Origin of the sequence: Candidatus Avelusimicrobium sp. (genome assembly GCF_051874775.1) — a bacterium.
Lineage (GTDB): Bacteria > Elusimicrobiota > Elusimicrobia > Elusimicrobiales > Elusimicrobiaceae > Avelusimicrobium.
This window is the reverse complement of sequence record NZ_JBJEGE010000021.1, coordinates 1-51,024: the sequence shown is the minus strand read 5'-3', so window position 1 is coordinate 51,024 and position 51,024 is coordinate 1. Positions and strand designations below refer to the sequence as shown.

Genomic DNA, 51,024 nt, shown 5'->3' with positions numbered 1-51,024 from the left:
AATATAAGAAAAATTTTGAAAAAGTAACAATTCTAATTCAGATTTGTTTATGTAGTGCTAAAATAAAAAGAGAAAAAGGAGAGCACATTATGAGATCAATAACAACATTTGATTTACAGTATGCACACCGCTTTTACGGGTTTAAAGGGGAAGCTCAATATTTGCACGGACACACAGGCACGTTAACAATTGAAGTTGAAGATTCTGTGAATATGGGTGTAAATATGGTATTCCCTTGTAATGAAATACAAAAAACCGCTTGGAATATTTTAAAGAATTTTGACCACGCTCTAATTTTAAGAGAAGATGACCCATTATTACCTGCTATCTTAGGAGTATATGAACAACAAGGAATTAGAAATGGAGCCCCTCAAAACACAATGAAGGGCGAAGCTTTTAAAACCGAATTGGCAACAGCTTATCCTGAGTGTAGAGTCGTTGTTACGAAAGAAACTATGACAGTTGAAGGGATGATAAAAATTGTTTATGAACTTTTAAAAGACAAATTAAATATTGCAAAGATTACTTTTACTAGTGGTGTAAATGCTGCAACTTGTGATTTTACAGTAAATAGAACACAAGATCGTTGTCCGTTGTGTGGAATTGCATTGACAACAGAGGGTGTTTGCCCTAAATGTGGTTATAGAAAAAAATAATATATAGGCCTAATTGCCAAAAAAGTTGATAATACCGTCTTAAAAATGATTTTATAGGGAATATGATAAAAAAACGTGTCCCACATGTGATGGTATAGAACTTCGAAAATACGGCAGTAACAACCTACGAAAACAGCGCTATCAGTGTAAATACTGTAGTGCTGTTTTTGTCTTGAAACAAGATGTAACCTCTTATATATATCAAGATTACAGTTTACATCACTATACCATACCGGAACTAGCAAAAAAATATCATTACAGTGAACATACCATCTGGAGACGATTAGATACCTATAAATTTAACAAACCATATCGTACGAATTATACTTTATCAGTAAATTTGGTATTTGATGCCTTCTACTTAAAACGTGGGTATGGCTGGTTAGTGTTTAGGGCTGATGGTAAGACCATACACTACAACAAGATAACCTACGAAAGTATAGACACCATAGCAGCTAATTTAAGTCATTTGGACCGTTTAGGGTACGTACGAGTACAAGAGCATAACCATAGACGGCCGTAAAGGCGTATTAGCGTATTTAAAGATCCATTACCAGAATTACCCATCCAGTACTGTATGTTCCACCAAAAACAGACTATTAGGCAATGTTTAACTAATAACCCTAAAACGCCTTGCGGACAAGAACTAAAAGACATAGCCAACCACTTAAAGGACTATGATACAGATAGTTTATTAGTAAGGTTGAATGAACTAAAACAACAATACAGAGATTTTTTAAAAGAACGAAATGAAGAGGGAAGATATATGCACCGTAGAGTAAGAAGGGCAATACGGAGTTTATATACCAATGCCCCTTACTTATATACTTACAAGAGGTACCCAGAGCTAGAAATACCCGCCACAACTAACAGTTGCGATGGGTATTTTAGCCATATTAAAACCAAGTTAAGGGTACATAATGGGCTAACCGCAAAACATAGGGATAAACTTATTGAGTTTATGCTAAATATCAACTTTTTTGGCAATTAGGCCGGGAATTTTAGATTTTATTATGCATATAAAAAACACCCCCTGCCGGACGGCGGGGGGTGTTTTGCCGGATGCAAATTTTACAGCTTGGTAATGTCGGCCACCGTTTGCGTTAAGTAGCGGCGTACGCGCGCCAAGAGCGCCAGACGGTTGTTTTTTACGGCTTCGTCGTCGGCGTTGACCATCACGTCTTTAAAGAAATTTTCCAGCACTTCTTTAAACGCACCGTACGTTTTGAGTATGTTCAAATATGCTTCTTTGTCGGCAGCCGTATGCACGCGGCAGCCCAGCGAAGCGTCTACTTCCTGAATTTTGTCATACAACGCTTTTTCGGCAGGGAGTTCAAACAGTTTTTCATCCACGTTTTCGTTTACGTCTCCGGCTTTCTTTAAGAGGTTGCACACGCGTTTGGCCGATTCCAGCACAGCGGCAAACTCTTCGCCCGTTTTAACGGTTTCCAATGCGCTGACCAACGCTTCAATCTGCGGCAGCGGCATTTCGTACCAGTTGGACACCGCATCCAACACGCGCGCATTGTGGCCGCGCTGTTCAAGCACCAGGGCCAAACGCTGGAATAAGAAGCCCTGCAGTTGGGCGAGGCCTTTATCCTGCGTTCCTGCGGGGTAAAGGGACGACGCCGTATCCAGCAGTTCTTTTAAGGAAACCTTCATCCCTTTTTCCAGCATAATGCGCACCGCGCCAAACGCTTGGCGGCGCAGGGCGAAGGGATCCTCGCTTCCGGTAGGAATTTGGCCGATTAAAAAGTTTCCCACCAGCGTATCGATTTTTCCCGCCAAGGAAACAATCGCGCCCGCTTCGTCCGACGGCAGTTCAGAGGAGGAGGTCAGTGGATAGTAAAACTCTTTCAAGGCGGTTGCGGCGTCTTTACGGCCTTCTATTTCGGCGTAACAGCCGCCCATATAACCTTGCAGCTCCGGAAATTCGTACACCACGTGGCTGGCAAGGTCGTCATACGCGTGTTGGGCGGCAAAGTCTACCGTTTCTTTTAGCTGTGTTTTGCCCAGTTTTTCACACAAACACGCAGCCAGTTTTTGGGTGCGCTGTGCTTTTTCGTACATTGATCCAAGGCCTTCCAAAAACTGAATGTTTTTCAACTTTTCGTGGAATTTGGCGAGTCCGTCTTTTTTATCGTTTTCAAAAAAGAACACCGCATCGGAAAGGCGGGCGGACATTACTTTTTTAAATCCGTCGGATACTTCGCTCTGGTTGACGGAAATCCCATCGCGCACAGCGATAAAATAGGGCTGCAAATCGCCTGCCTTGTTCACAACGGGGAAGATTTTAATTTGCTTTTTAAGCACCGTAGTAACAAGTTCTTTGGGCAGTGTTAGAAATTTAAGTTCGAAGTCTCCGCCCACGGCCACCGGATGTTCGGTAAACCATACGGTTTCTTGAATTAAATTTTCGTCTAAATCCGCCAAATATCCGCGTACGGCGGCCTCATTGGAAACGGTTTTGATTAACGCTTCTTTGCGTTCTTCGGGCAGCACCAAAACAGGCTGCGGCTGGTTGCGCAGCAGTTCGGCATAATAGGTTTTGTCTGCGTGGGCTACTTTAATCGGTTTGCGCCCAAAGGAAGAAAGCGGATAGGTGTTGCGGTCTGATTTTACGCCGGCGACGGAAAATTTAATCACTTTGTCGCCGTATAAGCCGATAAGAGAACGAATCGGGCGGCCGTAGCGCAGGCCGGATTCTTCCCAAACCATATTTTTGGCAAACTCAAGTCCTGTTACGAGTCGTGTAAAAATTTCCGGCAGAAGTTTAGCTGTTTTTTCGCCCTTAATTTTGATGTTGGCGTAAATAAACGGTCCTTTTTCGGTTTCAACGATGGTTAGTTGTTCGGGTTTTAAACCATTTTTTTGTGCAAATCCCGCGCTTTGGGGGGTAAAGTTTCCGTTGGCATCTTTTAACAGTTTGGCGGGCGGCCCTTTGATTTCTTTTTGTACGTCGGCTGATTTTTCCGCCAAACCTTCAATTACCGTTACCAAACGGCGGTAGGTACCAAAGGTTTCCACGGAGGTGTAATCAATGCGCTTTTCGGCCAATAATTCGGCAGCCAACGTTTCCAGTTGTTTGAGGGCGGGTGCCATAAAGCGGGCGGGTAAATGTTCTACGCCGATTTCCAGTAAAGCGTTCATTTTGCGGCCTCCTGTTCTTCTTTCTTTTCCACGCTTTCTATATAAGCTTTGGCGCAGGCTTTGGCCAAGTTACGGATTTTCGTAATGTTGTTTGTGCGGTCAGACACGGAAATCGCGCCGCGCGCTTCAAGCATATTGAAATATTGGGAAAGTTTCATCGCGTCGTCGTATGCCGGAAGGTATAATCCTTTTTTGCACAGTTTAAAACATTCTTCTTCACATTCCTGAATGTAGCGGCGTAAACGTTCGGGGTCGGTTTCTTCAAAATAATAGTGGGAAAACTGGCGTTCTTCTTCGTGGCGCACGTCGCGGTAAGTTATTTCTTCGTTCCAACGCAGGTCGAACACATTATCCACTTTTTGACAGTACATCGCAATACGCTCTAGTCCGTATGTAATTTCCACCGTAATCGGGTTTAACGCGTATCCGGCCATATTCTGAAAATAGGTAAACTGCGTAATTTCCATACCATCTAGCCAGATTTCCCAGCCGACGCCGGAGGCGCCCAAGGTGGGGGATTGCCAGTCGTCCTCAATCCAGCGCACATCGTGCTGTTTGGGGTCAAGGCCGATGGCTTTTAGGGAATTTAAATAAATCTCCTGAATGTTGGCCGGAGCAGGCTTCATAATAACTTGATATTGGTAGTATTTGCCCAGACGGTTGGGGTTTTCACCGTAACGGCCGTCAGCGGGACGGCGGCAGGGTTCCACGTATGCGCGGTTGACGGGTTTTTTTGTCAGCGATCCAAAAAAGGTTTCGGGGTTGTACGTCCCCGCGCCTTTTTCCAAGTCGTAGGGCTGAACGAGGATGCAGCCTTGTTTAGTCCAGTAATGGTTGAGTGCGGATATCATATCCTGAAAATTCATACCGTATTTCATAAGCAACTATATTATATAAAATAAAAAAGACCTCGGACATTTGTGTATACCCACGGGAAATTTATACAATAATATAATATGATTTCAACCGTAATTTTTGATATGGACGGTTTACTTTTCAGTACTGAGCCGATCTATTTCGAATGTTATCAGAAAGCCGCCGCCGAAGATGGTTTAAGCTTTAGTTTTGAATTGTTTGAAACCTGTGTCGGAATGAGCAGTAAAGATGCGGGGGCGCTTATCAAACACCATTTTGGTCCGCATTTTGATGTAGAAAAGCTCTACCGGCGCACCTATGCCCATTTTGAAGATTATGTGGCGTCTGGCAAAGAAATAGAGTTCCGTCCAGGGGCTAAGGAAGCCGTAGAATTTTTTTATAAACGCGGTTGCAAAGTAGCGTTAGCTTCCAGCAATATCCGCCGCTGGGTAGACTATTTGTTGGAACAGAAGGAAATTGCACGGTATTTTTCTTCCATTACGACGTCTGATGATGTTTCTAATCCCAAGCCAGATCCAGAAGTGTATTTGAAAACAGCCCAAAAGCTGGGGGTGGATGTGTCGGAGTGTTTGGCGTTTGAAGACTCTATTGCCGGTGCGACGGCCGCCATTTCTGCCGGAATGCGCACTTGCGTGGTTCCTCAAATTAAAAAGCCCAATTCTTTCGTGCGGCAACGCGCGTTTAAGCTCTATCATTCTCTAAAAGATATCTATTCGGATATGGACGAGTTGTTATCGTAACCGACAGAATTTGAAGGTAAAAAACACACTAAAAAGCCGCCCGGTAACGGGGCGGCTTTTTGCTGTAGATTTGTTTACCGTACGTTTAATTCATACCATTTGCCGGTTAAAAATTCTTCTAAATCGGCAGGGTCGTTGTATACAAACGAAATTATTTTCTTTTGGACGTCTACCCACAGCAGAACTTCTGCGGCGGAGGAATTTGCCTGTAAGGTAAGGAATAAACCCTGTTTATATTTCCGTGCACTAACGGGATTTGCGGTACCGTCGCAAAAAGCCAAGAATTGTTTGAAATCTGCCGCTTGTATTTGGTAAAGATCGCGTGCAACGGGGACTGCCAGCTCATAACCTTGAAATAACGGGTTTGTAGCAAGCAGGGCTTTGAGACGGTTGTAATTGTTTTTTGCTTGGGAAACTTTGTCCTTAGGGAGTTGGGTAAACTCTTTTTGCATCGTTTTTTTTACTTCACTCTGAGCTTTAATACGGTTAATTTGAAGACCTATGCCGCCCAGACCTAAAACCGAAATTAGGCTGTCAATGCGGTGGTTTTCTTGTTTCAGCACTTGCTGCCACGAAACGTTTATATGCGTTTGGGCTTCCGTGCGGGCCGGTATCAGCAGCGCCGCCAATAAAACGGCACAGTATATGAATGTCCATTTATAGGGGGTAAGAATATCTTTTATCATAATTAGTATTATCCGAAAATAAAACCGAATTGACAAGGGTTTTTTGCCCCAAAAAGTTTTAGGGCTTTTGGTGCGCAGGGGCGTTATCTGCTGGGGTTACTCGTCCGTTTGCTACATTAAAAAACGCCATTCTTGTCGACGGTATTGTTTTTTTCAACTGTTGTTCTGGCTTGGGTTCGGAGACGTCCACCCATTAACCGACGCACCTGTATCGTTTTTTCAATTGTTGTTCTAGCTTGGGGGATTCTGTTTCAATCAAATACTCCAATTGTTCTTTTGTAACGGATACGCTGTCCAAACAATCAATATTGGGCGGAATTTGATTCACATATACGCGGCCTAATTGTTCCGAATAGCACCATTGGGTTAGCGTGCTTTTTTGGAGAGCATCCGCCAAAATCCGTGAGCTTTGTATACAGTTTTCTTTTAACTCTGACAGTTCATAATCGTTTCCTTCTACGGTTTCTTCCTGACTGTTTAACAGATATTCTATTTGCCGGCGCAGGATTTTATGTAACGAACGCCAAGTTCCCCAACGGGGGTCAAATGCTTCCATCATTCCTTGTTTTACTTGCTCGGAGTCTGCAAGCATTAGATTAGCATAGTCGTTAAACCAATTTTCCACAGGGGAAAAAAGCACGGGAAGGTGTAAAGCAATAACGTTGTTTGTGGTGTACGACGAGTTGAAACGATGAACGCTTCTGGCGGAATGAACGGCGTTTATAGCAGCTTGGCGCGGCTCAACATTTAAATGCGGTAACAGGGTATAATACATCTGTTCAGTGCTTCCTGTCATTATGTCCGAAGAAGCCACCAAATAGGTAATATTTTTGTATTTTGACAGTTGGTACAAATTGTAAAGAGAGGCCATATGACAGGAGGCCAAGTCTAAGATGTCCAACGATAACCCTGTCTCTTGCAGAGAGGATAAAATGTGTTCCATATCCATCCAGCCGTTCTCTCCATAGAACATATCAAAACCGCTGCCGTGTCCATCAATAATTACGGCGGAATAAACGTCTTGGGTATTTTGGAAATGTTCAAAAAGCGGGGAGAGTAACTCCGCTGTATTTACGGTAGAATCGGCGGTTATTTTTTCTGTTACCGGTTTAGTTTTTCCCATATACAAAAAATAGAAAACGGCAGGATAATCTTGTGCAGGGGAAGGGGTTTCTTTTTGGGGGGATTGGTTTGCTGTGTGCGGGGTAATGTCCAAAACAGCAGCGTGGCGCAAATCTCCGTTGGCAATTTTTTGACGCAGAATATTCAACGTTTCGGACAACGGACGGTTTCTGTCCGCTAAAAACAGGGCGACTTGCCATTGTTTTTTAGGATCTCGGACGGCTTTTCGTTGTGAGATGTACGCCTTTTGTATTTTTGGGGTCAAATCACTTGGCGGCAAAGAAGCCGTTATATCCGCAGGTATAGCAGCGGAAGAAAATGTTTTATCAGCTATGATAGCGTGTTCTGTGGTAATCTTTCTCGCTTGTTGTGCGCGGGAGAAAACCATAGATATTTCCTGTCGGAAATTGTGCTGATTTACCATGCGGAGAGTTTGCTGCTCTTCAGCGGTATTTATTTGGGTGAAAGCGGATAAAAAGGAAAATAGTAAAACAGTAGATAAAAGAGCCTTTTTCATAGTTTCTCCTTATCTTAATTTTATATGGAACTTTGTATGGGCACAAGGGTATTTAGACCTAGATGCATTTAGGTCTTTTGGTAAGTGGACGGGTGGCTGTCGCGGGCGGCTTCCGCTTTGTTTACTCCTGCCGGCTCCGTTTCAAACACATTCTGCGAGTCCTGTTCCAACGTAAAATTGCGCAGGGTGTTTAACGGATAGGTCAGATAACGGTTCAAAAATCGCCGGCAGACGCTGTTGCATTTAGACAGAGACAGCAATTCTTCCGGTTCGGTGAATTGTAAGGCGGAGAAATCGTCCTCGTGTATTTTGCGCCAAAATTCGGATGAAATGTTCAGTACAGGGTGATCAAGTCCGAATCCGGCCAAGGCCATTAGTCTGAGTGTAAACGCAGCTTGAAAGGCGGAAGTAACTTCTCCGTATTCCAGTTCGGTAAGTGCTTTGCACAATAGTTCGAATTTTGCTTCGTTCGGTTGGTGCAGGGGAGTCAATCTTAACACGAGCTCACACAGGTGCATAGCCAATACAGATCTCTTGAGATGTGTGCGGATATTAGGGAAAATGTTGGATATTTTACCGCCCGTTACCGTGCCGATTACTCCGCCCCGCCGCACATAAATGCGGTAATCTCCAAAAGCAAAAGGTTCGCTTAAGGCTTTCAGTTTTCCGGCCGGACGCATCACCCCGGGCAGGCGCGCATTAATGCGCCCGTGTTCGCGAGTGTAGAGGGAAACGATACGGTCTGTTTCGCGAAATTCTTGACGGAACAAAACAATGCCGGAGTCGGTAAATATCATACTGTTATAAGCATAGCATATTATGTTGCCTTGCGCGAGTAGACCCATAGACCTAGGATGGAATGGGTCTTTTGGCTCTGGTTTAGTGGGTGTAAAACAGGTATCATATATATAATAAATTTACTTTTCAGCGAGTGTGATTCATATGAAAACAATGACAGCTGTAATCGGATTGTGTGTATTTTGTACGGTATCTTCTTTTGCACAAGGAAACCTGTTGAAAGTCGTGCAAAGAGGCGTGGTTCGTGCAGGGTTTGTGCAAAAGAAATCACTTGTTTCGGTAGTAAACGGTTATTTACGCACGCCGAATGTTACCCATTTTTCGCTTCCCACGGGGGAAACTATGCGTGCGGTGCGTTTTTCCCGCAATATTACCCTAACAAAAGAAAATTTATTTGTTCCCAAAGGTTCTTTGGCTGTGGTAAATCCGGCGGGAAAAATTACCCTTTACGCGCCGGAGGAGGTTTTGCCGGCTGATATTCAAGCGGGGCTGGAGGCTGCCGCCCCTAAATTACTGGATTGTGTGCTGGAACCTGTAGCGGAACCGAGTGCCAAACCTTGGACCGGAAAATTGTTCTACGATAATCAAATCGATTTAGCCAAAGATATTGATGCTTATTATGAAGGAAAAGCGGAAGAAACGATTTTTAACCGTGTAACGCAGCAAGAAGGCAAAGTCTACCGTATTCCGTCCGGCGAGATTCATTATCAGCCCGCAGGCAATACCGGCAGCTACTTAGATCCCAATAAAGATTTGATTCTTTTTTATCCCGCCAAAAACGAGGGGCAAGTCCTTTTGAATGGGCTAACGAGCGATACTTGGCGGATGTGTTGTATACCCTATCCGTAGGAGTTTTTGCAAAGAACGGCAAGAAAAGCTATAATATCAATATGTTTCATACAGAAACCATTTTAAATTAATTAGAGGAGATACGTTTTTTCCAGTTCGCACGGCGGGCCAGAATTAACGTATATTAAAGAGATATGTTACCGACTTACAGACCTAACAAAAGAAGACGTGCCAAACACATCGGATTCCGTGCCAGAATGGCTACTGCCGGCGGCAGAAAAGTGCTCAGCGCCAGAAGAGCCAAAGGCCGCCACGAACTCATCAGAGCCTAAGTTTTATGCAGCCCAACGGTCTGCCGCGTTTGTGCCGCCTGCACCTTAAAAGAGATTTTGAGGAGATTATTCGGGGCGGCATTAAACTGCAGTACAACGGAGTTGTGCTGTGGGCACGGGCTGGTGCGCGGGAGGATTCGCGTCCGGTCCGGTTTGCGGTGGTGGTATCCAGAAAAATGGGTCCGGCGGTTGTGCGCAACCGCGCCAAAAGGCTGCTGCGGGAAGCTTTCAGACTGAACAGGAAAAATATTTTATCGGGAACGGACATTATCGTAAGTCCCCGCGACGGCGAAAAGCTGAGCAACGTGCACGCGGCGCAGGATGCGCTTATGACACTATGTGGAAGAGCCGCATTGCTCGGTCCCTCTTCAGAAAACGCGTAATTTGATTATTGAAGAGTTATGAATAAAATTTCGCTTTTATTTAAAAATTTATCGCTTTGGCTGCTTCGGGCGTTTATGCTTTTTGTGCGTCCGTTATTAGGCCCGAAAGGGGTTTGCCGGTTTACGCCGACCTGCAGCCAATATGCGTATCAAGCGGTTTGCAAATACGGCGCCTTTAAAGGGGCGTGGCTGGCCGCAAAGCGGGTGTTGAAATGTCACCCGTTTCATTCGGGCGGATACGATCCGCTCCCTTAATCTTTTCCCAACGTCTGTTCTTTCCGCCTCCGGCAAGGAGGTCGCTTTTTGCCGGGAATCCAACAGGAGTTTTATGAACCGACAGTTTTTAATTACCGCAATGCTATTTTTGCTGGTAATTACCGGTTACAACCAGTTTGTAGCCTTGCCTCGGGCGCGCGCTGCGCAGGAAGCGGCCGAAGCCCAGCTGAAAAAAACAACCGAAGAAACCTCCAAAGATTCCGCCTCTGCGGCTTTGCTTGTTTCTTCTTCCGCTTCCGTAATTGCCAAAGAAGCCCCCAAACCCAAGCCCGAAGAACTTTTTACGCTCTCTCTGCCACAGGCGGAAGTTACGTTCTCTTCTAAAGGCGCGGGTATTAAAACATATTTGTTCAAAGACGTAATTTCCGATGTAGACCTAACCCCTTATGAAGGAGTGGGATATTTTGCCACAATGCCGCAAATAGATTTTACCGAATTTGCGCGGACAAAAAATTCCATTACCTTTACGGGGGATATCGTCTCCGGTCTTGTGGTTTCCAAAACATACCGCTTTAACGAAAACGGTATTAATAACCTGAGCATTACTTTTGAAAACCGCACCAATCAAACCTTCACGCTGGGCCAGTGGGATTACAACTTTGGCCCCGGCCTTGCGACGGTAAAAAGCGAAATGAAGGACAATGAGCGCGAGTCAAAAGCTGTGTATCTTGTGCAGGAAGAAGGGAAAAAGAAGCCTACCTTGGAGACCTTTACCCAAAAGTCCAAACAGCCGGAATTGCCGTGGATTTGGGCCGGTGTGGAAAACCGCTATTTTCTAGCGGTGCTGATTCCGCAAGGCTGGAAAGCGGGCGATTTCGCCGCGGATAAACCCGTTATCGGCAAACAGGACGGTATGTTGTGGGGATTATTCGGACAAGATGATTTGACGGGTCCGCAATTTACGGTCTCCGTTCCTCCGGCCGTATTGGAAGCCAAATCTAAATTGGAATATAATTCCGATTTTTATTTCGGTCCGAAAGATTATCAGCAGTTTTTGGAGTTGCCGTATCATCTGGATCGCAGCATCGCATTCGGCTTTTTCGGCGCGCTCGGAAAAATTGCCCGCAACGTCTTGGAGACGTTCTACGGCTGGACGGGTAACTACGGTGTGGCGATTATTATGATGACGGTCCTGCTGCAGGCGATTTTATTCAAGTTTACCTTGATGCAGTTTAAATCGGCCGCGCAGATGAAAAAAATCCAGCCCGAAATAAAGCGTTTGCAGGAAAAATACAAAGGCGACGGACAAGCCTTGAACAAAGCCACTTTGGAGTTATACCAAAAGCATAAGGTTAATCCTTTGGCCGGTTGCTTGCCGCTGCTTATTCAGCTGCCTATCTTTTTGGCTCTGTTCAACGCGCTGCGTACGTCGTGGGCACTTCACGGAGCAAAATTCGTATTTTGGCTGACGGATTTGTCGTCTAAAGATCCGTATTATATTTTGCCCGTATTGATGGGAGCGGTAATGTTTTTTCAGCAAAAGGGGAATATCCCTGCGGGAACGGATCCTTCCCAAGCTGCGATGTTTAAATATATGCCGCTTATTTTCACGCTGCTGTTTATGAATTTCCCGTCGGGGCTGGTGCTGTACTGGCTGACCAACAGCCTGCTGTCGTACGGCATTCAGACGTTTGTCAATCGTAAACTGGCGAAAGCCAATTAAATTTAAGGAGCATTTTACTATGCCGATGAAAATTAAAGTACAAGCTAAAGAAGTGGCCGATGCTATTGCAAAAGGCCTAAAAGAAATGGGTTTAAGAAGAGATCAAGTGGAAGTTACGGTTTTGGAAACGCCTAGAAAAGGTTTTTTGGGAATCGGTTCCCGTCCTGCTGTGGTGGAACTTCGCCAGAAACGCTGGACGTCCGCTAACCTTGACGCGCAAATTTATATGGACGTGCCGAAACGCAAAAATAAACCTGCCCGCGGCGGACACAACAACCGAAAAGAACGCAGCGATTTCCGTTGCGGCAAACATAGTGGCCGCCGTGCGGAACGTGTTGTGGCGCGCGAACCGCGCGAAAAAACACCCAAAGCCAACGAAGTACAGTTGCTTCCGTGTGATGCTATCCGTAACGCAGTCATTCCGGAACACTTGAAAGCTCCTATGCAAGAGGCTAAAGAATATTTGGATAAAGTGCTCACCCAGATGGGCGTAAAGACCGAAAATTTGAATGTTTGGTGGGATGAAAAACAACAGCGTATTCTGTTGACGTTTGACTGCGATCATCCGGCTATTGTTATCGGTAAAGAAGGAAAAACCTTGGAAGCTATCCAATACCTGTGCACCTTGGCGCTGAGCCGTCATTTTGACAAACCGATCTCCGTCATTACCGATACGCAAAATTATTGGAGAAAAGCGGAAGATAAGATAGACGCCGAAATTGAAAAAGGGATTGATATGATTAAACACGGTCACAGTGTATTCCGCTTCCGCCCGATGAGCGCGCAGCTGCGCCGTTATATCCACCGCGCCGTGGAAGGAAATGAATTTGTATCCACTGCTTCCGAAGGAGAGGGGAAATGGCGCAAGGTAACTTTCCGTCCAACAGCCAAAGCCACCGAAGCGTTTAACGCAAACAAAGCTCCGGCGGATTTTGTGCCCGGCGTAATCGGCGAAGATGTGCCGGAAGTTCCGTCCGAAACACCGGCGCAGGAAGCTGTAGTGCAGGCAGAAGCCGAAAAAGAAATGCAAGCATATCACGAATCGTGCTCCTGCTGCGGCGGAGAAGAACACGCGTGCGAAGCGTGCGGCGAAACCGTGCAGCCCTCGTCGGACGAAACCGCGGTTTCTCCCGTTGAGGCGGTCCCTGCCGCGGAATCCGCTGTTGTTCAAACGGAAGAAACAGTTGCCGAAATTCCTGTGGAAACAGTCGCACAAACGCCCGTAGAAACGGTAGCCGATGATGCGCAGGGCGCTACCTGTCAGGCGGAAATTGCCCGCAACTGCGTAGAAGGCGAAGAACAGACTGGCTGTGCGTGCGGGCCGCTCTTTGAAACGGTGCAGACGGAAGAAAAGACGGAAGAACAAAAATAAATTTTGTTAGGCTGTATTAATCCCCGATTTCTGAGTGGAATCGGGGATTTTTTTGCAGGTTTTCAAGTTTCTAAAGAGGGTTGACCCGTTTTTTTTTTTTGATAACATAAGGTTATCCCGAAAGGTTTTTGTTTGGGAATTCCTGATTGCGTGTTGTTGGCTTAAAATCGGTAGATGCTGAGCAGAAACGACTCAGGATGACTTTTTTGATAGGAGAAATAAAATGAAAGGTTTTACGTTTTGTCGTCACCCTGAACTTGTTTCAGGGTCCAGTAAAAAAGGGTTCACATTAATTGAATTGTTGGTTGTTGTTTTAATTATCGGTATTTTGTCGTCAGTTGCCTTGCCTCAATACCAAAAAGCCGTATTTAAAAGCCGCACCGCGGAAGCTTGGGTGAACTTGAAGAATCTGAATATGGCAGGAACTGCGTATTGCTTGGAAAACCCTAATTCTGTTGGGAGCATACAGGATTTGTCTATTGACCTCGCTGAATCCAAGAATTTTTTTTATAACGGGAGCATTCGCTGTCCTTCGCCAGTTTTTTCGGCCTATTATGTGAATAATCCGCAGGTAACTTTATGGTTAAATCCCCAAACTGGCCGCCGTTCTTGTACTGCTAGTAACGATGGTTGCCAACAATTAGGTTTTACCAAAACGGCTTCGGCTTCAACTATTTGTACTTGTGGGGTAGATTTTGGTGCTTCCAGTTGCTATTATGCCGATTAACTACTTATGTGCTTAATGAGTGAAACATATTTAAGACGCCCGAGGCAATTTCCCTCGGGCGTTTAGCTTTTTTCCCACTATATTGTTTTACCCAGTTCCAACGCTTCTTTTAATTTTCCCGTATTAATAATTTCTCCCGCCTCCCATGTTTTGCCCGCCAGTACACGTCCGCGGTCCGTCCATTTTAAGTAATCGGCGATAGATTTATACGTCGCTTTCAGCCCGTCAAAATCGCCGTCTTCTTCAGTGCCCTCAGCGGCGCATAATAGTACACATTCTTTGATTTTCAGCTTGCGCTTGGCGTTAGGTTTCATATAGCTGTAAAGCTTATCCACCGCCGCCTTTAACTGTGCGCTCATCGTAAACCAATAAAGCGGCGTGCAGAGTACCAGCACATCGGCTTCTTCCAGCATCGGGGCGAGCCGGTCGGAAAAATCATCTTTAAAAATGCAGGGTTTGTCATTGGTCCAGCATTTGTCGCAGGCTTTGCAGGGATCAACGGGATGAAAGGCGGTCTCAAATACTTGGACGGAATGTCCGGCGCTTTTGGCCCCTTGAATAAACGCGTCGGCCAGCAGGGCGGAATTGCCCAGTTGGCGGGGGCTTCCGGTAAGAAGTAAAATGTTTTTGCTCATATAAAATCCTCCCAACAAATTTTACCATAAAACAGCGCCGTCGAAAAACCCCGTTTTTCCGTCGGATAAATTTGCGCCAAAAAACCCCCAAAAACGGGGCCAAAATTGATAAAATAAAATTATGCAATCCACGATCTGCGCGTTGGCAACGGGAATGGGCGGAGCGGTCGCTGTAGTTAGGACGAGCGGTCCCGCCGTTTTGCGTATCTTAAATACCCTTACCCGCCGTCAAAATTGGGAACCCCGCAAACAGATTTTTTGTACGATTTACGACGGCGAATCGGTGCTGGATAAAGCGCTTGTTACCTATTTTCCCAATCCGCATTCGTTTACAGGGGAGGACGTGGCGGAGTTTGCCGTGCACGCCTCGCCCTATATCAAAGGCCGTTTGTTAGAACTTTTATGCGCTGCCGGAGCCGTACCCGCCAAGCGGGGGGAATTTTCCCAGCGGGCATTTTTAAACGGCAAAATGGATCTAATAGAAGCGCAGGGATTGTGCGATTTAATTGCTTCAGGCAATAAAGCGTCGCACCGGTTGGCAATAGCGGGATTAGACGGCGCGCTCAGCGCGCGCATTGCCGCAATGCGTAACAAACTAACCGAACTCTTGGCGCAGATTGAAGTACGTTTAGACGACGTAGACGAGGAAATGACTCCCTTGTCGGACGAATTTATCCGCACGGAAATTAACAGTGTGCTTGTGTATATCAAATCCTTGGCGGATACTTTTTCCGTCGGAAGGCTGATTAAAGACGGCCTGCGCGCAGCGATTGTGGGTGCGCCCAACGGCGGCAAATCCAGCCTGCTTAACGCGCTTGTTGGGTTTGACCGCGCAATCGTGGCCGACGCGTGCGGCACCACGCGCGACACGGTGGAAGAAACCCTTGAAATAAACGGCCAAAAAATAATTTTAACTGATACTGCCGGTATTCGCGGACACGCATTAGACCCCGCAGAGCAGGAGGGTATGCGCCGCAGTGCGCGTGCAATGCAAAGCGCGGACGTCATTTTGTTTGTGCTGGACGCCTCCCGCGCACTGACAGACGAAGAACGTGCGCTTTGGAATGACATCCGCCGGACGGGCAAGCGTACGCTTATCGTACTTAATAAAACGGATTTACCTTATCAGCCGTGCCAACTGGAACAGGCGGAACCATACGCGGTATTACCTGTTTCGTGCAAAACGGGCAGCGGGATTGACGCACTTAAAAAAGCCATAGTGCGTGATACGGACGAAGCACACACCGCCGACGGACTGATGATTTCCAACTTGCGTCATTACGAGTCGCTTCTGCGCGCACAGACGGAACTGGAAAGTGCTCTTTTACGGCTGTCCGCCAACGCGGGGGGAGAAATTTACGCCGAGCATTTGCGCGGTGCTATTCTCCATTTAAAAGATTTAATCGGAGAGGTTACGCCGGACGACGTGTTAGGCGTTATTTTTTCCAAGTTCTGTATGGGAAAATAGTATGTTTGTGTGTGAAGAACTTTACGACGTAGTTGTAATCGGCGGCGGGCACGCGGGGTGTGAAGCCGCACTTGCTAGTGCAAAACTGGGCGCGAAAACGCTCCTTTTAACCCAAAGTTTGGATACGATTGCGCAGATGTCGTGCAATCCGTCAATCGGCGGAATTGCCAAGGGGCAGATTGTGCGGGAGATTGACGCGCTCGGCGGCGCAATGGGGCGTGTGACGGATTATAGTGCGCTTCACTACCATTTGCTTAACACAGGCAAAGGACCGGCCGTTCATTCGCCCCGTGTCCAGTGCGATAAAAAACTATACCAGTTTACCTTTAAACACTTTTTGGAATTACAGCCTAATTTGGAAATTATGCAGGACGAAGCCGTCAAAATCGCCACGACGGACGGGCGCGTCAGCGGCGTGGTTACGCTGCGCCATACGTTTTACCGCGCCAAAGCCGTGGTGCTTACCACGGGAACCTTTTTGGCGGGGACTATTCATATCGGCACCGAAATGTTCCGCGGCGGCCGTTATAACGATATGCCGTCTGACGGACTGGCCAAAAATCTGCGCGAAGAACTGGGACTTCATATCCTGCGTTTTAAAACGGGTACGCCGATGCGCATTAACGCGCGCGGGCTTGATTATTCCAAATTCCGTCTTCAGCCGTCGGACGACCCCTTGCAGCCGATCTCCCATTTTACTGATGTAAACGAACAGAAAAAGCGAAAATTCTTAAGCTGTTATATTACCCGCACTACGCTAGACACCGATAAAATCCTGCGTGAAAACGCGCACCGCTCCGCAATGTACAGCGGCAATATCCACGGTTTGGGGCCGCGTTACTGTCCGTCGGTTGAGGACAAAATCAAAAAATTTCCGGACGTTACCAGCCACCCGCTCTTTTTGGAGCCGGAGGGATTTGATACGGAGGAATACTATATTCAGGGATTTTCCACCAGTATGCCCGAAGATGTCCAGCGCGCGCTCATTAAATCCGTCCCCGGAATGGAACGCGCAACAATTACGCGCGTGGGCTACGCTATTGAATATGACTTTTCCGACCCGATGGATTTGTATCCGCATCTGGAAAGCAAGAGGATTCCCTATCTGTTTATGGGAGGGCAGATTAACGGCACGACCGGTTATGAAGAGGCTGGCGGACAGGGACTGATGGCGGGAATTAACGCCGCGTTAAAAACGCAGGGAAAAGACCCGTTTGTCCTGCGGCGCGACGAAGCATATATTGGGGTTCTGATTGATGATTTGGTCAATAAAGGCGTCAACGAACCGTACCGAATGTTTACTTCCCGTGCTGAATACCGTATTTTACTGCGTAACGACAATGCGGATTTGCGTCTTACCCCGCACGCGCTGCGGCTGGGAATGTTGGGGGAAGAATATCAAAAACCGTTCGAAGCCTATCAAACGCTGACGCAAAAACTGATTGAGAATCCTCACGCGGACGTACAGGAAGATGCCAAAATGTTCCCGTGGACGCTTGAAAAAGCCCGCACGCACGCGGATATTCACAACAAGTATGCCGGATATTACGAGCGTAATAAAAAAGACGCCGAAAAACTGGCCGAGGCGGATGCTATAAAAATTCCGGAAGGATTTGACGCTTCTGCCGTACGCGGAATTTTGTTTGAGACTTCCCAAAAACTGCGCGAAATTAAACCGCAGACCTTGGGGCAGGCCAGCCGTATCCCGGGGGTTACTCCGGCCGACATTCAACTTTTGGCTGTGCATATTGAGCGTTTTAGGAGGCTTAACCGTGCAAGATGAACTGATTAATTTTGCCCAATCCCTAGGCCTGCTGCTGACCTCCTCGCAGGCGGACACGCTTTTAAAATATGCGGGACTGGTGCTTCAAAAAAAGAACTTTTTGAATTTAACGGGCGCGGCCGATTTGCGGGAAATAGTGGAACGCCACTTGTGTGACGGTCTTGTTTGCGCCGCGAAAATAAACGGGATGGCCGGAGCGAAAGGACTCTCTGCTTTTACAGTAGCTGATATGGGGGCAGGAGGCGGATTTATCGGAATGACGCTGGCAGTTGCCCTGCCACAGGCGCAGGTTACGTTAGTTGAAAGCATTGAAAAGCGGTGCGCATTTATGAATTGGGCTGTGCTGAATACGGGCATAAAAAATGCCGCTGTGAAAAACGCCCGTTTGGGGCAGAATGCCGCAGGAAAATTTGATTTCGTTACCGAGCGCGCGATGGGCCGTCTGCCCGATATTTTGGAGATTTGTTTATCGGCCGTAAAAGCGGGCGGTGCATTTATTGCCTATCAAGGGGAAACCCCACAGGTGGATGAAACGGATCCTGCCAAATACGGTGCGTCGCCGGCGGCTGTGGAAACATATAATTTACCGGTGCAAGACGAGAAAAAACGTCACTTGGTTTTATTTATTAAAACGGACAAATGAATATTATAAAAAAAATTACGTGTATGCTGTGGATACTGGCGGTTTTGATGGTGGCGCCGCCCTTGCTCCGTTCTTTTGGCTTAAAACCCAAAGACGTTTTGGACGCGTTGTTTGCAGCCAACTCTCGTCCGTCTTCCGTTTTGCAAAAAAACGTTCAATCTTCCGAATCTTCCGCACAGCACGATGATAATTCCCAGCGCGGGCACGCACAGGATCTCCGGCCGGATATTTCTGTCCCTCCTCCGCCGGAAGAATCTTCCGATTCGGCGGCTCCGACTTCGGCACAAGATAAAAAAGCATTTGAGGATATGATTTCAGGGCTTGAAGAAGTGGCTTCTGTGGCTTCTAAAGATTCTTCAGCCAAAGATTTGCTGGAAGGCATACCAGTCCAGCCTCATCGTCCGGCCGATTCTTCCAAAAAAGTGCGTTGGTCGCCTCCGCCCCCCGGTTTTTTGACGGCGGAGACGTTTAACTATTTAATTTACCGCGAAGAGCACCCCGTTACCTCCACGGTTAAAACTACGCTTGATACCATTCACGGTAATCTGATGTTGGATTTGACGCCGTTTACTATTTTGATCAAACCTAATAAAATTTTGGTAATGATTTTCGGGAAAAAGGACAGTTATAGTGATTTTACCAAACTGCCTCCGTGGTCCGGCGCCGCGTCGGATTTGCGTTCCGACACAATGTACGTGGTAGAGGGAAAAAGTTTCTATCCGCTTTCCGTGCACGAATTGACGCACCTGTATTTTGACGGATATTTTTTGCCGACTATTTCGCCGTTATGGCTATCGGAAGGGATGGCTGTGTATATGCAAATCCATACGACAAAGCAAAAACCTTCTTGGGTGAATCATAGTATGAAGCGCATTGTGGCGGGAGACATTATTCCGCTTTCTGAAATGACGGTAACGGAGGATTTGAGTGCACTCTCCACTTCTCAGGCCGAACTTTGGTATACACAGGCATACAGTTTGGTGGAGTATTTGCTGACCAAGCGCACGCGTGACGAATTTTATAAATTTGCGAATGAATTAAAAACTGGTACGCCCTTGCATCAAGCGTTATACCGTGCATATGGAATGCCGTTTACAAAAGTAAGCGTATTGGAAAATGTATGGCTGCACGATGTGCAAAAGGCGTATAAAAGAGGCGGCGATATGGAGCAGAATCTGCACCCTGCCGCAGCGGCCGCTGCGGCAACTAAAAAAACTCCGCCGCAGCAAGGCCTTGGCGCGCCAAAACCCAAAGCGCAGAAAACGCAGATTAACAAGCTGGAAATGGTTCCCACAAATGGATATTCGGGAGGATTTTAATTTTTATGACGCAAGAATGGACGCATATTCCCATTATGGCCCCGCAAATCGCAGATTTTTTGCTGACGCGCCAAGACGGCGTGTATGTGGACGGTACGCTGGGGCTTGGCGGGCATACCAAATACTTTTTAAACCGGCTGGGAGCTGCCGCGCGCATATTGGGATTTGATAAGGATGAAGAAGCTTTAAAAATAGCACAGGAGCGCGTAGCCGACGCGAGGCTGAGTGCTTTTCACAAAAGTTATACCGAAGCTCCGGCCGTACTTCAAGAACTGGGAATTAACGGAGCGGACGGCGCGCTTTTTGATTTGGGGCTCAGCTCTTACCAGCTGGATAATCCGGCGCGCGGGTTCAGCATTATGGCTGACGGTCCGCTTGATATGCGTTTTGATTTAAAAAGCCCGCTCAGCGCAGCCATTATCGTAAATGAATGGCCGATGGCAGAATTGGAACGTATTTTAAGGGATTACGGGGAAGAACGAAATTATACCAAAATTGCCCTTGCCATTATGCACGCGCGGAGGGAATCTCCGGTGAACACGACAGCGCGGCTGAAAGAAATCGTTGAGAGCGTATCGCCGCGGCGCGGCAAAACGCATCCGGCTACGCAAACCTTTCAGGCACTGCGCATTGCGTGCAACAGAGAACTTGACGCAGTAGAACAAGCAATGGCGTCTTTGGAGAAAGTGCTTTGCTGCGGCGGCCGCGCCGCAGTGCTGACGTTTCATTCGCTGGAGGACCGTTTGGTCAAAAACCGTTTTAAAGCTTTGGCGCAAAGCGGCGCGTGGAAGCTGCTAACTAAGCACGCGATTAGTCCTGAGTATGCGGAAATCCGCCAAAACCGCCGTGCCAGAAGTGCCAAACTGCGCGTCATAGAGAGGGTAAAGTAATGCGTATTTGGGGAATTGTTATCTTACTTGCGCTGTTTAGTTTCGGTATTGTAGTGATGCGTATTGAAATTAACCGTTCGGGCCGTGCCATCAGTCAGGAGCAGAATGAGGTGGAAATTAAAGAGGCTCGCAATCAATACTTAAAATTGGAAATTTTGCGCCTTTCCAGTCCGGAAAATATTTCGCGGCTGGCGCGGGAAAAACTGGGGCTTGTTCCGGTTCAACCGCACGAAGTAGTTGTTTTGGATCATTCTAAATAATATGTTACGCAGACCCGTTTCTCCTTCTTTTGTTTTTAACCTCAAGAGCAGTATGCGCTTGGCCGGTTATGTTATTTTATTGGCGCCGCTGATTATTTTGGTGCGTTTGGCGTATATGCAAACTTTCTTGCACGAAGAATTTTCCAGCAAGGCCGAACGCGCTATTTATAATTATTTAGCCGAGGATCGTTTAAGAGGTAAGATTCTGGACGTGAACGGACGTGAACTGGCCGAGTCTGTCCGAACTCACTCCTGCGGTGTCAACAAACGTTATGTGCAAGATAAAGATAAAACCATTGATTTTTTGGTCCAAACGCTTGATATTCCCAAAAGCCGGATTTTGGAGAAATGGAACCGCGCAGGCAATTTTTTCTTCGTTGCAAAAAAAATAAAACCGGATAATTATATTAAAATTTCTAAAATTTTGCGCACTCCGTTGGGGCAAGGGTTAGAACTTACGGCGGAATATGAACGTATTCATCCGTACGGAGACAGCGCGCTGGACATAATCGGCGCGGCCAACTCTAAAAATTTGGGGCTTTCGGGCGTGGAACAGATGTTTAACCGTGAACTCAGTCAGGATATCAGTAAAAAACGAGCCAAGCGCGCGCGCCGCGGCGAAATTATTTACGACCGGAAACTGAAAGAAAAATTATCCGTCGCCAATGTCTATTTAACTATTGACGAAGTTGCCCAATACTATGCCGAAACCGCGCTAAAAAAAGCAGTAGAAGATGTGGGTGCGGAACGCGGCGTAGCCCTCGTGCAGGAGCCGTCCACGGGTAAAATTTTGGCAGCGGCATCTTATCCGATAAAAGACGGGCAGTCAATGGCATTTCAGTTTGCGTATGAACCCGGGTCTACCTTTAAAACGATTTCTGTAGTTTCCGCTTTAGACGCGGGTGCTATCAGCGTGACCGACAGTATAGATATGGAAGGCCGCCAGTGGACGGTGGCCCGCGGGGTGACACTTCGGGATAAGCAGCACGATAAAGATTTCCTTTCCGTGCCGGAAGTGCTGCAGCTTTCTTCCAACATCGGTGCGGGTAAAATTGCGGTGGAACTGGGGGCAAAAAATCTATTTTACTATATTAAATCGTTTGGATTCGGCACGAAAACGGATGTAAACTTTAACGGGGAATCTAAAGGAAATGTGCCCCCTTACAATACGTGGACGAAAGTGGATTTGGCTTCCAAAGGCTATGGCTATGGCGTGTTGCTTACGCCCATACAGTTAATCGGCGCATATTCGGCCATCGCCAACGGCGGTACGCTGATGCAGCCCCACCTGATTGACCGCATTGAATATGCGGGCGGAAATATAGAAAAAGTTTCCAAACCGATTAAAATCCGCCGCGTGATTCAACCGGAGACTTCGCAAGCGATGATTAAGGTACTTCAAAGTGTGGTGGAAGCCGGATCCGGTAAACGCGCCAAAATTGAAGGATATAATGTGGCGGGAAAAACGGGTACCGCCGAAAAACTGGGCAAGGACGGCTATGGTAAACGCCAACACGTGGTATCATTTTGTGGATTCGTTCCGGCAACGAATCCGCAGTTTACTATTCTAGTCGTTTTGGATAACCCGAGCAAATATACGTTTGGCGGTACGGCGGCCGCACCCGTGTTTAAAGAAATCGCCGAACGGCTTTTGGCTTTAAAAGGTGTTAAGCCGGATCAGTTGGATTTTGAATAACATAACCGCGCGGTTTTGGCCGCCGGAAGATTTTTTATTTAAGGAGAAGTAAACAGTATGAAGCTTAATCTTACGCTTGGTAAAATCGCGGAAATTATGCAGGCAAAACTGATTTCCGCCCACCCTGAGACTAAAGTCTCGTCTTTTGTAACGGATTCGCGCGTGGTGGCGCAGGGAGACGCGTTTATCGCTTTGAAAGGACACAATCACGATGCGCGGCATTTTATTCCGGAAGTGTTGAAGAAAGGGGCATCTGTCGTGGTGGCCGAATCGGAAGGGTTTACCGTGCCGGAAGGGGCGCAGGCTTCCTTTTTACTGGTAGAAAACGCGCTGAAGGCGCTTCAGGCATTGGCCCGTTACCACCGCTTAAATAGTACGTTGAAAGTCGCCGCTGTTACGGGATCAAACGGTAAAAGCACCACCAAACAAATGCTGCGCGCCATTTGTGAAACGGCAGGCGAGACCGTCGCTAATATGGGAAATTTTAACAATCAGTTCGGCGTGCCGTTTTCCCTTTTGGAAATACAGCAGAAGCACAAATACGGCGTATTTGAACTTGGCGCATCCAAAGAGGGAGATATTGAAGAAATTGCTTCGTTGGCAGTGCCTGACGTGGCGGTAATTACGAATGTGGGGCCGTCCCACTTGGAATTTTTCCGCGATATGGAAACGGTTTACCGCACGAAAACGGAAATCGCCAAGAGCTTGAATTTCGGCGGTACGCTGGTGTATAACGCCGACGACGAATATCTTTCGCGCCTGAAAACGGAATTTAAAGGCAAAAGCATTTCGTTTGGGTTTACGGCCGGTGCGGATTTGCAGATTTTGGAAACGGATAATTTTTCGTTTACGTATAAAGGGGAAGCGTATATGGTTGATGTTCAACTGGAGCGTCACGACAAACTCAATGCGGCCGCCGCTTCCGCCGCCGCGATTGCAATGGGTATTTATATGGATAACATTAAAAAAGGACTCCTTTTGTTTACGCCGATGCCGATGCGTTTGGAACGTGTGGAAAAAAAGGGCGTGCATTTTATTTTGGACTGTTACAATGCAAACCCTGCCAGTATGAAAAACGCGTTGGAAATTTTGGGCCGCGCGTCCGATTCGCCCCGCGTAGCAGTATTGGGCGATATGAAAGAACTGGGTGCTTCCTCTAAAGACTACCACCGCCAGATTGCGCGTTACGTGTTGGACAACCGCGTGGAGTACGTATTCTTAGCCGGTGCGGAAATGGCGTGTGCGTATGAACTCTTAAAATCGGCGCCGGAGGTAAAGTCCTTTTATTCACCAGTGCCGCAGGGTTGGATGAAAGAGCTGTCCGCTGTGCTTGGCAAGGGGGGAACGTGTCTTGTTAAGGCCTCCCGTTCGATGAATTTTGAAAACGTATTTAAGGAGATTTAGCCAATGTTATACTATCTCTCGCTGTTTAAAGACGATGTCAGTTTTTTAAACATCTTTAGTTATATTACGTTTCGTACGGGTGCGGCAATTTTTACGTCGTTTTTTCTAACGCTTCTTATCGGGCCGCGCGTGGTGGCTAAATTGCGTTCCTATAAAATCCAGCAGATTGAACGGGAATACGGCCCGGCGTCGCACCTGTCTAAAAACGGTACGCCGACGATGGGTGGTATTCTGATTTTCGTCAGTTTAATTGCCAGCGTGCTTTTGTGGGCGCGGCTGGACAGCAATTATATCTGGCTTCTCGTATTTACCACGGTTACGCTCGGTATTGCGGGCGTAATGGACGATTATACCAAGCTCGTTAAAAAGAATCCGGAAGGAATGAAATCTTCCATTAAACTGGCAATACAGCTTTTTACCGCATTTGTTGTGGTGGGATATTTGGCTTTAAATCCGCCTAACGGTGCGTACGGGACATCGCTGATTATACCGTATATGAGCAAGATGTTTATTGATTTGTCGGTTTTTTACTTTGCTTTTTCAATGCTGGTGATTGTGGGCGCTTCAAACGCCACGAATTTGACCGACGGGTTGGACGGCCTTGCCAGCGGGTGTATGGTGTTTACGGCTGCCACATACGCTATTTTTGCGTATTTGGCGGGCAACGTAAACTTTGCCGATTACTTAAAAATTATTTATATCCCGGGGGCGGGGGAAATTACCGTATTTATGGGTGCGCTTATCGGCGCGTGTTTGGGTTTTTTGTGGTTTAATGCATATCCGGCGCAAGTGTTTATGGGCGATACCAGCTCGTTATTTTTTGGCGGTGTAATCGGGGTGGCTGCGCTGTGCGTCAAACAGGAGCTGCTGCTGCCGATTGCCGGCGGAATTTTTGTACTTGAAACCGTTTCCGTAATGCTTCAGATGGGATATTTTAAACTTACCCACGGTAAACGCCTCTTTAAAATGGCGCCCATACATCATCATTTTGAACTATTGGGCGTGCCGGAGCCAAAGGTAATTGTCCGGTTTTGGATTGCGGGGGCAATGCTGACGCTCTTGGCATTGGCGTCCTTAAAAATCAGGTAGTTTATGTTATTTAGTAAAACTTCCAAGCGTAAAAATACATTTATCAAAAAAAACGCCCCTTTTTACCGTCGGGAAACGGGGTTTTCTGCGCGGACCAAAAAGGACGGTTGGAGCCCCCTTAAACTGGATCAGAGTGTGGCCTATATCAGTTTTATTTTCGTGTTGGTGGGACTTATCTTTACTTATTCCTCCAGTGCGTTTGATTCGTCCGCTTTTTTTAAACGCCAGCTGGTGTTTGATTGCTTGGGAGTTTTGGCTGCGTTGTTTCTATCTCAGACGTATACAAAACTCCAAAAAATTAAGCTGCTAAAACCCATCAATTTGATGTATATCACGTGGGTACTTTTGATTATTGTGCTTTTTACTCGCACGCAGGCCAATGTGCACCGGTGGATTGATTTTGGTTTTTTTAAACTCCAGCCTTCTGAAATCGCCAAGGTAACGCTGGTTATTTATGTAGCGGATTATCTGGACGGAGTATCGGGCAAGCTGGCCAAAAACTGGAAACTTTTGATTAAGCCGCTTGCTGTGGCGGGTTTTACACTCGCACTTATTCTGGCGGAAAAAGATATCGGCACGCCGACGCTTATGGGAGCGGTGTTTGTGTGTATGCTTTTGGTGGCCGGCGCACGTTTTTTGCATTTATTCGTTCCGGCGCTTATCATTTCACCGCTTCTTATCCAACAGTTGTTTTTTGTGGGATACCGCCGCCAACGTATTTTTTCATTCTTAAATCCGTTTGAAACGGCCGGAAGTACGGGCTATCAGCTGGTGCAGTCTTTATTGGCAGTCGGTTCGGGCGGCTGGTTTGGCAAGGGACTGGGAAACAGCGAGCTGAAATTAGAGTATCTTCCTGCCGCACATACGGACTTTATCTTTTCCATTATGTGCGAAGAGTTCGGTCTGTTCCGCGTTACACTCGTAATTGTTGGATTTTGTTGGCTGCTCGTCCGCGGAATCAGTTTGGCGCGTGTGGCCAAAACGACATTTCACAGTTTGGTCATTTTCGGGCTGACCATTACGATTTGTATGCAGGCATTTTTCAATATGGCGATGGCTATCGGCCTGTTGCCCACAAAAGGGATAGCGCTGCCGTTTTTTTCGTACGGCGGTTCGTCCGTTATTATGACTTTAGTAATGATGGGCATTATTCTAAACGTGGCGGCAGTGGATCATACGCAAAACAACCTGCGTGATGACGTAACCAATTACAAAAATAGGAATAAATAATTATGAACAGACGTTTTATTATCGCTTCCGGCGGCACCGGAGGACATTTTTACCCGGGCTTTGCATTGGGCAAACAGCTTCGCAAACAGGGGCTTCCTGTTCTTTTCATTATACGTAAGAACGATCCCGCCGCCCAAACCTTGGACGCACATAAATTGCGTTATAAAGAAATTGATTTTACGGGGTTTCCTCGGTCGGTAAGTCCGCTGCGCCATATCCGCTTTTGGGGAAAATTTGCAAAGGCCCTGTGGCAGACGCGGGCGATTTTAAAAAATTACCGTCCGGATGTGGCCGTAGGTACGGGAGGATATATTTCGTTCCCGCTGATTTTTACGGCGCATTTAATGGGGATAAAAACCGCCGTACACGATTCAAACGCGCGTTTGGGGCTGGCAAATAAAATTTGCGGTAAATTTTCGGATTTGTTTATGCTGGGGCTTCCGGTAGATAAAAAGATTAAAAAGTCCGTCTTGACCAGTACGCCGATACGCCGCGAGTTTGCCGACCGCGTGGACCGCGCCGCTTTATTGGAAGGCTTGGGCTTGTCGCCCGACAAAAAAACCGTGCTTATCGTGGGCGGTAGTCAGGGGGCAAAGGGATTAAATAACGCTGTAGCCAAAACGCTGAAACAGTCAGCGCAGTGGCAGTTTGTGCATATTACGGGGGAACGGTGGTTTGGCGTGATGAAAGAAGAATATGCCGCAATGAAGAATGTGGCTGTATTGCCGTATTCGCACGAAATTTATGCCATTATGAAAATAGCCGATTTAGCTATCTGCCGCTCCGGCGCAAGTACGCTTGCGGAACTGATTTACTGCCGCGTTCCGGCAATACTGGTGCCGTTCCCGCACGCCGCGGCAGATCACCAATTCTATAACGCTAAAATTTTGGAGGATGCAGGCTGCGCATTAATAGTGCGGGAAGATAAAAACCTGACCGCGAACTTGCAGCTGGCATTTTCGGATTTATTAAAACGCTCCGGCGTGCGGAAGCTGTCCGCTATGCGTCGGGCATATCATCACCTGAATATTCCCAATCCGATGACGGCTGCAAAAGAAATCGTTAAGCTGCTGCGTAATTTATAAGCCGCGGTTTTTGCGTAAAGATTGGAACCGCTGCAGGATATAAAAAACTCCCCGCCGAAACCGGCAGGGAGTTTTGTGTGTGTTCGTGTTTAAATATTTTCAAACAACGCGCAAATAGGCGCATAGTCGTCTATTTTGGCTTTACAGCTTGGGGTAGAACCGGATTCATTGTCGGGAGAGTAAAAATCCACTTCGTATAATATTTCGTTATTGTCTATCCGTGTGATATGCAGCGAACCTGCGCCTCCACCAAGAAAATTTAACTGATAGGTAAAGTTTTTGGTTGTAAATGTATTACCCCTGATGCTACCGCCTTTTAAGTCTACGTCGGCAAGGTCGCTAAACAATGTCGGTGTGGTATTCGGGTTTGCTTGCTCATAACGCTGTACGGCATCTATAACGGATTTGGCCACTACAAACACTTCCGCCGCGCGGGATTTTTCCACCGCCAGTTCGTACTGTGGCAAGGCAATAGCAGCTAAAATGCCGATAATCAGCACGACTACCAACAGTTCAATAAGGGTAAAACCTTGATTCATATCGTTTCTCCTAAATTAAAAGTTTATACAAACAGTATACAATTTTTTTCTGTTTTCTCAAGTTCTCTTTTCTAACTCTTGACAAGGTAAAATTATCTTATTATATTAATATATGAACATATATTCATATATTAATTCTGTTTTGGGGGAATAATGACCAAAAACTCTACACCTGCCACACACGTTTGTAAAGCCGCGCTGACGCTTGCGCCGGAAACTTTATACGAGTTGGCCGATCTTTTTAAAGTATTTGGCGACAGCACACGCCTGCGTATTTTGTGCGCGCTTTTCGGCAGCGAACGGTGCGTACAGCATATTGCCGAGGAGTTAAAAATGACCCATTCCGCCATTTCGCACCAACTGCGTTTTTTGAAGCAGAATAAACTGGTCAAAAATCGCAAAGAGGGGAAAACCGTATTTTATTCGTTGGCGGACAAGCACGTGCAAACTATTTTCAACCAAGGTTTAAAACACGTTTTGGAGGATTTATGAGCGAACACTGTCACTGTCATTCCTGCGGCTGCGGGCACGAACACGAAAAAAACACCTGGGTGCGTTTTGGGGTGGCGGCGGTCTTGTTTGCCGCCGGGCTGCTTGTCGGTTCTTCCGCCGCAAAACCGGGGCTGTTGGGCGCGGCGTACTTGCTGTGCGGGTACGACGTGCTTCTGCGTGCCGGACGCAACATTTTAAAAGGGCGCGTGTTTGATGAAAACTTTTTGATGTCCGTTGCCAGCCTGGGCGCGTTTGCCATCGGGGAATACCCGGAGGGCGCGGCCGTTATGCTGTTTTACCAGTGCGGGGAAAACTTGCAGGAGCGCGCGGCAGGAGCTTCGCGCAGAAATATTGTCAAACTGCTTGATTTGCGTCCGCCTTTTGCGCGCGTGCTGGAAAACGGAAGCGAAATAAAAAAGGACCCGAAGCAGGTTCAACCCGGGCAGGAAATTTTGGTGCTTCCGGGTGAAAAAATCGCGCTGGACGGCGTGGTGGTAAAAGGGGAAAGCGGGGTGGACGCGTCGGCACTTACGGGCGAATCCCGTCCGGTCAGCGCGCGCGTGGGAACTTTGGTTTGGGGCGGCAGCGTGTGCGTGGACGGAACGCTGACGGTGCGTGTAGAAAAATTATACCAAGATTCGGCTGTCGCCAAAATTTTGGAACTGACTGAACACGCTTTGCAGAAAAAGTCAGACGCCGAAAAATTTATCACGCGCTTTGCCCGTCTGTATACGCCTGTCGTAGTGGGGGGAGCCGTTTTGCTAGCCGTACTGCCGCCTCTGTTGCTGGCGGACGCGTCTTTTAAAACGTGGCTATACCGCGCACTGGTGTTTTTGGTGGCGTCGTGTCCGTGCGCGCTGGTGTTATCCGTGCCGCTCGGCTTTTTCGGCGGAATCGGCGGCGCTGCCAAACACGGGGTGCTGATTAAAGGGAGCGCTTTTTTGGAACGGTTGGCACGTATTTGGACGCTGGCCTTTGATAAAACCGGTACGCTGACCCAAGGCGTGTTTGAAGTGTTGAGTGTCCGTCCCGCTGAAGGTGTCACGCGTCAGGAGGTGCTGCGTTTGGCCGCACGGGCAGAGCGGTATTCCAATCATCCTGCCGCCAAGGCTGTGCTTCGCACCGCGCGGCAAGAAGATATTTTGGCTGACGGCGAGTGTAATGCCAAAGAGATTGCAGGCGAGGGCATTTGCGCCCATGGGGAAAAAGAACAAATTTTAGCCGGAAACGCGCGTTTGATGTCGCGTTATCACGTGTCCGTGCCTGCGGCGGAAGGCTCCTGCGTTTTTGTTGCGCAAAACGGCGTGTGGAAGGGAACAATCGTATTGGGCGATAGACTAAAAGAAGGAGCCGCATCCGCCGTGAAAACGCTCCAAAACGGGTTGATGCGGGATATTGTTATTCTCAGCGGAGACGCGCCGTCCGCCGTGCGGAAAACCGCCGGAGAATTGGGGATAACGCAATCGTTCGGGGGATTGTTGCCGGCGGATAAAGTGGCCAAGCTGGAAAGTTTTATAGCCCAAACTCCGCGCGGATATGCTACGGCGTTTGCCGGAGACGGCGTAAACGACGCGCCCGTGTTGGCGCGGGCGGATTTATCCGTTGCGATGGGCGGCCTCGGCTCTGACGCCGCCATTGAGGCCGCCGACGTGGTGCTGATGACGGATGAAATCGGAAAATTGGTGACAGCAGTGCGTCAGGCGCGTTTTACGATGAAGGTTATCAAGCAAAACATGGTGTTTGCACTCGCGGTAAAAGCGGTTGTATTGGCGGCGGGTGCATTGGGCTGCGCCAATTTGTGGGAAGCTGTATTTGCCGACGTGGGAGTATCTTTGTTGGCGGTGGCAAACGCGTTAAGACCGCTTTATTTTAAAGAAAATATGCTACAATAAATATCATTTAGGAGATTTGCAGTACGCCGCAGTACGCGGCTAAAATACAATTTAATCTGTTTTTTGGAATCCTATGAAGAATAGGAAGGCTTTGGGAAACCAAAGTTCTGAGAGAGTCCAAAAAACAGCTGGTTTAGGCAGAAGGTAGGGGGAAGTCATGAGCCCTTTATCTTCTGCCGAGTGTTTCACATATTTGATATGTGAAACCACGGCTGTTTAATGGCAAGTCACTAGCGTAGCTTGGCGTTATTCAGCCGTTTTTTTACAGCCTTTTTATTACGCGTTTTCACATCTTTGGATTTAGGCTTTTACGGGTTCTGCTTTGTTATACGGCTTTGTGCCGTATAATCGGGAAAGGCCCCGTATCCTCCGCCAAGATGAAGCGGGGCCTTTGCCCCGTTAATGTAGGAGTAAATATGCGTTTGACGTTGTATAAATGGAAAGAAGTGCTGCTTAAACTGTATCTCACCCACGTCCGCGGGTGCGGGTATGCGTTTTCGTATTGGCCGTATGTGTCCGTGCGGAAAACACCAAGCGGTTTGGACGTATCGTTTAAGGGCAGAAAATTGTTTTCCGCATTATCCTTGGCGAAACTGCAAAAGAGCGGACAAGACGTTTATATTTTAGCGTCGGGACCGTCCGTCCAAAAGCAAGATTTATCATATCTTTGCGGTAAAAACGTGATTACGTTAAACGGTTCCGTATCGGCTGCGGTTCAACACGGTTTTACTCCTTTGCTGCACTTGATTTCGGACGCCAATTTTATTTTAAAACGGCCTCAGTTGGTTAAGGCGGTTCCGGCGGGCGTGCCCATAGCGCTTTCGTTAAGCGCGGTAAAAGCGGCCGCCGTGTTCGTGCCGGATTTATTTTCCGGACGGAAGTTGTTTCCAATTCTAAATCCGTTGGAAACTTTTCCGAATCCTCCTATTCCGGCGGAGCGGCTGGCACAGGATAAATTTAAAATAAACCGGATCGGTACGTCGGCTTTTTCGTTGGACCCCTTGGCGGGATTGCAGGACGGCGGCAGCGTGCTGACGATTGCCGTTCAGCTGGCGTATTTTTTGCAGTTTAAGCGCGTATTTTTGCTCGGGTTTGATATCGGCAACGCCGCCGAACCCCGTTTTTACGAAACCAAGCAGAACCGCCTGAAATGCGGCTTGTTAGAGGATTACGAACGGGAAATTTTACCCTTTATGAAATTGGCCGCAGAGGTGTTTCGTTCCGCCGGACGTGAAATTTATAATTGCTCTCCCGTTACGAAACTGCCGTATGACGTAATTCCTTATTTCGAGTATCCCGAGGAGTCCTAAAATGACAGCAAATAAACCGTTAAATATTGTCTTTGCAATTCCTGCGTTGGAGGGCGGCGGCGCGGAACGTGTGGTGCTGAATTTATGCCGCGGCTTACGGCAGTATGAAAACGCCCAATGCCATATTGTTTGTTTTTCCGCCAAGCGGGACTATGTGCTCCCCGCAGATACGGACGTGCGTATTTGCCCTCTTCCGCCTAAAACGCTATTCGGATACCGCAAGCGTTGCGCGCGGGTGTTGGACGATTTTATTTTGCAAAATTTTGGCAGGCCGGATGCGGTTTTCGCCAACATCACCCAAACGGTAAAATGTTTGCGGTTGAGTCGTTTTCCCGTCTTTAATATCTTGCATTGTCCTCCTTCTATAGAGTATCTCCGCCGCCAAAAGGGTATAAAACGCTGGCTGCGTAGAAAACGCGTGGAAAGTGATTATTCTACGCATCCGGCCGTTTGCGTAAGCGAAGGCTGCCGTGAGGATTTTCTGCGTCATTTTTCCGTTTTCCAGCCGGTTCACGTCATATTAAACCCGATAGACCCGCAGGAACTCCGTCGGGAGGCATCGGCGGAGGAATCTTTGGCGGAAATTGCGGCGTTGGGGGATTATATCATTCATATCGGTTCTTTTAAAGAAGCCAAGGACCACGCCACGCTTCTTCGCGCGTATGCCCAAAGCGGTATAAAAGAAAAGTTGGTATTGCTGGGTCAGCCCAGCGGAAAACCGGAATTTTTGGATCGGGCGCACCGTTTGGCGGAAGAATTGGGAATAAAAGAAAAAGTACTTTTTTTGGGTTTTAAGGCCAAACCTTTCCCGTATTTGCGTCACGCCAAGCTGTTTGTGTTAAGTTCTGCATACGAAGGATTTGCTATGGTATTGGCGGAAGCGGTTGCCCTCGGCGTACCTGTGGTATCTACCGACTGTCCGCACGGACCGCGGGAAATAGTGGGGGATAAGTTCGCCTATGTGCTTTCCCCCGTCGGAGATACGGACGCGCTTGCCGGGAATATACGGGCCGCTTTGGCCGATTCGGACAAATATACCGTACCGCTGCGGCCGGACATTTGCCTGCCCGAAGTGTGCAAAAAATACGTTGCGCTGATAAAAAAGATACCGTTAAAAAACCCTTGAAGGGCGGCGTGGCAGGGAGGCTCTATTTTCTGAAAAGCGGTATTTTCCGAAGCAGGAATATCTTGGTTGGCGGTTCTAATTCATTAATTTTAAAGAAAATATGCTACAATAAATATCATTTAGGAGATTTGCAGTACGCCGCAGTACGCGGCTAAAATACAATTTAATCTGTTTTTTGGAATCCTATGAAGAATAGGAAGGCTTTGGGAAACCAAAGTTCTGAGAGAGTCCAAAAAACAGCTGGTTTAGGCAGAAGGTAGGGGGAAGTCATGAGCCCTTTATCTTCTGCCGAGTGTTTCGCGTATTTTATACGCGAGACCACGGCTGTTTAATGGCAAGGCACTCTCTCAGACTTGCGTTATTCAGCCGTTTTTTCTGCTTCGTTTCCCTCTTATTATCCTTTTCTTCGGATTCCTTCCATTCCCGTACGTTTCAGCACAGACGTATGGAAGAGAAAGGGGCCGAAGCACCTCCGCCAAGAGTCCGGCCTCTTTCTCTAAACTGTTGAACCTAAGAGAGGTTTTATGGAAATTTCTGTTGTTATCCCTTCAAAAAACGGACTGCATCATTTAAAAGAGTGCTTGCCTACAGTGATAAAGGCCGCACAAAAAAAGGGCGGAAATATACGGATTATCGTTGCGGATGACCATTCCTCCGACGGTACATTGCAAGAAGCTCCGCGTTTATTTCCGGAAGTGACGTTTATTGCCAATTCCTCGCGGGGGGCGTGTTCGGCGCGTAACAGCGGAGTAAATAAATTCCCGTGCGACTGGCTTTGCTTTTTGGATAACGACGTTTTTGTAGATGAAGATTTTTTCATCACGGCGGAAAAATATCTGCGTCCGGACGTGTTTTGCGTTACTTGCGCGGGATATTCCGCTTATCCCAAAACGGCGGGCGAATGGGAGCAGTTGGACGGCCTTAAATTATTGGAATATAAACACGGTTTTTTGCGCTTTACTAAGAACATTTACAACCGTGTTTTGCCTGCGTTGGAGGAGTATCCCTCCTGGGGTGTACAAGGCGCATACTTTTTTTGCAACCGTAACAAGTTTGACGAATTGGGCGGATTTGACGAAGTCTTGGAGCCGTATTTATTGGAAGAAAGCGATCTTGCCTACCGCGGTTTAAAACGCGGCTGGAAGATTCTTTACGCGCCCGACACACGCTTAAAACATAAATGCGGCGGTACCATTAACAGTAAAAAGAATAAGCATACGCAGTTTTTGTCCAAACGCAACCGCATTTTGTTTATGTGGAAAAACGTACAATCTGTACAAATGCGGGCAATGTGCTGGGTGCGGTTTTTACTCTCGTTTTCGCCCCGCTTATGGCGGGAATGTTTGCGCCTGCGGGGCAAGATTCGGGAAAAAGCGCGGGAGGAATCCCGTGCGGCGCGTGTTTCTGATAATGCGTTGTTAATGCAATCCTCCGCATTTTTTGCCCACTATTTGAGCGGCAGTGTTTTGCGCAGGGCTTTGAATGTGTCTCACCAACTGACATATTTACAGGAGAGATTGTTTCGGTATGGGGACAAGTACCATTCTGTTTGGCAAATTGCGTTTCATATGTTATGGGCCTGTTTAATCAGTTTGCGTTTCAATCGCCGCAGCAAAAACAGCATAAGCGGGCCGGTGCGGATATGTATTCAGTTTGAGGGAGGAATGGGGGATCTGGTTATCGGACTGAATTGGCTATGTGCGTTTTATGAACAGTTGGGCAGAACGGCGGAGGTAAGAATTGACGCCGCTTTTCCCAATAAAAAATTATTGGAGTCGTTCGCGCCTGATTTTGTCCGCAGAAAACTTACCCTGAGAGAATGGGAACGTTATTCTTATGATTTGGTTCTGTCTCTTATGCGGTGTCCTGTTGTTGTCAGCGCGGATGAGAAACGTCTGCCGCCGGACCTTTTGGCCTATGTGGAAAAGTTACTCCGTTTTGAGCGCGATAATAAGGAACTTCTTTTATTAACGCCCTATAAAGATTCCCTTACCCATAATGTCTTTTCTTCTTGCTCCAAACGCTGGCACCAGCCGGATATTGTAGATGAATTTAACCTGCGGGAAGAATTTATGTTGGCTCCGCAAGTAAAAGATGAATCGGCTGCGCTGCGAAAGTTTGACTTAATCGGGAAAAAATATATTACTGTCAATCGCGAAGTGGGACACGAACGCCTTGCGGAAAGTACCAAATTGTGGCCTCTTGTTTACTACCGTAAATTAGTGGAAAAATTAAAGAAATGTTATCCTAATTATGAAATTTTGGAAGTCGGGTCGGGAAAAGGAGAAAGAATTGGCAATACGCACCGCAATTTAGCGGGGAAAACTTCTTTGGAGGAAATTAAGGCTGTTTTGAAAAATGCCGTTTTGCATATAGATTGTGAAGGCGGACTTGTTCACTTGCGCCACGCGTTAAAAGGCGGTCCTTCCTGCGTATTTTTTGGTCCTACTTCTCCAGTGGTATACGGGTATGGGGAAAATATCAATTTGCGTTCTTCCGCTTGCAGCGTATGCTGCGAATTTTATTCCAAAACGTGGCAGCAAGCCTGTATTAAAGGGAAGCACGTCTGTATGGAATCGCTGTCGCCGGAATATGTATTGGAACAAATAGAACGCTCCCGCTTGTTAGGTGGAATAACATGGAGCCCCGAACGCCCGAATAATTTTAAACACAAAGCCCCGTAATGTTTTATTACGGGGCCTTTTGATAGGAATGGATTTGAGCGGTTAATGTGCGCCTGCCGCAGCCAGCATGGCGGCAATTTCGGTATGCCCGCCGTCTTGCGCAATTTTAAGCGGCGTAAGGCCCGTTTCTTGCCCGTTCATAACGTGTTTGGCGTTGACGTCCGCTCCCGCGGCAACCAGTATTTCCGCCAGTTCTTTGTTGCCCATTTGGCAGGCCATCATTAAAGGCGTATATCCCGTATCTCCGGCGGCGTTTACGTCCGCTTTTGCGTTGATCAGCAGGCGCGCCGCTTCCGCATTTCCGACGGTGCACGCATACAATAAGGGCGTTCCCATATTGGGCGCTTTGGCGTTTACGTCCGCGCCGGACGCTATCAGCTCTTTTACTTTTTCCGTTTCGCCCGCTAACAGCGCGTAGTGCAGCGGCGTGATTCCCATTGAATTGTAAACGTTTTGTGCGGCCTGTTCGGCCTCGGCGGAAGGTGCGCCCGGGGTGATTTCTTCCGCGCCCACATGGCGCAGAATATCGGCGATTTCGCTGTTGCCGTTATTGACGGCCGCCGTCAAGGCGTTCTCGTCCAGTTCCTGCCCGTACAAAAACACACGGGCGTTTTTATCGGCTCCCGCTTCAAGCAGCATTTTAACGATTTCGGCGTTTCCGGTCATCGCGGCGCCTATTAGCGGCGTGCGGCCGGAGGCCGTATTGCGCTTGTTTACGTCCGCTCCTGCGGCGATTAATTCTTTGGTAAACGAGACAAAGTTGCCGTCAACGGCCAAGCCTAACGCCGTTTCGCCCGACGGGGCCTGATAGTTTACGTCCGCGCCTTCTTTAATCAGCGTGGAAACCGTGTTTCCCGCGTTTTTACGTATGGCGTTCATCAGCGGCGTAAAACCGTCTTTATCCGGCGTGTTTATGTCTTGCGCGTCCGGCAGGCCCTCAAAGATGTTTTCGGGATTTTCTTCCCAGTAATTAACGTCCGCTCCTTCGACGGGGCGTCCGTTTTTCTTTAAATTTTCCGCCGCCTCGGGGAAATTTGCCAGCGCGTATTGGCGGTATTCGTCCCAATTTTTTGCCGGAGTTTCGCGGTTATCGTATTGTCCGAAAACCTGTTGAAACCGCTCAAACGGCGCGTCCGCTGTTTTCGCTTCAAAAGAAGCCAGTTTCTCTTTTTCGTTATTGGTTTGGTTGAACGCATACAGCGTTACTTTGCCGTACGGCTCAAGCGTAAATAAAAGCGCGTCCCATTTTCCGGCGCCGCCCAAAATTTTGGCTTTTAATGTTTCGCGCGGCAGTTCCGTTTCCAGCGCGTAGACTTTATTTTCCGTAATGGAATACCACATCAAATCCAGCTTATACGGCAGGGGCTTTTCGTTTTCCAGGCGGATGGAGTTAATGGAAGACGGCGCCTGATTTTTGAAAAACAACGCCGGGTAGCTGTAGACGGCCTCTTCATCGGTGGGGCTTAACGTAAATTCGGCAAACATCATTTCCGCCGGATACAGAACGGGGCCTACAAAATGCACCGTATATTCGGCAATGCCTTGTTCCCTGCGGTGTCTGTCCTCAAACGAGTCCGGCGTTTGCCCGGCTTTGCGCTGCTGCAGGGCGGCTTCGAAGTGGGCCAGCAGTTCCGTGCGTACTTTTTGGAAAAATTTGGCAGTGTCCTCTCCGCCCCATTGTTCAATGTACTTTTTGGTTTCTTCTTCGCCGGGGGGAATCGGCATATTCCCTAACGCCATTCCAATCATAAACTTTCTGGCTTGGTCCACTTCCGTCAAATCCGGCGTATAGGGGTGGGCTTTTTCGTAGTCCAGTACGGCGGAAAGTACGGCGGGGGAAATGGCCGTATCCTGCAGTTGCTTATCCAATAGGTCCGTATCTTCGGCTGCCAGCGCGGCCGCAGCCGCCATCTGCATGCGCAGGGCTGCCAGCGTTTTCCAAAATTGTTTTTCTTCCGGCGTGTTTAATACGGAAAGAATGTCATCCTCGCGTTCGTAAAACGGCCCATAATTAAGCGTTTCGAAATAATCTTTCGGTACGGTTGGCAGTTCGGGGCTGATTCGTTTCGCCAGTTTTTCCTGTATTTCGGTGGTAGCGTAAGGGATAGCGGCTTCGTCCGGTTTGGAGCCGATACAGCCCGTTTGCGAAGCCAGTACGGTAAACGCCAAGGCAATTAGATTGAGATTTTTCATAATTTCTCCCTGAGGGAACAGAATATGCTTCGTGTATATTTTATCAAAAAAAAAAAACGGAACAACTGTTTTAGGGGGCGGGGAGATTCTTTCTATTTTCCGCGGATACGTTTGATGTTGCGGCGGTGTTCGTCAAAAGTTTTGGAAAAAACATGCCGTCCGCCCGATTCCGCCACAAAGTAAAGCGCGTCAAAATCCGGCTGCGGATTTAGCACCCCGAGTACGGATTCGTAGCTGGGGTTGCAAATGGGCCCGGGCGGCAGGCCGGCGTTACGGTAGGTGTTGTAGGGAGATTTAATTTTTAAATCTTTGTAGGTAAGGCCCTTTTTCCAATAGCGGTTTTCTTTTAAGTTAAATCCCAGCGCATATTGGACGGTCGGGTCCGCCTCCAAGCGTTTGCCGATGCGGAAGCGGTTTAAATAGACAGCGGCGATTTTGGGGCGTTCGTCGTGCACGACGGCTTCGCGCTCCACAATGGAGGCCACCGTTAAAACCTGCTGTTCGGTTAAATCGGTTTTGTATGTTTTAAAAAGCGGACCGATTTTTTTCTTGTATTGTTCCACCATTTCATTTACCACTTTGCGCGCGGGCGTGTTTTCGGCGAACAAATATGTGGAGGGAAAGAGTTTTCCTTCCAAATTTTCCCGACGCACAATATCCAAGAACGCGTGCGGATCCGTAATGCCTTTTTCACTCAGCATTTCGGCGATTTCTTCGCTTCTCCACCCTTCCAAAAAGGTCACTTTTTCGTAGTGCGTGCACTTGCCGCTTTTAATGCAGTTGATGACTTCAAACGAGGACGTATTTTTGCGTAAATCAAACCGTCCGGCTTTTAAATCGCGGGCGGAGGAGGTAAGTTTGAGCAGAATTTTAAACGCCAGTTCGCTGTGGATAACGCCCTTGGCTTTGAGCATTTTCGCCACGGACGAGCCGCTTTGGCCGGGTTCAATAGTAACTACGGTTAAATCTCCTTTACTGCAAAAATACGTTTTTGCGCCCCACGTTAAAAACGCGAGCGCAAAAACGAAGATTCCGCAGAAAAGGAGAAACCGTTTCATCCGTTATTTTACCAGTTTAAAGAAGTGACGTTTCCCTGCTTGCAGTACGTCGCCCGTTTCAAAAGACAGCGGTCCGTCCTGCGTTACTTTTTCGCCTTTTAAGCGCACGGCGCCTTGTTCAATCAGTCCGCGGGCCTTGTTTTTGCTTTGAGCTGCTCCGGCGGCGAATAAAACGGCGGAAAGCGTTGCGCCTTCTTCCGGTTTAAATTCGGGAATATCGGTGGGAAGTTCTTTTTTAGAGAATACTTTTTCGAAATTTTCCAAGGCAGCTGTGGCGGCTTCTTCGCCGTGGAATCGCGTAACCAAAATACCCGCCAGTTTCTTTTTGGCGGCCATCGGATGCATCGCTTTTATTTCGTCCATATTTTCGCTTGTTAACAGTTCGTAGTACATCGGCATCAGTTCATCGGGTATGGACATCAGCTTGCCGAACATATCGTTCGGTTCGTCGTTAAGCCCTACATAGTTGCCGTAGGATTTGGACATCTTTTTCACGCCGTCCAACCCCACAAGAAGCGGCACCGTAATGGCCACCTGCGGTTCCTGCCCGTGGTTCTTTTGCAGTTGGCGCCCGACCAAGAGGTTAAAAATCTGGTCCGTGCCTCCCAGTTCTATGTCTGCCTCCAACGCGACGGAATCCTGCCCCTGAAACAAGCTGTAAAGCACTTCCAACAGACTGATGGGGTTTCCGGAAGCCATACGTTTTTTAAAGTCGTCGCGTTCCAGCACCTGCGCCACGGTTACTTTTTGGAGTGTCTGCAACAGCTCTTTACCCGTTACGAACGGGTTGAGCCATTCGCCGTTAAAGCGGATTTCGGTTTTGGACGGGTCCAATACTTTAAAAGCTTGGTCCGTATAGGTTTTGGCGTTTTCCAAAATTTGTTCGCGCGGAAGAACGGGGCGGGTGGAATCGCGGCCGGAGGGGTCACCTACGGCGGCGGTAAAATCGCCGATGACGAGTACTGCCGTATGCCCCAAGTCCTGAAACCGGCGCAGGAGCGAAAGCGCCACGCTGTGGCCGAGGTGCAGGTCTGCGCTCGTTGGGTCGCAGCCGAGTTTTACTTTTAGTTTTTTGCCGCTTTCGAGTTTTTTGGCAAGGTCGGCTTTGGATACAACATCCACGCAGCCGCGCGTTAAAAAGTTGATTTGTTCTTCAACAGTCATTTGGGTTTTCTCCATAATAAAACGGGTATTTTTTATATTCTAGCATATACAAAAGACCGTTGCGTAGACAAAGGAAACCGTCCGGCAGGGATTTATTCCCCTGTCCGGACGGTTCCAGCGAAAATATATTACGGACGCATTCCGTAGAGGTTTTCTCCCTGCGTGCCCGGCCACAGCCAAAGTACAATTATGGATATGGGAAACAGGTACAGTAAAATGACCCAAAATCCAGAAGCATTAAAATCGTGCAGTCTGCGTACACTGGCGGACCATAACCACGCAATGCCCCAAATCATTATAATCCAACCGGCCGCCCAAAATAATACAGACGGCACAAAAAAATTTACTGCCGTTTCGGCGCGCCAGAAATAATAAGCGGGAAAGCCGAGCAGAATCCAACAAAACACAGAAGTGAAAAAATAGGACAGCCTCCCCATACGTCCATTCAGTCTAAACATACACTACCCCCTTGTACCGGCTTTTATTTCTTTAGAATAAGTCAAAAAGCTTTTTTTATCAGGGGCAAAAAAAGATTAGAAATTCGCAGTTTGGGTTGTCTGCTGCGGTTGGACAGAGGAGTGTTCTAGAGCATATTTAGAAAATCCCGCCATTGCAGCGGCCACCAAAATTCCGAGAGCTGCTGTTAAGCAGAGTGTGGAAAATCTAAAACGGTGCGGAAAGAAAGGTTCTGGGGTTGCACCAAAGCGATTTGCTTCGGGCGATCCTTTTTTTAACGCAAAAAAGGCCCACACAATTATTCCCAACACGCTGACCGCCGCGGCTGCGGTTTGGGAACTAAACGCAAACACGCTGGTAATAACGATGTATAAAAAGTACCACCATAGCGATAAATTAAGATCGTGCAGGCGGCGGGAATACAACGCAAGTCCTACCCAAAACACCAGTAGTGATATGGGCAGTGAAAACAAGTGAATAAGCAAAACTTGCCCCGACGAAAATTTATTAGTCACTGGCAGAAAGGACAACAACAGGTTGCCAAACGTCAGCAGGTTACAAATAAGGCCCACGGTGGCAAATTCTTCCCGTCCGGCGCGGGGGGTAAAACGAAAGAGATTTTTCCAGTTCATAGTTTGCTCCTAATAAAAATCATACGGATCGGCTGACAATTTTATTATAACTTTTTTGGCGGGGATAAAACTGTCCAATTCAGCGAGTAATTCTGCTCGGCGGGCATCGTCCGTTTTAAATAAAAGATATTGTTTTTTTAGTGTATCGGTCTTTTTTGCACACCACACGGGGCCGAGCACTTCCAAGGAGAGTTTCGCCCCCAGATGTTTCAAGCGCGCAGTTTCAGCGTTTAGCGCCTCGGTGTCTTTTGCTTTGATAACCACTTTAAACAAATGAACAAACGGCGGATATGAAAAACTTTCGCGCAGCAGGGTTTCCGTTTCCGCAGCGGCGGTATAATCGCCCGCCAAAAGGGGGGAGTAATCGTACGCTTCCTTATCCGCTGCCTGAATGATGAGGCGTCCGCCTTTTATGCCGCTTAAATGTCCTCGCAGGGAAAAAAGAGTTTGTCCGAATTTTTCGGAAGCGCGAAAATCGGGGCTGTCCAGTTCCAATTCTGCGTCCAAAACGGCCGCCAGCGTTACTTTGGCGCCGCGAAGCGCTCCCGAGGCCATACGCGTTCCCACGATAATATCCGCATTTCCGGTTTTGAGGGCGTCAAGCGCTTCAAAGCCTTGGCCGGATTTCGTTTTCATTGTGTCCGATTCCAAGCGCAGCAGTTTTGCTTTGGGAAAAATTTTGGTCAGCTCGGTAACGATTTTTTGCGTTCCGCCACCGCGCGATTTAAAAATCAGATTTTGGCACTTGGGACATTTCTGCTCAAGCGTTTCTTTGTGCCCGCATTTTTTGCAGATGAGTATATCTCCCGCCTCCGGTGTATTTTCGCGCGCCAGAATCGCACCGCATTTTTTACATTTGGCGTATGCCCCGCAGTTTAAACAATAATATGCGTTGGCGTAACCACGGCGGTTTAAAATCAAAAGAGAGGTTTCTTTTCGGCGCAGATTTTCCGCCAGTTCGGAAAGTAAAAAATCAGACAGAAATTTCGATTTCTCTCCTTTTTTGTCGGTAATTTTAATCTGTGGCGTAAACGCGCGGCCGGGTACGGGTTCTTTAAAATCCAGTTGTTTTACTTCGCCCGTTTGCACGCGTTTTAACATTTCCGCACTGGGCGATCCGGAGGCAAACAGCAGCGCTGCGCCGTGCATTTCTGCACGGAACATTAGTAGGTCGCGCAAATGGTAGTAGGGTTTGTTTTCTTCCTGTTTATAATTGTCGTCCTCTTCATCCAGTACGGCGGCAAGGCGCAGATTTTTAAACGGTAAAAGCGCACCCGAACGGGTGGCAACCACTACGCACGGAACGCCATTGGATACGGCGGAAAAGTATTTTTTCTTTTTGGATATTAACATTTTGCTGTGCCAGCAGAACACGTTATCCGCGCCGAATCGGGCTTCGGCTTCGGTAATGAGCTGCCTTGCGCCGACGACGTCCGGCACCGTGATTAACGCTTGTCCGTAACCGGACAGCACATCCCCCGCCAAACGCAGTATGGTTTCTGTTTTGCCCGTGTAGGCAGGGCCATTTAACAGCACGGGATGAAACTTATACGCGGGGAAAGCGCGTACGGTTTGCAGAGCGTTTTCCTGCGACGGGGTAAGCGTAAATTTTGGCGTTTTGACATCGATGTGCAGGGCCGCAGGCGGCGTATCCAATTTAAAATACGGCTGCGGAGGAACGAGGGCAAAGAGAATTTGCCCGATCGGGCCTCCCCAGCGGGATTTCATAAAACGGGCAAGGGGGAAGAGATCTGAACCGAAAATGGGACGTTTGTCTATAAGAGAAGCGATCTCTTTTAAGACTATTCCTTCCGGCGCGGCGGAAATTTCGGTCACTTGTGTAACCATTCCGCCTGTCAGCACGCGGCCGAACGGAGCTGTTACGCGCGCACCGGCAAGAATTTTTCCTTCCAATTCGGCAGGAACGGCGTAATCAAAATCGCGGTCAAGCGGAACGTCAAAGACAACTTTACAGAACATAATCTTTTATTTGGACGCGCCTTTCAGGCCAAGTTCAGCCATTACCATTTGCAGGTCAATCCACGCATCCTTTTTCCAACTTGGGTTACGCAGCAGCGCGGCTGGGTGGAAAGTCGCTAAAATTTTAACGGGGCGGGGGAGTTTTATACTATCCAAACTTAAATTGTAGAAGCGTCCCCGCAGCGCACCCAGCGACTTGGCGTCCGAAATCAGCGCCTTGGCTGATACACCGCCCAATGCGACGATGTATTTCGGACAGATAACAGCGATTTGCTGTTCCAAATACTTGCGGCAGCAGGCGATCTCTCCCGCATTCGGGGCGCGGTCGTTACCGTGTTTTTCGGGATGTAAAGGGTCCGTCATCGGGTGGCATTTGGCAATATTGGCGATAAACACTTGTTCGCGTGTAAGGCCCATTGCTGCAATCATTTTGTCCAGGAGCTGCCCCGCGCGTCCGACAAACGGACGGCCTTGGCGGTCTTCGTCAAAACCGGGCCCTTCGCCAATAAACATCAGCTCCGCATCTACGTTGCCTTCCCCCGGGACGGCGTTAATCCGCGTGGAGCCCAACGGACAGCGGGAACAATTTTTAATAGTGTCGGCTAGTGCTGCCAGCGCGGCGGTTTTTTGGGCGGTATTCATAAGAGTGGGCTCCTGTCGTCCTAAAAAGGCTCCTTTCACTGCGGGCTCTTGTGTAAAAGCGGGCTTACTTGCGGCGGCAACTTGCTGCCGCGCTTGAGCACGCGGGAATTCGACGGTTAAGGTTTCGCCTTCCGGCATAGGAGCGGGCGGCCGGCAGACATCCTCTGCAGGTTGTTCGCCTCGGGCAGATGCAACAGAAACGGCGGCGGGAGTTGCCGCCGCCGTTGCAATAAATTCATCTTCGTCCTGTGCGGCCAAAAAGTTTTTCAACTCCGAGGCCAAACGGATAAGCGAATCCTGCGTCATTATAATCTCATCGGTTCTTTGGCCTTGCGTTCCGCTTCTTTGCGGGCTTCTTCCTGCGCGCGCAGTTCGGCTTCCAGATTTTCTTTGCTGATGCGCAGTACTTCATCTTTGGTTACGCGGCCGGAGAGAATGTCGTCCAACGCCACTTTAATTACTACGGCGTGGGGCTGGTTTTTGTATTCCTGTTTCTTTTTAAGTTCTTTTGCCCAAGTGGATGAAAGCACGACAATATCATAACGGTCGCCGTCGTAATTCATCAACCTTGCATCAAATTCTTTATCATTTTTTGCGGACATATTCGCTCCCTCGTGTTACTTAAGATTTTTAATCTTTTTTAAATCCTGGCGGTTTACGCGGCACTGTTCGGCTGCCACAATCCCAGCCATATCGTTTACGGCTTTTTCCAAATCGTCATTTAGGAGGGCGTAGTCGTAACGGTCCAACTCCTGCATTTCTTTTTTGGCGGTTTCCAAACGAATTTCGATATCCTGCGTATTGTCGTTTCTGCCCAAAATGCGCTTTTTAAGCTCTTTTAAACTGGGCGGAACGATAAACACAGTAGCGGCTTGCGGATATTCGCTCTTCACCGTTCGCGCACCTTGTACGTCAATAACCAAAATGGGACAAATGCCTTTTTTTAGAAGCGTATCCACGGATTTTTTTGGAATTCCGTAATAGTGCGTATGCACTTGCGCCCACTCGAGCATTTGGCCTTTTTTTATGGCTTGTTCGAATTGTTTAATCGTTAGAAAGTGGTAGTCCTTGCCGTCTTTTTCGCCTTTGCGCGGCGCACGGGTGGTGGCGGTAACCACACGCGAAACGGATTTGTCGCGCTTTAATACTGCGTCCACAATAGTTGTTTTACCCGCGCCAGACGGAGATGAAACGATAATGGGAAAAGCATTCATAATCATATTTTAGTAAATAATCTCTCTTGCGTAAAGGGAAAAAGGAATAGAAACACTCTAAATACCTGTATAGTTACCTTCAGAAAGATTAAGAGCGGCGCGTTACGGAAGCAATGGCGATAAATTCCATACTCATAATAAGCAGATTGTCTTGGTTGGTTTGCATAAGCTAATCTCCTGAGGTAAAGTTGTTTATATTTATACTATGCTTGTTTTTTTATACAAAAAACAGGGTCTTTGGACCTAGATAGAAGGGGAAAAAGGACCTGTTTTTTAGGGAAAGAACGGCAAAAAAATCCCCTGTTTGGGGACAGGGGAAGAAAACTTACAAATATCCCTTGGGCATCGGCGGAGGAGGCGGTGCATTGACTTCGGACAGCGAGCGAATAATTGCTTCTTTAAACGGTTTCGCGTATGGGTTGGCGAAGTTTGCACGCACCTCCCGTGCGGCGGGTGCGGACAGAAATGTTTCGGCGGTTACTGCCGGCCAGTTGTTGCGGGCGGAATCCGCCATTTCTGCCGGAAGATTTTTGAGCAGACGGGCATAAAATTCCTTCAAGCGTTTATTTTTTGCGTACGGGCCGAAAACCAATTCCAAATATTGGTTTTTATTCAAGCCTACAAAGCCGGCTTGAAAAGAAAAAGAATTGTTGTGGCTGGTAACGAACAATGCTGTTTTTTTGGGCATCCAGTAAGTGTCAAAGAAAGGAAGTTTTTCTTTTGGAATAATCCCCAGAAAAAATTCTTTATCGGGTGCGGCCTGCCACCGGTTGATATCTTCTTCCGTAAACCCCAGCCCCTCAACGACAAAGATTGCATCGTTATGCGGTACTGCAAACATACGGGTTCGTTTGGATTGGGGTTTTACAAAAAAATGCTTGTTTTCGGCAGCCAACAAATACAACACCGTTTGCCATAGGGGAATATCGGCGTTAAAGTTTGGATTTTTTGAAAAAGACAGCACATCCTGCGGTTTGATTTGGGAATTAAGCAAAAGCCCCGCCACAAAATAATTATATTCGTAATGCAGTGCAAAATCCGGCCGCGCCGCATAAGTAAGGCGAATGTCGCGTACCGCATCTCCAAAATTGGTTGCATCGGTCGCTTTTACGGGCAAGCCATAATTGTACTGGGAATAGAAGGTGGCCAGTTCCGTTAAGGGTTCGCTGCTTTGGTGTGTTAAATACGTCAGCAGGTGCGTGGTTTCATGCATCCCTAAGTTAATGGCTGCGGGGAGAGCGTCTTTTTGATCTGGATTAAGGAAAATGACGCCAATTCCGCCAAACGCGCAAGCACCACTTTCGCAATAAGAAATTTTTAAGCGGGAAAAATCGGCTTTTACTTGATACACGTCCGCAATGTAGCGCGCACCAAGATATACCCAAAACGACAAACGGAGCGGTTTAAATTGCATAGCTTCAGGATTAGTATAAATTTGTTTCAGCGTAATATGTTTGTCTGCGGCATTAATTTCTTCCAAATCCAATTGCCGCGCGTTTTTCTTTAGCCACGTTAAAAAATCATCCACACGGTACCAACCTTTAGTATGCTGGGGATCAGAAAAATCGGATTGTCCATAATATTCCTGCAATTCTGTTTGAACAAATGTGTACAGCGGGGGAGTTTGCTCGTGTATCTGGGCTTGTACGCGCTGCCTGATATTCCCTGTGGGTTGCGCAGAGAGAGGAAAAAATAAAAAAACGAAGAGTAAACAAAAAAGTATTTTTTTCATATATCGTAGTATAAGGGGAAAAAGGCAGCGTGTCAAGGAAAAAAGGCCCCGAAATTCGGGGCCTGATAAAAAAGCTTAGTTACCTTTAACAACAGTACAGGCTTCTGCCCACACAGCATAGCTTTTGATTTCTCTGTCTACAGAAGCTACTTTGGTAATTCTGCCGTTTTTCTTGGCGGCTTCAATAGACATATCGCCGGAAATGTAAATGCCCAAAATGTTGGTAGCGCAAGCGCGGCCGACTCTGGAACCGGAATTAGCGGTAACCAACATCGGCTGTTTGGTTTGGCTGAACAACGCTCCGCCAACATAGGTGCTGGGGGTGGCACAGGCGGCCAACATCAGGCTGGCACCCGCCAAAGCGAACATTTTTTTCATAGGGAAAAACTCCTTAATCAAAGTATACGACTCCCTATTTTACAACCTTTTGAGCAGGTTTTCCAGTAGTTTTCTCTAAACAAGATAATGTTTCCTTATGGACGTGAGCACGTGCCCAATCCGCAGGTGTTCTGCCTGCATTGTCTGGCGCGGGGAAATGTAGCGTTTTTTCAACGCGAAAATAAGAGTTTTCAGTTTATTTTATGACACACTCTTTTGTACTCTCACTTTCTACTAAGATTAGAGACAGTTCCGCCCCGTTGCATATACTGCGGCACAAAGAGTATGTGGCCGGATTTTCCGCACTGCAAACATAACCCGCCAACGCCTTCACATTAACCAACGCTTCAGAGGCCCTTGCACGTTCCCCCGCTTTTTGATATTACGGCACGGCAACCGCCGCCAATATGCCAATAATAAGAACAACCACCCACAATTCAATAAGCGTAAATCCGTTATGTTTTATTGCCATACACTTTTTCTCCTATACTCAGGGCCCAGTTATGGCAATAAAAACGGCTATTATTCTGAGCCCACAAACAGTAGCCCAAATATAACAACCGTGGTTTGAGAAAGTCGGCTCACTTCGGTTTTAATTAGATAAAAAACTCCCCGCCAGCAACAAGCGCGGGGAGCTTTTTGATATGCAAGAACTTATTTGCGTTTTTTAGCCAATACGTCTTTGGCGGCGGCTTGCGCGGCGGCCAAGCGGGCTATTGGCACGCGGAACGCCGAGCAGGATACATAGGTAAACCCTTCGCGGTGGCAGAATTCCACGCTTTCGGGGTCTCCTCCGTGTTCGCCGCAGATACCTACTTTCAGGTTGGGTTTTTGGTCGCGCCCTTCATTGACGGCGTGTTGGATAAGCATACCTACACCACGCTGGTCGAGCGTTTGGAATGGGTCAGCTTCCAAAATACCTTGTTTCAAGTATTCGGGGAGGAACGAACCGATGTCATCGCGCGAGAAACCAAATGTCATCTGCGTCAGGTCGTTGGTGCCGAACGAGAAGAAATCCGCTTCGCCCGCCACTTCGTAAGCAAGAACGGCGGCGCGGGGAATTTCAATCATCGTGCCGACGGAGTAGTTGAGTTTTTTGACTTTTGTTTTTGCCACTACTGCGTCGTAAGCCTCACGGATAAGTTTCTTCTGGGCGACGATTTCGTTTACATCGCAGGTCAGCGGAATCATCACTTCGGGCACGGCTTTATGGCCTTCTTTAATCAGTTCGGCAGCGGATTCAAAAATCGCGCGGGACTGCATCAGTGTAATTTCCGGATAGGTTATACCCAAGCGGATACCGCGGTGACCCATCATCGGATTGACTTCGTGCAGCGCGGCGGCACGTTCTTTGAAAACGTCCATCGTAATGCCGAGTTCTTTAGCCAGTTCCTGCTGTTTCTCAGGCAGGGTGGGTACGAATTCGTGCAGCGGCGGGTCCATTAAGCGGATAGTGACGCTGTAGCCGGACATCGCTTTCATCGTAGCTTTAATATCCCGCTTCATAAAGGGGAACAATTCTTCCACGGCGGCTTTGCGTTCTTCTTCGGAGCCGGATAAAATCATCTTGCGCAGAATGAAGAGCGGTTTTTCGGAATTTTTTCCATAGAACATATGTTCAATACGGAAGAGCCCAATACCTTCGGCGCCGAATTTGCGGGCTTTTAAGGCATCTTCTTCCGTGTCGGCATTGGCGCGTACTTTTAAGGTGCGTACTTTGTCACACAGCGAAAGGAAGGCAGCCAAGTTTTTGTTCCCTTCTCCCGCGGCCAACATTTTTAAAGCGCCTTCATAGACAAAACCTTTCGTCCCGTTCAAGGTCAGCGCGTCGCCTTCTTTATACGTTTTACCGCCCATTTTGACGGTTTTATCGTTTAAATTGATTTCCAGTTCGCCGCAACCCACAATACAGCACTTGCCCCAGCCGCGCGCCACAAGGGCCGCGTGCGAGGTCATACCGCCGCGTTGGGTAAGAATACCGGCCGCCGCGCGCATACCTTCAATATCCTCGGGGTTGGTTTCTTCACGCACCAAAATGGCGTTTTGGCCCGATTCCTGCAGTTTGATGGCGTCTAGGGAGCTGAACACAATCGTTCCGGCCGCGCCTCCCGGGCCGGCAGGGAGGCCTTTAGCTATGGGAGTAACACCCGCTTCGGCTTTGGGGTCAATGGCGGGGAGCAGCAGTTCTCCGAGCTGTGCCGGAGTAACGCGCAGGACGGCTTCTTCTTTGGTAATAAGACGTTCTTTTACCATATCAAGCGCCATTTGTACGGCTGCGGTGCCATTTCTCTTGCCGACGCGGCACTGAAGCATCCAAAGTTTTTGGTCTTCAATGGTAAACTCAATGTCCAGCATATCGTGGAAATGTTTTTCCAGTTTTTTCTGGATAGCGTCAAGTTCCTTATAGGCTTTGGGCATTACTTTTTCAAGCGTCGGCAGGTGTTTGGAATGTGCGTTAGCAGACCACTTATTCATCGGAGAGGGGGTGCGGATGCCGGCCACCACATCTTCGCCTTGGGCGTTAACCAGATATTCACCGTAGAAATGGCTGTCTCCGTTGCCCGGGTTGCGGGTAAACGCCACACCCGTAGCGCTGGTGTCGCCCATATTGCCGAATACCATTGTTTGTACGTTGACGGCGGTGCCCCAGTCGTGCGGGATGTTCTCAATGTTGCGGTAGGCGATAGCACGTTTGCCGTTCCAAGAAGCAAATACCGCGCCGATGGCGCCCCAGAGCTGTTCCATTGCGTTATCCGGAAAGTCTTTTTTTAGCACTTTTTTGACGGTTTTCTTAAATTCCGCGCAGAGTTTAATCAGTTCTTCCGCGGGGATTTGCGTATCGTCTTTTACGCCGAGTTTGGTTTTTACATCGCCGAGCAAACCGTCCAAAATTTTGCGGATGCCTTCACCGTCTTTGGGTTCAATTCCGGCGGCTTTTTCCATTACTACGTCGGAATACATCATAATCAGGCGGCGGTACGCGTCATACACAAAGCGGGGATCGCCCGTTTTGGCAATCATACCCGGGATCGTTTTTTCCGTCAGGCCGATATTTAAAATGGTTTCCATCATACCGGGCATAGAAGCACGTGCGCCGGAGCGGACGGATACCAAAAGCGGATTCTTTTCGGAACCGAACACTTTTTTTGTTTCGCGTTCAATTTTTTTGAGGTTGGCTTCTACGTCGGATTTTAAGGTTTTTGGATAGGTGCGTTTATTATTCCAATAATAGGTACACACTTCAGTAGTAATGGTAAAACCGGGAGGAACGGGGAGTTTTAACTGGCCGGACATTTCGGCGAGGTTGGCCCCTTTTCCACCCAATAATTCTTTCATTTTGCCATTCCCCTCGGCTTTTCCTGCACCGAAAGAATAAATGTATTTGGCGGCTTTAACGGCTTTTTTTGTAGTCTTTTTGGCGGCGGTTTTAGCCGCTTTTTTGACGGTTTTTTTTACCATATATAGTCGTTTCTCCCATGTAAAATAGCACGGCACGGACGGGTGTCCGCTTTTGTCTTCTATATTGTAATACATTTCTGATTTAAAGAAAAGATGTATCTGAATTTTTTATGTTATAATAAAAGAAATTTCTTTGAGGAGATAGTTTATGCGCAATATTATTTCAACTCTTTGTATTCTTATATTTATGATTGGTTCTCTGTTTTTTGGCGGCAAATTTTTGAACAGAGAGGTTGCCTACTATCAAAAAGATAGTAGGGCGCACTCCGCGCAGGCTGGTGCTGCCGCTGAGCTGGGAGACCAGGCTGACGGTGAAGGTGCCCAGCATGGAGGCGCCCTTGCCGCAGATATCCAGCAGGCCGAAATATTCGCCGGATTTTTCCGGGGGGATGATCTTGGCAAAGTGGGACCGGGACAGGGCCTGCACGCCGCCCTCGGTCTTGTTGTAAAGCACGGCGGCAAGGTTTGCGGGGACATTGGCAAT

At 47.8% G+C, this 51,024-nt stretch carries 46 protein-coding genes and 1 pseudogene; 26 read left to right on the top strand and 21 right to left on the bottom strand.

Annotated features, from left to right (window positions below; translation table 11 throughout):
- Positions 1–89: 89 nt before the first annotated feature.
- The gene (locus tag ACI351_RS04275) at positions 90–656 is read left to right on the top strand and encodes a 6-pyruvoyl trahydropterin synthase family protein (protein WP_439734021.1); all 567 of its coding nucleotides are present in this window, start codon (positions 90–92) and stop codon (positions 654–656) included.
- A gap of 85 nt (positions 657–741) precedes the next feature.
- Positions 742–1,179 (top strand): annotated as a pseudogene (locus ACI351_RS04270) (hypothetical protein); the annotation flags it as partial.
- A gap of 548 nt (positions 1,180–1,727) precedes the next feature.
- On the opposite strand, the gene glyS reads toward ACI351_RS04270, so the two are convergent.
- Complete coding sequence (gene glyS / locus ACI351_RS04265; protein WP_439734019.1) at positions 1,728–3,806, bottom strand: glycine--tRNA ligase subunit beta; 2,079 nt, start codon at positions 3,804–3,806, stop codon at positions 1,728–1,730.
- Positions 3,803–4,672 (bottom strand): glycine--tRNA ligase subunit alpha, encoded by an 870-nt coding sequence (locus ACI351_RS04260; RefSeq protein WP_439734020.1) that lies wholly within the window; start codon positions 4,670–4,672, stop codon positions 3,803–3,805. The genes glyS and ACI351_RS04260 overlap by 4 nt, the downstream gene beginning before the upstream one ends.
- Positions 4,673–4,762: 90 nt before the next feature.
- Between ACI351_RS04260 and ACI351_RS04255 the strand changes: the two genes are divergently transcribed.
- Positions 4,763–5,422 (top strand): HAD family hydrolase, encoded by a 660-nt coding sequence (locus ACI351_RS04255; RefSeq protein WP_439734018.1) that lies wholly within the window; start codon positions 4,763–4,765, stop codon positions 5,420–5,422.
- 74 nt (positions 5,423–5,496) lie between these two features.
- Here the strand turns inward: ACI351_RS04255 and ACI351_RS04250 are convergent, their stop codons facing one another.
- From ACI351_RS04250 to recO, 3 genes are all read right to left on the bottom strand, one after another.
- Complete coding sequence (locus ACI351_RS04250; protein ID WP_439734017.1) at positions 5,497–6,108, bottom strand: hypothetical protein; 612 nt, start codon at positions 6,106–6,108, stop codon at positions 5,497–5,499.
- A 193-nt stretch (positions 6,109–6,301) separates the two neighbouring features.
- Positions 6,302–7,747, bottom strand: coding sequence for a hypothetical protein (locus ACI351_RS04245; RefSeq protein ID WP_439734016.1), 1,446 nt, complete (start codon positions 7,745–7,747; stop codon positions 6,302–6,304).
- 68 nt (positions 7,748–7,815) lie between these two features.
- Entirely contained in the window at positions 7,816–8,544 is a 729-nt protein-coding gene (recO, locus tag ACI351_RS04240; protein WP_439734015.1) for a DNA repair protein RecO, read from the bottom strand.
- A 145-nt stretch (positions 8,545–8,689) separates the two neighbouring features.
- Between recO and ACI351_RS04235 the strand changes: the two genes are divergently transcribed.
- The 7 genes from ACI351_RS04235 (at position 8,690) to ACI351_RS04205 (ending at position 14,087) form a co-directional block, all read left to right on the top strand.
- Complete coding sequence (locus ACI351_RS04235; RefSeq protein ID WP_439734014.1) at positions 8,690–9,394, top strand: hypothetical protein; 705 nt, start codon at positions 8,690–8,692, stop codon at positions 9,392–9,394.
- Positions 9,395–9,528: 134 nt separating this feature from the next.
- Positions 9,529–9,666 carry a 50S ribosomal protein L34 gene (rpmH, locus tag ACI351_RS04230; protein ID WP_087287867.1) on the top strand — a complete coding sequence of 46 codons (138 nt, stop codon included), beginning with the start codon at positions 9,529–9,531 and terminating at the stop codon, positions 9,664–9,666.
- 5 nt (positions 9,667–9,671) lie between these two features.
- Entirely contained in the window at positions 9,672–10,049 is a 378-nt protein-coding gene (gene rnpA, locus ACI351_RS04225; protein WP_439734013.1) for a ribonuclease P protein component, read from the top strand.
- Positions 10,050–10,067: 18 nt separating this feature from the next.
- The gene (gene yidD, locus ACI351_RS04220; protein ID WP_439734012.1) at positions 10,068–10,304 is read left to right on the top strand and encodes a membrane protein insertion efficiency factor YidD; all 237 of its coding nucleotides are present in this window, start codon (positions 10,068–10,070) and stop codon (positions 10,302–10,304) included.
- 73 nt (positions 10,305–10,377) lie between these two features.
- A complete protein-coding gene (locus ACI351_RS04215; RefSeq protein WP_439734011.1) occupies positions 10,378–11,988 on the top strand; it encodes a YidC/Oxa1 family insertase periplasmic-domain containing protein in 1,611 nt (536 codons plus the stop codon).
- A 19-nt stretch (positions 11,989–12,007) separates the two neighbouring features.
- Positions 12,008–13,360, top strand: a complete 1,353-nt coding sequence (gene jag / locus ACI351_RS04210) for an RNA-binding cell elongation regulator Jag/EloR (RefSeq protein WP_439734010.1) — start codon at positions 12,008–12,010, stop codon at positions 13,358–13,360.
- 223 nt (positions 13,361–13,583) lie between these two features.
- A complete protein-coding gene (locus ACI351_RS04205; protein WP_439734009.1) occupies positions 13,584–14,087 on the top strand; it encodes a type IV pilin protein in 504 nt (167 codons plus the stop codon).
- A gap of 77 nt (positions 14,088–14,164) precedes the next feature.
- Here the strand turns inward: ACI351_RS04205 and ACI351_RS04200 are convergent, their stop codons facing one another.
- A complete protein-coding gene (locus tag ACI351_RS04200; protein ID WP_439734008.1) occupies positions 14,165–14,722 on the bottom strand; it encodes a flavodoxin family protein in 558 nt (185 codons plus the stop codon).
- 121 nt (positions 14,723–14,843) lie between these two features.
- Here ACI351_RS04200 and mnmE point away from each other — a divergent pair, with 121 nt between their 5' ends.
- From mnmE to murG, 11 genes are read left to right on the top strand one after another with little or no spacing between them, the layout of a single operon-like run.
- Positions 14,844–16,190, top strand: a complete 1,347-nt coding sequence (mnmE, locus tag ACI351_RS04195) for a tRNA uridine-5-carboxymethylaminomethyl(34) synthesis GTPase MnmE (RefSeq protein WP_439734007.1) — start codon at positions 14,844–14,846, stop codon at positions 16,188–16,190.
- A gap of 1 nt (position 16,191) precedes the next feature.
- Complete coding sequence (mnmG, locus tag ACI351_RS04190; RefSeq protein ID WP_439734006.1) at positions 16,192–17,973, top strand: tRNA uridine-5-carboxymethylaminomethyl(34) synthesis enzyme MnmG; 1,782 nt, start codon at positions 16,192–16,194, stop codon at positions 17,971–17,973.
- Positions 17,963–18,616 carry a 16S rRNA (guanine(527)-N(7))-methyltransferase RsmG gene (locus ACI351_RS04185; protein ID WP_439734005.1) on the top strand — a complete coding sequence of 218 codons (654 nt, stop codon included), beginning with the start codon at positions 17,963–17,965 and terminating at the stop codon, positions 18,614–18,616. Before mnmG ends, ACI351_RS04185 begins: the two co-directional genes overlap by 11 nt.
- Complete coding sequence (locus ACI351_RS04180) at positions 18,613–19,935, top strand: peptidase MA family metallohydrolase (protein WP_439734004.1); 1,323 nt, start codon at positions 18,613–18,615, stop codon at positions 19,933–19,935. Before ACI351_RS04185 ends, ACI351_RS04180 begins: the two co-directional genes overlap by 4 nt.
- Positions 19,936–19,940: 5 nt before the next feature.
- Complete coding sequence (gene rsmH, locus ACI351_RS04175; protein WP_439734003.1) at positions 19,941–20,825, top strand: 16S rRNA (cytosine(1402)-N(4))-methyltransferase RsmH; 885 nt, start codon at positions 19,941–19,943, stop codon at positions 20,823–20,825.
- Positions 20,825–21,085 carry a septum formation initiator family protein gene (locus ACI351_RS04170; protein WP_439734002.1) on the top strand — a complete coding sequence of 87 codons (261 nt, stop codon included), beginning with the start codon at positions 20,825–20,827 and terminating at the stop codon, positions 21,083–21,085. The genes rsmH and ACI351_RS04170 overlap by 1 nt, the downstream gene beginning before the upstream one ends.
- 1 nt (position 21,086) lies before the next feature.
- The gene (locus ACI351_RS04165; protein ID WP_439734001.1) at positions 21,087–22,781 is read left to right on the top strand and encodes a peptidoglycan D,D-transpeptidase FtsI family protein; all 1,695 of its coding nucleotides are present in this window, start codon (positions 21,087–21,089) and stop codon (positions 22,779–22,781) included.
- A 57-nt stretch (positions 22,782–22,838) separates the two neighbouring features.
- Positions 22,839–24,185, top strand: a complete 1,347-nt coding sequence (locus tag ACI351_RS04160) for a UDP-N-acetylmuramoyl-tripeptide--D-alanyl-D-alanine ligase (protein ID WP_439734000.1) — start codon at positions 22,839–22,841, stop codon at positions 24,183–24,185.
- Positions 24,186–24,188: 3 nt separating this feature from the next.
- The gene (gene mraY, locus ACI351_RS04155) at positions 24,189–25,274 is read left to right on the top strand and encodes a phospho-N-acetylmuramoyl-pentapeptide-transferase (protein WP_439733999.1); all 1,086 of its coding nucleotides are present in this window, start codon (positions 24,189–24,191) and stop codon (positions 25,272–25,274) included.
- A gap of 3 nt (positions 25,275–25,277) precedes the next feature.
- Positions 25,278–26,504 carry an FtsW/RodA/SpoVE family cell cycle protein gene (locus ACI351_RS04150; protein WP_439733998.1) on the top strand — a complete coding sequence of 409 codons (1,227 nt, stop codon included), beginning with the start codon at positions 25,278–25,280 and terminating at the stop codon, positions 26,502–26,504.
- 2 nt (positions 26,505–26,506) lie between these two features.
- Positions 26,507–27,589, top strand: coding sequence for an undecaprenyldiphospho-muramoylpentapeptide beta-N-acetylglucosaminyltransferase (murG, locus tag ACI351_RS04145; protein ID WP_439733997.1), 1,083 nt, complete (start codon positions 26,507–26,509; stop codon positions 27,587–27,589).
- A gap of 89 nt (positions 27,590–27,678) precedes the next feature.
- Here the strand turns inward: murG and ACI351_RS04140 are convergent, their stop codons facing one another.
- Positions 27,679–28,128, bottom strand: coding sequence for a type IV pilin protein (locus ACI351_RS04140; protein ID WP_439733996.1), 450 nt, complete (start codon positions 28,126–28,128; stop codon positions 27,679–27,681).
- A gap of 153 nt (positions 28,129–28,281) precedes the next feature.
- Here ACI351_RS04140 and ACI351_RS04135 point away from each other — a divergent pair, with 153 nt between their 5' ends.
- The 5 genes from ACI351_RS04135 to ACI351_RS04115 all read left to right on the top strand — a co-directional run bounded on the left by ACI351_RS04135 (position 28,282) and on the right by ACI351_RS04115 (position 35,632).
- Entirely contained in the window at positions 28,282–28,620 is a 339-nt protein-coding gene (locus tag ACI351_RS04135) for an ArsR/SmtB family transcription factor (RefSeq protein ID WP_439733995.1), read from the top strand.
- Positions 28,617–30,512 carry a heavy metal translocating P-type ATPase gene (locus ACI351_RS04130; RefSeq protein WP_439733994.1) on the top strand — a complete coding sequence of 632 codons (1,896 nt, stop codon included), beginning with the start codon at positions 28,617–28,619 and terminating at the stop codon, positions 30,510–30,512. Before ACI351_RS04135 ends, ACI351_RS04130 begins: the two co-directional genes overlap by 4 nt.
- Before the next feature lie 416 nt (positions 30,513–30,928).
- On the top strand, positions 30,929–31,822 hold the full coding sequence (locus ACI351_RS04125; RefSeq protein ID WP_439733993.1) for a hypothetical protein: 894 nt from the start codon (positions 30,929–30,931) through the stop codon (positions 31,820–31,822).
- A 1-nt stretch (position 31,823) separates the two neighbouring features.
- Positions 31,824–32,948, top strand: a complete 1,125-nt coding sequence (locus ACI351_RS04120) for a glycosyltransferase (RefSeq protein WP_439733992.1) — start codon at positions 31,824–31,826, stop codon at positions 32,946–32,948.
- Positions 32,949–33,472: 524 nt separating this feature from the next.
- Complete coding sequence (locus ACI351_RS04115; protein WP_439733991.1) at positions 33,473–35,632, top strand: glycosyltransferase; 2,160 nt, start codon at positions 33,473–33,475, stop codon at positions 35,630–35,632.
- Between the two features lie 42 nt (positions 35,633–35,674).
- On the opposite strand, the gene ACI351_RS04110 is transcribed toward ACI351_RS04115, so the two are convergent.
- From ACI351_RS04110 to ACI351_RS04045, 14 genes are all read right to left on the bottom strand, one after another.
- Entirely contained in the window at positions 35,675–37,825 is a 2,151-nt protein-coding gene (locus tag ACI351_RS04110) for an ankyrin repeat domain-containing protein (protein WP_439733990.1), read from the bottom strand.
- A gap of 92 nt (positions 37,826–37,917) precedes the next feature.
- Entirely contained in the window at positions 37,918–38,883 is a 966-nt protein-coding gene (mltG, locus tag ACI351_RS04105) for an endolytic transglycosylase MltG (RefSeq protein ID WP_439733989.1), read from the bottom strand.
- A gap of 3 nt (positions 38,884–38,886) precedes the next feature.
- Positions 38,887–40,047, bottom strand: a complete 1,161-nt coding sequence (gene tyrS / locus ACI351_RS04100) for a tyrosine--tRNA ligase (RefSeq protein ID WP_439733988.1) — start codon at positions 40,045–40,047, stop codon at positions 38,887–38,889.
- A gap of 128 nt (positions 40,048–40,175) precedes the next feature.
- The gene (locus ACI351_RS04095) at positions 40,176–40,505 is read right to left on the bottom strand and encodes a DUF805 domain-containing protein (protein ID WP_439733987.1); all 330 of its coding nucleotides are present in this window, start codon (positions 40,503–40,505) and stop codon (positions 40,176–40,178) included.
- A 75-nt stretch (positions 40,506–40,580) separates the two neighbouring features.
- Positions 40,581–41,135: a DUF805 domain-containing protein gene (locus ACI351_RS04090; protein WP_439733986.1), complete on the bottom strand. Its 555-nt coding sequence runs from the start codon at positions 41,133–41,135 to the stop codon at positions 40,581–40,583.
- A gap of 9 nt (positions 41,136–41,144) precedes the next feature.
- Positions 41,145–43,115 (bottom strand): replication restart helicase PriA, encoded by a 1,971-nt coding sequence (priA, locus tag ACI351_RS04085; protein ID WP_439733985.1) that lies wholly within the window; start codon positions 43,113–43,115, stop codon positions 41,145–41,147.
- Positions 43,116–43,121: 6 nt separating this feature from the next.
- Entirely contained in the window at positions 43,122–44,063 is a 942-nt protein-coding gene (locus tag ACI351_RS04080) for a uracil-DNA glycosylase (RefSeq protein ID WP_439733984.1), read from the bottom strand.
- A complete protein-coding gene (locus tag ACI351_RS04075) occupies positions 44,063–44,359 on the bottom strand; it encodes a hypothetical protein (RefSeq protein ID WP_439733983.1) in 297 nt (98 codons plus the stop codon). The genes ACI351_RS04080 and ACI351_RS04075 overlap by 1 nt, the downstream gene beginning before the upstream one ends.
- A 15-nt stretch (positions 44,360–44,374) precedes the next feature.
- Positions 44,375–44,971, bottom strand: a complete 597-nt coding sequence (gene gmk, locus ACI351_RS04070; RefSeq protein WP_439733982.1) for a guanylate kinase — start codon at positions 44,969–44,971, stop codon at positions 44,375–44,377.
- Positions 44,972–45,296: 325 nt separating this feature from the next.
- Positions 45,297–46,499: a hypothetical protein gene (locus ACI351_RS04065; protein WP_439733981.1), complete on the bottom strand. Its 1,203-nt coding sequence runs from the start codon at positions 46,497–46,499 to the stop codon at positions 45,297–45,299.
- A 279-nt stretch (positions 46,500–46,778) separates the two neighbouring features.
- Positions 46,779–47,081 carry a TRL-like family protein gene (locus ACI351_RS04060; protein ID WP_439733980.1) on the bottom strand — a complete coding sequence of 101 codons (303 nt, stop codon included), beginning with the start codon at positions 47,079–47,081 and terminating at the stop codon, positions 46,779–46,781.
- 382 nt (positions 47,082–47,463) lie between these two features.
- The gene (locus ACI351_RS04055) at positions 47,464–47,553 is read right to left on the bottom strand and encodes a type IV pilin protein (protein WP_439733979.1); all 90 of its coding nucleotides are present in this window, start codon (positions 47,551–47,553) and stop codon (positions 47,464–47,466) included.
- Positions 47,554–47,735: 182 nt separating this feature from the next.
- Entirely contained in the window at positions 47,736–50,540 is a 2,805-nt protein-coding gene (gene ppdK / locus ACI351_RS04050; RefSeq protein ID WP_439733978.1) for a pyruvate, phosphate dikinase, read from the bottom strand.
- Positions 50,541–50,703: 163 nt separating this feature from the next.
- On the bottom strand, positions 50,704–51,024 hold a 321-nt coding region (locus ACI351_RS04045; RefSeq protein WP_439733977.1), incomplete at its 5' end, for an MFS transporter.

Coding starts and splice junctions, on each gene's coding strand:
- mraY (WP_439733999.1), top strand. CDS start 24,189: ATGTTATACTATCTCTCGCTGTTTAAAGACGATGTCAGTTTTTTAAAC.
- ppdK (WP_439733978.1), bottom strand. CDS start 50,540: ATGGTAAAAAAAACCGTCAAAAAAGCGGCTAAAACCGCCGCCAAAAAG.
- ACI351_RS04075 (WP_439733983.1), bottom strand. CDS start 44,359: ATGTCCGCAAAAAATGATAAAGAATTTGATGCAAGGTTGATGAATTAC.
- ACI351_RS04055 (WP_439733979.1), bottom strand. CDS start 47,553: ATGGCAATAAAACATAACGGATTTACGCTTATTGAATTGTGGGTGGTT.
- ACI351_RS04235 (WP_439734014.1), top strand. CDS start 8,690: ATGAAAACAATGACAGCTGTAATCGGATTGTGTGTATTTTGTACGGTA.
- ACI351_RS04255 (WP_439734018.1), top strand. CDS start 4,763: ATGATTTCAACCGTAATTTTTGATATGGACGGTTTACTTTTCAGTACT.
- mltG (WP_439733989.1), bottom strand. CDS start 38,883: ATGAAACGGTTTCTCCTTTTCTGCGGAATCTTCGTTTTTGCGCTCGCG.
- ACI351_RS04150 (WP_439733998.1), top strand. CDS start 25,278: ATGTTATTTAGTAAAACTTCCAAGCGTAAAAATACATTTATCAAAAAA.
- priA (WP_439733985.1), bottom strand. CDS start 43,115: ATGTTCTGTAAAGTTGTCTTTGACGTTCCGCTTGACCGCGATTTTGAT.
- jag (WP_439734010.1), top strand. CDS start 12,008: ATGCCGATGAAAATTAAAGTACAAGCTAAAGAAGTGGCCGATGCTATT.
- ACI351_RS04080 (WP_439733984.1), bottom strand. CDS start 44,063: ATGACGCAGGATTCGCTTATCCGTTTGGCCTCGGAGTTGAAAAACTTT.
- ACI351_RS04140 (WP_439733996.1), bottom strand. CDS start 28,128: ATGAATCAAGGTTTTACCCTTATTGAACTGTTGGTAGTCGTGCTGATT.
- ACI351_RS04115 (WP_439733991.1), top strand. CDS start 33,473: ATGGAAATTTCTGTTGTTATCCCTTCAAAAAACGGACTGCATCATTTA.
- rsmH (WP_439734003.1), top strand. CDS start 19,941: ATGACGCAAGAATGGACGCATATTCCCATTATGGCCCCGCAAATCGCA.
- rnpA (WP_439734013.1), top strand. CDS start 9,672: ATGCAGCCCAACGGTCTGCCGCGTTTGTGCCGCCTGCACCTTAAAAGA.
- yidD (WP_439734012.1), top strand. CDS start 10,068: ATGAATAAAATTTCGCTTTTATTTAAAAATTTATCGCTTTGGCTGCTT.
- recO (WP_439734015.1), bottom strand. CDS start 8,544: ATGATATTTACCGACTCCGGCATTGTTTTGTTCCGTCAAGAATTTCGC.
- gmk (WP_439733982.1), bottom strand. CDS start 44,971: ATGAATGCTTTTCCCATTATCGTTTCATCTCCGTCTGGCGCGGGTAAA.
- ACI351_RS04200 (WP_439734008.1), bottom strand. CDS start 14,722: ATGAGCAAAAACATTTTACTTCTTACCGGAAGCCCCCGCCAACTGGGC.
- ACI351_RS04110 (WP_439733990.1), bottom strand. CDS start 37,825: ATGAAAAATCTCAATCTAATTGCCTTGGCGTTTACCGTACTGGCTTCG.
- mnmG (WP_439734006.1), top strand. CDS start 16,192: ATGTTTGTGTGTGAAGAACTTTACGACGTAGTTGTAATCGGCGGCGGG.
- ACI351_RS04170 (WP_439734002.1), top strand. CDS start 20,825: ATGCGTATTTGGGGAATTGTTATCTTACTTGCGCTGTTTAGTTTCGGT.
- tyrS (WP_439733988.1), bottom strand. CDS start 40,047: ATGACTGTTGAAGAACAAATCAACTTTTTAACGCGCGGCTGCGTGGAT.
- ACI351_RS04130 (WP_439733994.1), top strand. CDS start 28,617: ATGAGCGAACACTGTCACTGTCATTCCTGCGGCTGCGGGCACGAACAC.
- ACI351_RS04095 (WP_439733987.1), bottom strand. CDS start 40,505: ATGTTTAGACTGAATGGACGTATGGGGAGGCTGTCCTATTTTTTCACT.
- ACI351_RS04125 (WP_439733993.1), top strand. CDS start 30,929: ATGCGTTTGACGTTGTATAAATGGAAAGAAGTGCTGCTTAAACTGTAT.
- rpmH (WP_087287867.1), top strand. CDS start 9,529: ATGTTACCGACTTACAGACCTAACAAAAGAAGACGTGCCAAACACATC.
- ACI351_RS04135 (WP_439733995.1), top strand. CDS start 28,282: ATGACCAAAAACTCTACACCTGCCACACACGTTTGTAAAGCCGCGCTG.
- ACI351_RS04275 (WP_439734021.1), top strand. CDS start 90: ATGAGATCAATAACAACATTTGATTTACAGTATGCACACCGCTTTTAC.
- ACI351_RS04165 (WP_439734001.1), top strand. CDS start 21,087: ATGTTACGCAGACCCGTTTCTCCTTCTTTTGTTTTTAACCTCAAGAGC.
- ACI351_RS04160 (WP_439734000.1), top strand. CDS start 22,839: ATGAAGCTTAATCTTACGCTTGGTAAAATCGCGGAAATTATGCAGGCA.
- ACI351_RS04215 (WP_439734011.1), top strand. CDS start 10,378: ATGAACCGACAGTTTTTAATTACCGCAATGCTATTTTTGCTGGTAATT.
- mnmE (WP_439734007.1), top strand. CDS start 14,844: ATGCAATCCACGATCTGCGCGTTGGCAACGGGAATGGGCGGAGCGGTC.
- ACI351_RS04180 (WP_439734004.1), top strand. CDS start 18,613: ATGAATATTATAAAAAAAATTACGTGTATGCTGTGGATACTGGCGGTT.
- murG (WP_439733997.1), top strand. CDS start 26,507: ATGAACAGACGTTTTATTATCGCTTCCGGCGGCACCGGAGGACATTTT.
- ACI351_RS04245 (WP_439734016.1), bottom strand. CDS start 7,747: ATGAAAAAGGCTCTTTTATCTACTGTTTTACTATTTTCCTTTTTATCC.
- ACI351_RS04090 (WP_439733986.1), bottom strand. CDS start 41,135: ATGAACTGGAAAAATCTCTTTCGTTTTACCCCCCGCGCCGGACGGGAA.
- ACI351_RS04205 (WP_439734009.1), top strand. CDS start 13,584: ATGAAAGGTTTTACGTTTTGTCGTCACCCTGAACTTGTTTCAGGGTCC.
- ACI351_RS04260 (WP_439734020.1), bottom strand. CDS start 4,672: ATGAATTTTCAGGATATGATATCCGCACTCAACCATTACTGGACTAAA.
- ACI351_RS04060 (WP_439733980.1), bottom strand. CDS start 47,081: ATGAAAAAAATGTTCGCTTTGGCGGGTGCCAGCCTGATGTTGGCCGCC.
- glyS (WP_439734019.1), bottom strand. CDS start 3,806: ATGAACGCTTTACTGGAAATCGGCGTAGAACATTTACCCGCCCGCTTT.
- ACI351_RS04250 (WP_439734017.1), bottom strand. CDS start 6,108: ATGATAAAAGATATTCTTACCCCCTATAAATGGACATTCATATACTGT.
- ACI351_RS04120 (WP_439733992.1), top strand. CDS start 31,824: ATGACAGCAAATAAACCGTTAAATATTGTCTTTGCAATTCCTGCGTTG.